Genomic DNA, 50,042 nt, shown 5'->3' with positions numbered 1-50,042 from the left:
CGCGAGTGACGTCAGGCCGGCCGCGATGACGGCAGCAATGATGAGGCTGGATGTGCGGGTCTCGAAAGCGCGGCTCATCTCCTCGATGCCGAAGACGATTCCCGCAAGCGGCGTGTTGAAGGCCGCGGCAACGCCGGCGGCGGCACCGGCCAGAATCAGCCCGGGCTGACGGCGTGGTGAGACGCGGCCAAGCGCGAACATGATGGAGGCGCCGACCTGAACGGTCGGCCCTTCCCGCCCGACCGAGCCGCCGCAGAGGAGCCCGAACAGAGTGAGGATCATCTTGCCGATCGCGATCCGGATCGACACCAGGCTCTCGCGCGCCGCCTGATCGCTCAGATGCCGCGCGGCGATCGCCTGCGGAATGCCGCTGCCTTGCGCGTTCGGGAACAGGCGGATGGTCAGATAGGCCGACAGCATGAAGCCGAGCGGCGTCACCGCCAGCACGGCGTAACGCGACTTGGTCAAAAGGAGCAAAAAGGCCTGCTGCGCGAGATCGGCGAGCTGCGCCAGCGCCACCGCCGCAGCGCCGACCGCGATCCCGCCGAGCAGAAAGATCGCCCGCCGCTGCCATCGCGCGGATGTCAGCCTGAACAGGCGTTTGTGGCGGGTCGAGAGGGGCCAGAGCATGGAGCCCCCGTTTTAGCGGGTCACGGTCCGAATTGAAGCGGCAAGTGGGCAGACCAGCTAGGCCGGAACCACGCCCTCGACGAACAGTAGCCGCCGCTCCAGTGCGCCGGCGCGGATCTTCAACGCCTCGGCATATTCCGGCGAGGTGTACCATTCCTTCAGTCTCGCCATCGACGGAAATTCGACGATGACGATGGCCTTCGGCGGAAGGTTGCCTTCCGCCAGCTCCGTCTTGCCGCCGCGGACGAGATAATGCCGCCATATTGCGCGATCGTCTTCGCGGCGAGCGCGCGATAGGCCTCGAAACCATCGGGATCGCGCATCTCGACTTCGGAGATCACATAAGCTGTCATACGCACGCACTCTTTGTTTTGAGCATGATCTTGTCGGAAAACCGCGTCACACACTGTGCGCTAACGCGGCCCTTCGGGTCCGGATCATGCTCAGGCGATGGTATTGACGATGCCGCCTTCCGCACGCAGCGCCGCGCCGTTGGTTGCGGACGCCTCCTTCGAGGCGACGTAGACGACCATGTTGGCGATCTCATCGACGCTGGCGAAGCGCTGGATCAGCGAGCTTGGGCGATGCTGCTTGACGAAATTGGCCGCGGCCTCATCGACCGACTGGCCGTTCTGCTTGGCGAGATCCTTCACAAAAGTCTCGACGCCCTCGGACATGGTCGGGCCGGGCAGCACCGAGTTCACGGTCACGCTGGTGCCCTGGGTGAGCTGCGCCAGCCCGCGCGCGACCGCGAGCTGGGCCGTCTTGCTCATGCCGTAGTGGATCATCTCGACGGGAATGTTGAGCCCGGACTCCGAGGAGATGAAGACGATGCGGCCCCAGTTGCGCTTCAGCATGCCCTTCATATACGCGCGCGACAGCCGCACGCCGCTCATCACGTTGACCTCGAAGAAGCGGCTCCAGTCCTCGTCCGGAATCTCGAAGAAGTCCTTTGGTTCGAAGATGCCGGCATTGTTGATGAGGATGTCGACCTCGGGCAGCGCCGCCACCAGCGCCTTGCAGCCTGCAGCGGTCGAGACGTCGGCGGCGATGCCGCGCACCCTGGCGCCCGTCCCTTCGAGCTTGCGCACGGCCGCATCGACCTTGTCCTGACCGCGCCCGTTGATCACCACGCTCGCGCCCGAGCCGGCGAGGCCTTTTGCGATGGCGTGGCCGATGCCGGCGGTCGAGCCGGTCACGAGGGCGGTCTTTCCGGAAAGGTCGATCTTCATGAATCATCTCCATTGATGTCAGAGCGGATATCGTGCGCTGCGCAGGCGGGTGCAATCGCCGCTCACCGACGCGTGAGGATCAACCGCGTGAGTTTGGGAATGGTGGGCACGGCGCGCGAAGAGCGCGCGCCTTTGCCCCCTACGGCAGCTACTTCTTGGGCAGCAGCGTCCGGACGAATGCGACGATGGCATCGAGATCCTGCGGCGACATGGTGGCATAGCCGGCATAGGCCATCGGCGGCTTGAGCTTGTGACCGTCGCGCGCAATGCCTTGCGTAATCGCACGTTTGATTTCGTCGTCGCTCCACTGTCCGAGGCCCGCCACGGGATCCGCGGTGATATTGGGAGAGACGGACTCACCCCATGGCCCCCTGAAGGTCCGGCCACCCTTGCCGCTGGCGCCCGCGAAATCGTGCACCGCGGACGGCCCCTCCGGCGTGTGGCATTCCAGGCAATGGGCGATGGTCAGGAGATAGCGGCCGCGGGCGAGCTTGTCGGACAAGTCCGCCTCATTTGCCTGCTTGCCGGCATAGGTCGGTATCTCCGGCTTCAGCGCGACCTTGTATTCCGGCGCCGGCGTCTCGTGATGCACGGACGGCACGGAGCGCAAGTAAACCGTGAGTGCATCGAGATCGCGCCCCGTGAGCACCGTGTAGAAGACGGTCGGCATGATCGGCGCAATGGCCGATCCATTCGGCCTGATGCCGCTGACGAGGAAATGCTTCAGCTCAGCATCGCTCCAGTTGCCGATTCCGGTGTCCTTGTCCGGCGTGATGTTGGAGGCGGTGACCTTGAAGGCGGGCTCGTCAAAGGTCTGCCCGCCCGAGAGCGCACGCGCCATATCCAGGCCCTGTGGCCCGCGCGGCGTGTGGCAGTTGTTGCAGACCATCACGCTGTTGACGAGATAGGCACCGCGCTCGACCAGCGTCTCGGCGGCAGCCGGCGATACCAGCAGCGCCAGCGCAATCCCAAACACAATCCTCATGAGAGCCCCCCGGCCAGAATCGCGTTTCACCACAACGATGCGCGGCATGAGATACCGCCGCGCCATACAAAAAAGCGGCACCCGAGGGCGCCGCTTTCCGAAAACTCTATGCCGGCCGGCTTACGCCGCCTCGGCTTCCTTCGCCTGCACCGGACCGGAGTCCTGGCCCTTGGCATCGACGTCGCGGTCGACGAACTCGATCACGGCCATCGCGGCGTTGTCGCCGTAGCGGAAGCCCGCCTTGATGATGCGGGTGTAGCCGCCCTGGCGATCCTTGTAGCGGGGCGCCAGCACGTCAAACAGCTTCCTGACCTGGTCCTTGTCGCGCATCTCGGAGATGGCCTGACGGCGCAGGGACAGTCCGCCCTTCTTGCCGAGGGTCACGAGCTTTTCGACGATCGGACGAAGCTCCTTGGCCTTGGGCAGCGTGGTGACGATCTGCTCGTGCTTGATCAGCGCGGCCGCCATGTTGGCGAACATCGCGCGGCGATGCTCGGCCGTGCGGTTGAGCTTCCGATGAACCTTGCCGTGACGCATATGTCTATTCCTTACGTATGAACTGCCGCGATGGTTCGTCGGATCAGTTGCTCAGGTGGGCTGCCTGCGTTCGCCCATAAAAATCGCGGCCAGATTTCTCCGGCCGCGACGGTGAAGTATGGATCAGTAGTGATCCTCGAAGCGCTTGGCGAGCTCGTCGATGTTCTCCGGCGGCCAGCCCGGCACTTCCATGCCGAGGTGCAGACCCATCTGGGCCAGCACTTCCTTGATCTCGTTCAGCGACTTGCGGCCGAAGTTCGGAGTACGGAGCATTTCCGCTTCCGACTTCTGCACGAGGTCGCCGATGTAGACGATGTTGTCGTTCTTCAAGCAGTTGGCCGAACGCACCGACAGCTCGAGCTCGTCCACCTTCTTGAGGAAGGCCGGGTTGAAGGCGAGGTCCGGGATGATCTCCTGGGCGACTTCCTTGCGCGGCTCTTCGAAGTTGACGAACACATTGAGCTGATCCTGCAGGATGCGGGCGGCGTAAGCCACCGAGTCATCCGGCGTCAGCGCGCCGTTGGTCTCGATCGTCATGGTCAGCTTGTCGTAGTCGAGGATCTGGCCCTCGCGGGTGTTCTCGACCTTGTAGGAGACCTTGCGGACCGGCGAGTACAAGCTGTCGACCGGGATCAGGCCGATCGGCGCGTCCTCGGGACGATTGCGCTCGGCAGGAACGTAGCCCTTGCCGGTTGCGACCGTGAATTCCATGCGGATCTCGGCGCCCTCGTCAAGCGTGCAGATCTGCAGGTCCGGGTTGAGCACGACGACGTCGCCGACAGTCTGGATGTCTCCGGCAGTGACAGCGCCCGGGCCCTGCTTCTTCACGACCATGCGCTTGGGGCCTTCGCCCTGCATCTTGATCGCGATGTCCTTGATGTTCAGCACGATGTCGGTGACGTCCTCACGGACGCCAGCGATCGAGGAGAACTCGTGCAGCACGCCGTCGATATGCACCGACTGCACCGCCGCGCCCTGGAGCGAGGAGAGCAGGATGCGGCGCAGCGCGTTACCGAGCGTCTGGCCAAAGCCGCGCTCGAGCGGCTCGGCAACGATGGTCGCAAAGCGGGTCGAATCGCTGCCGGGCTGCACCTGGAGCTTGTTCGGCCGAATCAGTTCTTGCCAATTTTTCTGGATCGTCACTGTTTCACCCATACAGGCCAGTCGATTTGAAAATTCAAATACTGGCGTTGGAGAAAGGCCGCAGATCAAACCCGCGGCTTCTTAAAAAAGCATCGCGGGCGACGACGCGCCCGCAACTTCGTATCAGACGCGCCGACGCTTGCGCGGACGGCAACCGTTGTGCGGGATCGTGGTCACGTCGCGGATCGAGGTGACGGTGAAGCCCGCGGCCTGCAGCGCACGCAGCGCCGACTCACGGCCCGAACCGGGACCGGCGACTTCGACTTCCAGCGTGCGCATGCCGTGTTCCTGCGCCTTCTTGGACACGTCTTCGGCTGCGACCTGCGCGGCATACGGGGTCGACTTGCGCGAGCCCTTGAAGCCCATCGTGCCGGCGGAGGACCAGGCAATCGTGTTGCCCTGGGCGTCGGTGATGGTGATGGTCGTGTTGTTGAACGACGAGTTCACGTGCGCGACGCCGGAGGCGATGTTCTTGCGCTCACGACGACGAACGCGGGTGGCTTCCTTGCCCATAGACTACCTTTCCTGGAGATCTCAAACGCCGCCGTAATGCCAGCGGCTACACCTGTGGAACGAAAGGCGTGTGGCGAACGGGTCTCCCCGTATCGCCACACGCCGCGATTGGATTCGAAAACTTACTTCTTCTTGCCGGCGATGGCCTTGGCCGGGCCCTTGCGCGTACGCGCATTGGTGTGGGTCCGCTGACCGCGCACCGGCAGACCGCGACGATGACGCAGGCCGCGATAGCAGCCGAGGTCCATCAGACGCTTGATGTTGATGCCGACTTCGCGACGCAGATCGCCCTCGACCAGATAGTCACGGTCGATCACTTCGCGGATCTGGAGCACTTCAGCGTCGCTGAGTTGATTGACGCGACGATCCTCGGCGATCTTCACCTTTTCGAGGATCTCACCAGCGATCTTCTGGCCGATGCCATGGATGTACTGGAGCGCGATCAGCACGCGCTTGTTGGTCGGAATGTTCACGCCGGCAATACGGGCCACGGCCTTCTCCTGTTGCCGATCCCTCGTCAGGAATCGGTCTTTAAGTGCTTGTGTTTCTCGGGCAGGTGTTCACAAACGCGAACACGACGCCCACCCCTGGTCTTCCTGGGGCCCGGCATCGTTTGAAACTATCCGACTTGGATGCGGGGCTTATTAAGGGATTCAGGGGGCTTTCGTCAACCGCCGCTAGCGCTTGGCTCGCTTTTTCGTGACCTTTTTTGGACTCTTCTTCGAACCTTTTTTGACGGCCTTTTTGGCGGTCTTTTTGACCGTTTTCTTGGCCGTCTTCTTGGCCGCCTTTTTAGCGCCCTTCACGGCCTTTTTGGCTGATTTAGCCGATTTGGCAGCCTTTTTGGCCGCTTTCGCAGGCTTTTTAGCCGCTTTCTTGGCCGCCTTGGCCTTTTTGGCGGGCGCCGCCTTGGCCGCACTGCGGCTATGTGACTTCGGCTCAACTGCTCCCAGCGCCAAGAGGAGGCGGTGAACGGCGCGGGTGACCTCGTCGATGGCCATCATGCCGTCGATGGTGGAGAGCTTCCGCCGCTCGGAATAGTAGTGAATCAGCGGTTCCGTCTGGCTGCGGTAGCTGGCGAGTCGCCTGGTCAGCACCTCAGGGGTGTCGTCGACCCGGACCTCCTCCCCGCGCTCCCGCATCTGGGCGACGCGGGTCTCGACGCGGCTCAGCAGCGCGCTCTCGTTGACGCGGAGCTCGATCACGGCGTCGAGCTTCATGTGCTTGTGCTTGAGCAGCTCGTCCAGCGCCTCGGCCTGCGGCACGGTGCGCGGGAAACCATCGAGAATGAAACCGTGCCTCGCGTCCGGCTGATCGATGCGGTCGGAGATGATTCCCACCACAACCTGGTCGGGCACAAGCCCGCCGCTGGACATGATCTCCTTGGCCTTCAGTCCGACCGGCGTTCCGGCCGCAACGGCTGCACGCAACATCTCGCCGGTCGAGAGCTGGACGATACCGTAGCGCTGCACCAGCAGTTGCGCCTGGGTCCCCTTGCCCGATCCCGGCGGTCCCAGAAGGATAATTCTCATCGGCGTACGCCCCCCGATTGGTGAGCGATACGTCGCGCACCTGTGTTTGAAGTTTGACAACAGTGCAAACCATAATCGGCGCCGCACCGCTACCCATATCATAGGGGAGCAAATGCCCGAACGCCAAGAAGGCCTTTGAAATCAGTGATTGCGCTGCAGTGAGAGCAGCTCTGCCGATGCGACCGAATGACCGGCTGATCGCCTCGGCGGGCACCGCGCGACACTCGCGCGGCGAATCGGCGGCACAGGCGCGCCGCCTCGAGAGGGCGCCGCGTCTTAGCGGCGGCGGCCCCGCAGCTTCGACTTGCGGATCAGGCCTTCATACTGATGGGCCAGCAGATAGCCCTGCACCTGCGCCACTGTGTCCATGGTGACGCTGACGACGATCAGCAGCGAGGTGCCGCCGAAGTAGAACGGCACCGAGGCGTAGGAGATCAGGATTTCCGGGATCAAGCAGACGATCGCCAGATAGATCGCGCCAAGCACGGTGATGCGCGACAGCACGTAGTCAATGTATTCCGCGGTGCGCTCACCCGGACGGATGCCGGGGATGAAGCCGCCATGCTTCTTCAGGTTGTCCGCGGTTTCGGTCGGGTTGAACACGATCGCGGTGTAGAAGAAGGCAAAGAACACGATCAGCGCGAGATAGAGAATCAGGAACAGCGGCCGGCCGTGGCCGAGCTGGGTCGTGATCCACTGGAACCACTCCGGCCCACTGCCCGCGTTGAAGTTCGCAACCGTGGTCGGCAGCAACAGCAGCGAGGACGCGAAGATCGGCGGGATCACGCCGGAGGTGTTGAGCTTGAGCGGCAAATGCGAGGACTGGCCCTCGAACATCTTGTTGCCGACCTGGCGCTTCGGATACTGGATCAGGAGCCGGCGCTGCGCGCGCTCCATGAACACGATGAAGGCGATCACGGCGACCGCCATCACGATCACGACCAGGATCAGGCCGGTCGACATCGCACCCTGACGGCCGAGCTCGAGCATGTTGGCGAGCGCCGAGGGCAGCTCGGCAACGATGCCGGAGAGAATGATCAGCGAAATGCCGTTACCGATGCCGCGCGAGGTGATCTGCTCACCCAGCCACATCAGGAACATGGTGCCACCGGTCAGCGTGATCGCGGTGGACAGACGGAAGAACATGCCGGGATCGCTGACGACGTTGCCGGCACCCTCGAGGCCGACCGCAATGCCATAGGACTGAAACGCAGCCAGGATCACGGTCAGATAGCGGGTGTACTGGTTCAGCAGTTTACGGCCGGACTCACCTTCCTTCTTCAGCGCCTCGAGCTGCGGCGAGACGGTAGTGAGGAGCTGGATGATGATCGAGGCCGAGATGTACGGCATGATGTTCAGCGCGAAGATCGCCATGCGGTGGATGCCGCCGCCGGCGAACATGTTGAACATGCCGAGGATGCCGCCAGCCTGCGACTTGAACACCTGCTCCCAGATGTTGGGATCGATGCCGGGCAGCGGGATATAGGTCCCGAGCCGATAAACGAGCAGCGCACCCAGGGTGAACCAGATGCGCTTCTTCAGCTCGTCGGCCTTGGCAAACGCGCCGAAATTGAGGTTGGCTGCCAGTTGTTCCGCTGCTGAGGCCATATTGGACTTTCTCCCGCCGCCTTTTGCGCCGTCATACCCGCGGCCGGGCAAATCTAGCGGACGCCGGACATTATCTGGGGCTTCGGCTTCGATAAGTCCATCGTCCCGCATGCGTAAAGGCCCGCGAGGCGCGGGCCAATGACGCAGTTGTTACGCCGCCTCGCCTTCTTCCTTGGCAGGGGCAAGGATCTTCACCGAACCGCCGGCCTTCTCGACCGCTTCGATCGCGGTCTTGGTGGCGCCGTGCACTTCAATGTTGAGCTTGGCCTTGAGCTCGCCGCGGCCGAGCAGCCGCAGGCCGGCCTTGGCGCGGCGCAGCACGCCGGCCTTCACCAGAGCTTCGACGTTGACGACGCTGCCGGTGTCGAGCTTCTTGGCATCGACCGCATCCTGGAGCCGGTCGAGATTGATCTCGGCGAACTCGACGCGGAAGATGTTGTTGAAGCCGCGCTTGGGCAGACGGCGATGCAACGGCATCTGGCCGCCTTCGAAACCCTTGATGCGCACGCCCGAACGCGCGGTCTGGCCCTTGCCGCCGCGGCCGGACTGCTTGCCCTTGCCCGAACCAATGCCACGGCCAACGCGCATGCGCTTCTTGCGCGAGCCGGCGTTGTCGGCGATATCGCTGAGCTTCATCGCCCTGCTCCTTTACTTCTCGTCGACAATGCGAACGAGATGGTGAACCTTTTCGATCATGCCGCGGATCGCCGGGGTGTCCGGCAGTTCGCTGGTGCGGCCGATCTTGTTGAGCTTGAGCCCGATCAGCGTCGAACGCTGCGAGTGATGGCGGCGGATCGCGCTGCCGGTCTGCTCAAGCTTGATCGTCTTTGCGGCCTTGGCCATCGTTGTCTACTCCGAAAAGCGTTCGTTAGTCCGCAGCCGCCTCGGCATCGCCGCCGACGCGACGACCCTGAAGGGTGGACACCTTGATGTTGCGGCGCGCCGCGACCGAACGCGGGCTGTCCTGGTGCTTCAGCGCATCGAAGGTCGCGCGAACCATGTTGTACGGGTTCGACGAGCCGATCGACTTCGCCACCACGTCCTGGACGCCGAGCGTCTCGAACACGGCGCGCATCGGACCGCCGGCGATGATGCCGGTACCGGCCGGAGCAGCACGCAGATAGACACGGCCCGCGCCATGACGGCCGCCGATGTCGTGATGCAGCGTACGGCCCTCGCGCAGCGACACGCGGGTCAGGTTGCGCTTGGCGGACTCGGTGGCCTTGCGGATCGCCTCAGGCACTTCGCGCGCCTTGCCGTGACCGAAGCCGGCGCGGCCCTTCTGGTCGCCGATCACGACCAGCGCGGCGAAACCGAAGCGCTTGCCGCCCTTGACGACCTTGGCCACGCGATTGATGTGGACGAGCTTGTCGACGAACTCGCTGTCGCGCTCTTCGCGCTGCTGGCGGTCACGTCCGCCGCGTTGATCGCGTCCACCACGTTGTTCGCGTTCTGCCATTTTTCCAATCCTTCAGAGACTTACGCCTCAATCCTCAAATTCTGTTAGAAGCTCAGCCCGCTCTCACGCGCCGCGTCGGCCAGTGCCTTGACGCGCCCGTGGTAGAGATAGCTGCCGCGATCGAACACGACTTCCTTGACGCCCTTCTCGGCGGCGCGCTCGGCCAGCAGCTTGCCGACCGCCTTCGCCGCATCGATGTCGGCGCCGGTCTTGCCGCCGTCGCGCATCGACTTCTCGAGGGACGAGGCAGAGGCCAGCGTCTCGCCCTTCAGGTCGTCGATGACCTGGGCGTAGATGTGCTTGGACGAGCGGAACACCGACAGACGCGGACGACCCGCACCGGAGCGGCGCAGCTTCAGCCGCACACTCCGCTTGCGCCGGGCATTGGTAACCTTGGCTTTGGACATGACCGGCTCCGTTACTTCTTCTTGCCTTCCTTGCGGAAGATGAATTCGCCAACATACTTCACGCCCTTGCCCTTGTAGGGCTCCGGCGGACGATAGGAGCGAATCTCGGCGGCGACCTGGCCGACGCGCTGGATGTCGCTGCCCGTCACCGTGATTTCGGTCGGCTTCGGCACGGTGATCGTGATCCCTTCCGGGATCGCATAGACCACGTCGTGGCTGTAACCGAGCGCGAGCTGCAGGTTCTTGCCCTGCATCGCGGCGCGGTAACCGACGCCGGTGATTTCGAGCTTCTTCTCGAAGCCCTTGGTGACGCCTTCGACCAGATTCGCGACCTGAGCGCGAGCGGTGCCGTACAAAGCGCGCGCGCGATTGGTCTCGACCCGCGGGTTCACCTTGACCTGGCCGTTCTCGAGCTTCACCTCGACGTCGTCATGGACGACGAACTGAAGCTGGCCCTTCGGCCCCTTCATCTTGACGGTCTGCCCGTCAACGGTCGCGGTCACACCCGACGGCACCGCAACCGGCCTTTTGCCAACACGTGACATGGATCAAAAATCCTTCTCAGAACACCGTGAAGAGAACTTCACCGCCCACGTTCGCTTCGCGCGCACTGTGGTCGGCCATGATCCCCTTCGGCGTCGACAACACCGAAATACCGAGTCCGTTATTGACCCGCGGCAGGTTCTTCACCGAGGCGTAAACGCGACGCCCGGGCTTGGAAACACGTTCGATCTCGCGGATGACGGGCTCGCCGTCGAAATACTTCAGCTCGATCTCGATCTCGCTGCGGCCCGAGGAATGCTCGAGCGTGGCGTAACCGCGGATGTAGCCCTCGCTCTTGAGCACTTCGAGGACGTTCTCGCGCATCTTCGAGCCAGGCGTGGAGACCTTGCTCTTGGCGCGCATCTGCGCGTTGCGGATGCGGGTGATCAGATCGCTGATTGGATCGTGCGTAGACATCTAAACGACCCTCCTTACCAGCTCGACTTCACGAGGCCCGGGACCATGCCCCTGGAGCCAAGGTCGCGCAGCGCGATACGGGACAGCTTGTTCTTGCGGTAGTTCGAGCGCGGACGGCCCGACAGCTCGCAACGCAGACGGATGCGGGTGGCCGACGAATTGCGCGGCATTTCCGCCAGCTTCAGGGTCGCGGCGAACCGCTCCTCCATCGGCAGCGTCTTGTCGGCGATGATCGCCTTCAACCGCGCGCGCTTCGGAGCGGCGTTCTTCGTCATCCGCTTGCGCCGGTTGTTCTTCTCGATTGAACTCTTCTTTGCCATGCTTGGCTCCTGGGTATCCGCGTTTGAGAGGCTTTAGGTCAGCGTCTCACTGCCGGAACGGGAAATTGAAAGCGGTCAACAAGGCCCTCGCCTCTTCGTCGGTCTTGGCCGTGGTGCAGACGGTGATGTCCATACCGCGGGCTTCCGTGACCTTGTCGAAGTCGATCTCGGGGAAAATGATGTGTTCCTTGATGCCGAGCGAGTAGTTGCCGCGGCCGTCGAAGCTCTTCGGGTTCAGGCCGCGGAAGTCGCGGACGCGCGGCAGCGCGACCGTCACCAGGCGATCGATGAACTCGTACATGCGAGCCTTGCGCAGCGTGACCTTGCAGCCGATCGGCTGGTTCTCACGCAGCTTGAAGGTCGCGATCGCGATACGCGAGTAGGTCACGATCGCCTTCTGGCCGGCGATCAGGGTCAGCTCGGCAGCGGCGGTCTCGGCCTTCTTGCGGTCGTTGACGGAATCGCCAACGCCCATGTTCAGCACGATCTTGTCCAGGCGCGGAACCTGCATCACGTTCTCATAACCGAACTTCTCGGTCATCGCCGTGCGGATCTTCGCGTCGTATTCCGCGCGCAGGCGCGGGGTGTAAGCGGCCTCAGCCATCGATCTCAGCTCCCGAGCGCTTGGCGATGCGGACCTTCTTGCCGTCCGCCAGAATCTTGAATCCGACGCGGGTCGGCTTTCCATCCTTGCCGACATACGCGATGTTGGACAGTTGGACCGGCGCCTCTTTCGAGATGATGCCGCCCTCCTGGGCCTGCGTCTGCTTCTGGTGACGCTTGACCATGTTGATGCCGCGCACCAGCGCCGTGCCGGCGTCGGGACGCACTTCGAACACTTCGCCGGTGCGACCCTTGTCGCGGCCGGTCAGCATGACGACCTTGTCGCCCTTGCGGATCTTCGCAGCCATCACAGCACCTCCGGCGCGAGCGAGATGATCTTCATGTGGTTCTTGCCACGCAGCTCGCGCGGCACGGGCCCGAAGATGCGGGTGCCGATCGGCTCGGACTGGTTGTTGATCAGAACGGCGGCATTGCGGTCGAAGCGGATGACCGAGCCGTCGGCGCGGCGGATGTCCTTGCGGACACGCACCACGACGGCCTTCATCACGTCGCCCTTCTTCACCTTGCCACGCGGAATGGCTTCCTTGATCGAGACGACAATGATGTCGCCGATCGTGGCGTAGCGGCGCTTGGAGCCCCCGAGCACCTTGATACACATGACACGGCGTGCGCCAGAATTATCGGCCACGTCGAGGTTGGTCTGCATCTGAATCATTGATGCACCTCGTCCTCTTCTCTTTGCGCCAGCCTAGCCGGCGCTCAACATTTCCCTGAAGTCAGTCGGCCAAGGCCAACAGATCAGGCGCTTTTCTTGTGCTCGCCCCGGATCACGATCCAGGACTTCAACTTCGAAATCGGCTTCGATTCCTCGATCCACACCATGTCGCCCGGCTTGAACTCGTTGTTCTCGTCGTGCGCGTGATAGTTCTTCGAACGGCGGATCGTCTTCTTGTAGATCGGGTGCGTGAAGCGGCGGTCGACGCGCACCACGACGGTCTTGGCTGTCTTGTCGCTAACGACCACGCCTTGCAAAGTACGTTTCGGCATCTTCGTAGGCCTCTTACTTCTTCTTCGCGCGCTGCTGCGCGGCGACGGTCTTGATCCGGGCGATGTCACGACGAGCCTCGCGCAGGCGCGAGGTGTTCTCGAGCTGCCCGGTGGCACGCTGGAAGCGCAGGTTGAAGCGCTCCTTCTTCAGGTTCAGGACGGCGTCGTCCTGCTGGTCGGGGCTCAACGCGCGGATGTCTTCGATCTTCATCTGTGCCATGGCCATTACTCCGCAATGCGCTCGACGAAGCGCGTCTTGATCGGCAGCTTGGCGGCCGCCAGCGTCAGCGCTTCCTTGGCGGTCTGGGTGTTGACGCCATCAATCTCGAACAGCACCCGGCCAGGCTTGACACGCGCGACCCACAGTTCCGGCGCACCCTTGCCGGAGCCCATGCGGACTTCGGCCGGCTTCTTCGACACCGGAACGTCTGGGAACACGCGGATCCAGACGCGGCCGGCACGCTTCATGTGGCGGGTCAGCGCGCGGCGGGCGGCCTCGATCTGACGCGCGGTGACGCGCTCAGGCTCGGTCGCCTTCAGGCCGAACTGACCGAACGCCAACGTCGCGCCCGAAGTCGCAACGCCGTGAATCCGGCCCTTATGCGCCTTCCGGAACTTCGTTTTCTTAGGTTGCATCATGGCTTTAAGCCCTCAAATTCTCTGTGCTGGCGTCAGGCTGCAGCATTGTCGCGGCGCCCACGGCCGCCACGATCACCACTGCCACCCGTCTCGCCTTCGGCCATTCTCTTGTCCTGGGCCATCGGATCGTGCTCGAGGATCTCACCCTTGAAGATCCAGACCTTGACGCCGCAGGTGCCGAAGGTCGTGAACGCGGTCGCAACGCCGTAGTCGATGTCGGCGCGCAGCGTGTGCAGCGGCACGCGACCTTCGCGGTACCACTCCATGCGCGCGATTTCCGCACCGCCCAGACGACCCGAGCAGTTGATACGGATGCCTTCCGCGCCGAGACGCATCGCCGACTGAACGGCGCGCTTCATGGCGCGGCGGAACGCAACGCGACGCTCCAGCTGCTGCGCGATCGACTCGGCCACCAGCGTCGCATCGAGCTCCGGCTTGCGGATTTCGACGATGTTGATGACGACGTCGGACGAGGTGATGTCCGCGACCTTCTTGCGCAGCTTGTCGATGTCGGCGCCCTTCTTGCCGATCACCACGCCCGGACGAGCCGAGTGGATGGTGACGCGGCACTTCTTGTGCGGACGCTCGATCACGATGCGGGCGACGGCCGCCTGCTTGAGCTCCTTGTGCAGGATCTCGCGGATCTTGACGTCCTCATGCAGCAGCTTGCCGTATTCCTGCTTGCCGGCGAACCAGCGGGAATCCCAGGTCCGGTTGATGCCGAGACGCAGACCGATCGGATTGATCTTTTGACCCATCGTTTTCTCCTGCGACCCTTAAGCCGCTGCTGCTTCGGCTTCGACCTGACGAACAATGATCGTCAGCTGCGAAAATGGTTTGTAGACACGGCCCGAGCGGCCACGGCCGCGGGCGGCAAAGCGCTTCATCACGAGGCCGTTACCGACGAAGGCCTGCGCCACGACGAGATCGTCGACGTCGAGGTCGTGGTTGTTCTCGGCATTGGCGATAGCCGATTCCAGACACTTCTTCACGTCAACCGCGATCCGCTTGCGCGAAAACTGCAGGTCGGCGAGCGCAGCGGCAGCCTTCCGGCCGCGAATGAGCTGGGCGACCAGGTTGAGCTTCTGCGGGCTCACCCGCAGCATCCGGGCGACCGCCTTGGCCTCGTTCTCGGCGAGGCTCCGTTCGCGCTTAGGTTTGCTCATCGTTTAATCCTCAAGCCTTCTTGGCTTTCTTGTCGCCCGAGTGGCCATGGAAGGTCCGGGTCGGCGAAAACTCACCAAACTTGTGACCGACCATTTCCTCGTTGACGGCCACCGGCACGTGCTTCTGACCGTTGTAAACGCCGAAGGTCAGGCCAACGAATTGCGGCAGGATCGTCGAGCGACGGCTCCAGATCTTGATGACGTCGTGACGGCCGGACGCGCGCGCGGCATCTGCCTTCTTGAGCAGAGAACCCTCGACGAACGGGCCTTTCCAGACTGAACGAACCATGTCCGGCGTTCCTTACTTCTTCCGCTTGTGGCGGCTTAGGAGAATGAATTTGTTGGTCGACTTGTTGCTGCGGGTCTTCTTGCCCTTGGTCGGCTTGCCCCACGGGGTGACCGGGTGACGACCGCCCGAGGTACGACCTTCACCACCGCCGTGCGGATGGTCGATCGGGTTCATCGAAACGCCGCGGTTATGCGGCTTGCGGCCCAGCCAACGATTCCGGCCGGCCTTGCCGATCGAGGTGTTCATGTGGTCCGGGTTCGACACCGCGCCGATCGTGCCGCGGCAACGGCCATGCACCAGGCGCTGCTCACCCGAGTTCAGGCGGATGATGACGTAGTCATGGTCGCGACCGACGAGCTGGGCGTAGGTGCCGGCGGAACGGGCGAGCTGGCCGCCCTTCCCGATCTTGACCTCGATGTTATGGATGATCGTGCCGACCGGCATGTTGCCGAGCGGCATGACGTTGCCCGGCTTCACGTCGACATAGTTGCCGGCCACCACGGAATCGCCGACCGCCAGGCGCTGCGGCGCCAGGATATAGGCCTGAGTGCCGTCTTCGTACTTGACCAGCGCGATGAACGCGGTGCGGTTCGGATCGTATTCCAGCCGCTCGACGGTTGCGGGCGCATCGACCTTGTCGCGCTTGAAGTCGACGATGCGCAGGGTCTGCTTGTGACCGCCGCCGCGGAAGCGCACGGTGATGCGACCGGTGTTGTTACGACCGCCCGAGGAGTGCTTGCCTTCGGTGAGCGCCTTGACCGGCTTGCCCTTGTAGAGGGCAGAACGATCGACCATGACCAGCTGGCGCTGGCCCGGTGTCGTGGGATTGAATTTCTTCAGTGCCATCGTCGTGCGACCTTACAGACCGGTGGTCACGTCGATCCGATGACCCTCTTCGAGGGTCACGATCGCGCGCTTGGTGTTCGACTGCGAGCCGAGATTGCCGCGGAAGACCTTGGTCTTGCCCTTGCGGACCAGCGTGTTGACGCTCTTGACCTTGACGTCAAACAGCTTCTCGATCGCTTCCTTGATCTGCGGCTTGGTCGCCTTCGCGGCCACCTTGAACAGAACCTTGTTGTGCTCGGACGCCAGCGTCGCCTTTTCGGTGACGACCGGGGCGACGATCACGTCGTAATGGCGAGCCTCGATGTTCTTCGTCATTTGAAGCGCGCCTCCAGCGCATCGATGGCGGCCTTGGTCAGAACAAGCTTCTGACGGCGCAGGATGTCATAGACGTTGATGCCCTGGATCGGCAGCACGTCCATGTTCGGGATGTTGCGGGCCGCAGCGGCAAAGCCGTTGTTGAGCTCGGCACCGTCGATGATCAGCGCATTGGTCAGGCCGAGACCCGAGAAGTGACCGAGCAGCGCCTTGGTCTTGGCGGCTTCCAGCGCGGCCTTGTCGATCACGAGCAGATCGCCGTCCTTGGCCTTTGCCGAGAGCGCATGCTTGAGAGCGAGCGCACGGACCTTCTTCGGCAGGTCGGTGGCGTGCGAACGCACGACCGGACCGAAGGCACGACCGCCGCCGCGGAACTGCGGCACGCGAGCCGAGCCGTGACGAGCACCGCCGGTGCCCTTCTGCTTGTACATCTTCTTGCCGGTGCGCCAGATCTCGGCGCGGCCCTTGGCCTTGTGAGTTCCGGCCTGACGCTTGTTAAGCTGCCACTGCACGCAACGCGCAATGATGTCCTGGCGCGGCTCAAGGCCGAAAATGGCGTCGGAGAGCTGGACCGAGCCCGCTTCCTTACCCTCGAGGGTGGTGACCTTCAATTCCATCTCACGCACCCTCTTGCTGGGCCGAGGCTTCCGCTTCGCCGCCTGCAACCTTGAACTTGCCGGGCTTCGGAGCTTCCTTCGGCAGCGGCTTCTTGACGGCGTCGCGCACGCGGATCCAGCCACCCTTGGAGCCAGGAACGGCGCCTTCGACGAGGATCAGGCCACGCTCGACGTCGAGCTGAACAACACGGAGGTTGAGCGTGGTGATGCGATCGACACCCATGTGGCCGGGCATCTTCTTGTTCTTCCAGGTCTTGCCGGGATCCTGACGACCACCGGTCGAACCGATCGAGCGATGCGAGACCGACACGCCGTGCGTGGCGCGCAGACCGCCGAAGTTCCAGCGCTTCATACCGCCGGCGAAGCCCTTACCGACCGAGGTGCCGGTGACGTCGACGAACTGGCCGACGACGAAGTGGTCGGCGAGGATCTCGGCGCCCACGGGGATCATGGCATCCGCGGAAACGCGGAATTCCTCGACCTGCCGCTTCGGCTCGACCTTGGCGACCGCGAACTGGCCGCGCTCTGCCTTGGGCATGTACACGGTCTTGCGGCTGCCAGAACCAAGCTGGAGCGCGACATAACCGTTCTTCTCTTCAGTGCGGTGGCCTACGACCTGGCAATTGCCGAGCTTCAGCACGGTCACGGGGATATGTTCGCCGGCCTCTGTAAAGACCCGCGTCATCCCGACCTTTTGTGCGATCACTCCGGAGCGCATCGGCGTGCTTCCTGTTCTTTCTGTCCGCTAGTGGCGAACGTGATCCAAAAATCTTAGAGCTTGATCTCGACGTCGACACCGGCGGCCAGGTCGAGCTTCATCAAAGCATCGACGGTCTGCGGGGTCGGATCGACGATGTCGAGCAGACGCTTGTGAGTGCGCATCTCGAACTGTTCACGGCTCTTCTTGTCGACGTGGGGCGAACGGTTGACGGTGAACTTCTCGATGCGGGTGGGCAGCGGAATGGGTCCGCGAACCTGCGCACCGGTGCGCTTCGCCGTGTTCACGATCTCGCGGGTCGACGTATCTAGGATACGATGGTCGAACGCCTTGAGACGGATACGAATATTTTGGCCGTTCATTGCCGTGGTCTTTCTTCGTTGGGTGGCGAATAGCGAATAGCGAATGTCACCATCCGCTACTCGCCGATCCCTATTCTCGTAATTACTCGATGATCGAAGCGACGACGCCGGCGCCGACGGTACGGCCACCTTCGCGGATCGCGAAGCGGAGCTTCTCTTCCATCGCGATCGGCACGATCAGGTGCACTTCCATCGCGATGTTGTCGCCCGGCATCACCATCTCGGTACCTTCCGGCAGATGCACGACACCGGTCACGTCGGTGGTGCGGAAGTAGAACTGCGGACGGTAGTTGGTGAAGAACGGGGTGTGGCGACCGCCCTCTTCCTTGGTGAGGATGTAAGCCTCAGCCTTGAACTTGGTGTGCGGCTTGACCGAACCCGGCTTGCACAGCACCTGGCCGCGCTCGACGTCTTCGCGCTTGGTGCCGCGGAGCAGCGCACCGATGTTGTCGCCGGCCTGGCCCTGATCGAGCAGCTTGCGGAACATTTCGACGCCGGTGACGGTGGTCTTCTGGGTCGCACGGAGACCGACGATCTCGATTTCCTCGCCGACCTTGACGATGCCGCGCTCGACACGGCCGGTCACGACGGTGCCGCGGCCCGAGATCGAGAACACGTCTTCAACCGGCATCAGGAACGGCTGGTCGATCGGACGCTCCGGCTGCGGGATGTACTCGTCGACGTTCTTCATCAACTCGAGGATGGCGTCGTGGCCGAGCTTCTTGTCGCTGTCTTCGAGAGCGGCGAGCGCCGAACCCTTGATGATCGGGATCTTGTCGCCCGGGAAGTCGTACTTCGAGAGCAATTCGCGGACTTCGAGCTCGACGAGCTCGAGCAGCTCCGGATCGTCGACCATGTCGCACTTGTTGAGGAACACGACGAGCGCGGGAACGCCGACCTGGCGGGCGAGCAGGATGTGCTCGCGGGTCTGCGGCATCGGGCCGTCAGCGGCCGACACGACCAGGATCGCACCGTCCATCTGGGCGGCGCCGGTGATCATGTTCTTCACGTAGTCGGCGTGGCCCGGGCAGTCGACGTGGGCGTAGTGGCGGTTCTTGGTCTCGTACTCGACGTGCGCGGTCGAGATCGTGATGCCGCGCGCCTTCTCTTCCGGCGCCTTGTCGATCTGGTCGTACGCCGTGAACGTCGCGCCACCGGTTTCGGCGAGGATCTTGGTGATCGCCGCGGTCAGCGAGGTCTTGCCATGGTCGACGTGACCGATGGTGCCGATGTTGCAGTGGGGCTTGTTACGTTCAAACTTTGCTTTGGCCATTTGACTCTCCGTTCAATCGTCAGTTCGAGACCGACGACAATCAGGCAAACTTCTTCTGGACTTCTGCCGACACGTTGGCCGGCGCTTCTGCGTAGTGGTCGAACTGCATGGTGAAGGTTGCGCGACCCTGGCTCATCGAGCGCAGGTTATTCACGTAACCGAACATGTTCATGAGCGGCACCATCGCATTGATGACGTTGGCGTTGCCGCGCATGTCCTGCCCCTGGATCTGACCGCGCCGGGAATTCAGGTCGCCGATAACCGAGCCGGTGTAGTCTTCCGGGGTCACCACTTCGACCTTCATGATCGGCTCGAGCAGGACGGACTTGCCCTTCTGCAGCGCTTCGCGGAATGCCGCGCGCGATGCGATTTCGAAGGCGAGCGCCGACGAGTCGACGTCGTGATACTTGCCGTCAACGAGCTGAACCTTGACGTCGACCACGGGGAAGCCCGCGACCACGCCAGCGCCCATCACGCTGTTGAGGCCCTTTTCGACGCCGGGGATGTATTCCTTCGGCACCGCGCCGCCGACGATCTTCGACTCGAACTCGTAGCCCTTGCCGGGCTCGTTCGGCTCGACGACGATCGACACTTCGGCGAACTGACCGGTACCGCCGGTCTGCTTCTTGTGGGTGTACTTGACCTCGGCCTTCTTGGTCACGCGCTCACGGAACGCCACCTGCGGCGCGCCGATGTTCGCGTCGACCTTGTAGGTGCGGCGAAGGATGTCGACCTTGATGTCGAGATGGAGTTCGCCCATGCCCTTGAGGATGGTCTGGCCGGACTCCTGGTCGGTCGACACGCGGAAGGACGGATCCTCCGCAGCGAGCTTCGCCAGCGCCACGCCCAGCTTTTCCTGGTCGGCCTTGGACTTCGGCTCGATCGCGATCTCGATGACCGGCTCGGGGAATTCCATCTTTTCCAGGATCACCTGCTTGTCGGGATCGCACAGCGTGTCACCGGTGCGCGCTTCCTTCAGGCCGGCCAGCGCGACGATGTCGCCGGCATAGGCTTCCTTGATGTCTTCGCGGTTGTTCGCATGCATCAGCAGCATGCGCCCGATGCGCTCCTTCTTCTCGCGGGTCGAGTTCACGACGCCGGTGCCGCTCTGGAGAACGCCGGAGTAGATGCGGCAGAAGGTGATGGTGCCGACGAACGGGTCGTCCATGATCTTGAACGCGAGCAGCGCGAGCGGCTCCTTGTCGTCGGCCTTGCGAAGGACCTCGTTGCCGCGGTCATCGGTGCCCTTGATCGCGGGCACGTCGATCGGCGACGGCAGATAATCGACGACGGCGTCGAGCAGCGGCTGCACGCCCTTGTTCTTGAAGGCCGAGCCACACAGCACGGGATAGAACGCGCCGGTCAGCACCGCCTTGCGGATCAGCCGCTTCAGCGTCGCTTCGTCCGGCTCGTTGCCGTCGAGGAAGGCAGCCAAAGCATCGTCGTCGAGCTCGACGGCGGCTTCCACCATCTTCTCGCGGTATTCCTTGGCCTGCTCGACAAGATCTTCCGGAATGTCGACATAGTCGAACTTCGCGCCGAGCGACTCGTCGTTCCAGACGATGCCCTTCATCTTCACGAGGTCGACGAGACCCTTGAAGTTGTTCTCGGCGCCGATCGGAAGCTGGATCGCGATCGGCTTGGCACCGAGGCGGTCAACGATGTCGGCCAGGCACTTGAAGAAGTCGGCGCCGGTCTTGTCCATCTTGTTGGCGAAGACGATGCGCGGAACCTTGTACTTGTCGCCCTGACGCCAGACGGTCTCGGTCTGGGGCTCAACGCCCTGGTTCGAGTCGAGCACGCAAACGGCGCCGTCGAGCACGCGCAGCGAACGCTCGACTTCGATGGTGAAGTCGACGTGGCCGGGGGTGTCGATGATGTTCAGGCGCTTACCAGCCCAGAACGCGGTGGTCGCAGCCGAGGTGATCGTGATGCCACGCTCCTGCTCCTGCTCCATCCAGTCCATCGTCGCGGCACCTTCGTGCACTTCGCCGATCTTGTGGCTCTTGCCGGTGTAATAGAGGATGCGCTCGGTCGTGGTGGTCTTGCCGGCGTCGATATGCGCCATGATACCGAAGTTACGGTAGTCTTCGATGGCATGTTGGCGGGGCATGGGCTGTTCCTTGCGAGTCCGTTTGTTTCGCCGTTACCAGCGATAGTGCGAGAAGGCACGGTTGGCTTCCGCCATCCGGTGCACGTCTTCACGCTTCTTGACGGCGTTGCCACGATTGTTCGACGCGTCCAGGAGCTCAGCCGAGAGCCGCTCGGTCATCGTCTTCTCGTTGCGCTCGCGCGCAGCCGAGATCAGCCAACGAATGCCCAGCGCCTGACGGCGCACCGAGCGAACTTCCACCGGGACCTGGTAGGTCGCGCCGCCGACGCGGCGGGAGCGCACTTCGATCGTCGGCATGACGTTCTCGAGTGCCTGCTCGAACACGCCGAGCGGGTTCTGCTTGGTCTTGGATTCGATGAGACCGAATGCACCATAGACGATGCCTTCGGCGACCGACTTCTTGCCGGCGTACATCACCGAGTTCATGAACTTCGTGACGATGATGTTCCCGAACTTCGGATCGGGAAGAACTTCGCGCTTTTCCGCTGAGTGGCGACGAGACATTGAGCTGGTTCCCGCTTACTTCGGACGCTTGGCGCCGTACTTCGAACGACGCTGCTTACGGTTCTTGACGCCCTGGGTATCCAGAACGCCGCGGAGGATGTGGTAGCGCACGCCGGGCAAGTCCTTGACGCGACCGCCGCGGATCATGACCACCGAGTGTTCCTGAAGGTTATGGCCTTCACCCGGGATGTAGCCGATCACCTCGAAGCCGTTGGTCAGGCGCACCTTGGCAACCTTACGAAGCGCCGAGTTCGGCTTCTTCGGGGTCGTGGTGTAGACGCGGGTGCAAACACCACGCTTCTGCGGCGACTGCTGCAGCGCCGGCACCTTCTTGCGCGACTTCTGCACTTCACGCGGTTGAGCGATCAGCTGGTTGATCGTCGGCATCCTGGCCTTACCCTTTGTTATCGCAGTCCCTTGCGGGTCCGCTGTCTTGCCGCGGCCCGTTACCGGGACCGCAAATTCTTTCGAGCTACCCGCCCGACGGGGCCCGCCTCACACGGAACAATCCGCACAAAGCGAAATCGCGCCAACCGCTCAATCACTGAGCGGAAAGCGTTACGACGCCACAGAGGACCGCAGTCTTCAGGCCGATCAGCGTAGAGCTGCGGCCCGCGCACCGAGGTCATGCATCCGAATTCGATCTCTAGAGAGCGAGCTCAAGAGATCTAGAATCGCACTGGCATTGCCTAGCTATAATCGACAGCGTTTGAGCGGCATTCGTCGAGGTTGGTGCCCGTTCTGCGACCCCAGAGGGATCAAACGGGTGGCCCGTTCCGACGTTTGGCGATGCTCACCGCCTGTCGTCAAGTGAGGCGCTTTCTATAAGTGAGAATCGGTCAAGTCAAGGTGAAATGACCATCGGAAAGCGCTTATCGCGCCTGAAGAAAAGCTGTTCGCCCTCTTCTCGCGCCTCCCCGATATGGGATCGAAGTCCCGGTTCCGCCAGTCCCGGCGGCAATTATACCCGGAAGAAATATACTTTTATAACCCGCGCTAAGGCTTTTTTTCCCCTTGATGCGTCAATCTGCCCTCTTCGGCAGAGACAAGCGCCATGCGGTACACCGATATTGCCATTATTGGCGGGGGACTTGCCGGCTCGACCGCCGCCGCGATGCTCGGGCGTGCCGGCATTTCGGCGGTACTGATCGACCCGCATGAGACCTATCCGGCCGATTTTCGCGTCGAAAAACTCAGCGGTCACGGACAGGTCGAGCGATTCGAGCGGACGGGAATCGCCGACTCAGTGCTGCGCCGGGCGACCTTCTCCGGCGAGAACTGGATCGCGCGGTTCGGGCATCTCCTCGACAAGGCTCCGAGCCGGCAGTTCAACATCCCCTACGATTCCCTGGTTAACGCGATCCGCGACGAGATTCCCGAAACCGTCGAGCGAATCTGGACCAAGGCGGTGTCGGTCGAGACCAGCGCGGAGCGGTCGAGAATCGCGCTCGCCAATGACGAGACGATCTCGGCCCGCCTGGTCGTGCTCGCCAACGGCCTGAATGTCGGCCTGCGCCACCAGCTTGGCATCACGCGAAACATCATCAGCGCCTGCCATTCGATCTCGATCGGATTCGACGTCGTGCCGGCCGGGCGGAATTCGTTCGACTTCCCGGCCCTGACCTATTTCTCGGAGCGGCCGAGCGACCGCATCCCCTACATCACGCTGTTTCCAATCGGCACGCGGATGCGCGCCAACCTGTTCGTGTACCGCAGCTTCGACGATCCCTGGCTGCGCGAGCTGCGCCGCGCGCCGGCCGCGACGCTGGACGCCGCCCTGCCGCGGCTCAAACACATCACCGGCGCCTTCGACATTCAAGGCGAGCTGAAGATCCGCCCGGTCGATCTCTATGTGAACGATGCCAGCCATCAGCCCGGCGTGGCGCTGGTGGGCGATGCCTTCGCCACCTCCTGCCCGGTCGCAGGCACCGGCTGCGACAGGGTATTCACCGATGTCGAGCGGCTCTGCAACGTCCACATCCCGCAATGGTTGGCGTCCGACGGGATGGATGCGGACAAGATCGCCGCCTTCTACGCCGACCCGGTCAAGCGGGCCTGCGACGAATGGTCGGCGGCGAAAGCCTTCGATTTCCGCTCGGTGTCGATTGCGACGAGCCCGTACTGGACCGCGCAGCGCTGGGCGCGCTTCATGGCGTGGTCGAGCCAGGGATTATTGCGGCGACTGGGAGGCGTGGTCCATCTGGAGCCGAACTTCCTCGGTCACTCCTCCTCATCGTCCTCGCCCTCATCATCCTCGTCGAGGTCGTCCTCGTCGTCTTCGTCGTCTTCGCTGTCGTCGTCGGCCTGAGCCGCCGCGCTATGCGGCTGATGGGTCTGGTCGTTCCACAGCTTGCGGTAGGTGCCGTCCTTGGCGAGCAGCTCGGCATGGGAACCGCGCTCGATCGCCCTGCCCCCTGAAATTACGATGATCTCGTCCATCTCGACCACCGAGGAGAGGCGGTGCGTCGACCAGATCATGGTGCGGCCCTTGGCGACCTTCAGCAATGTGCGGTTGATCGCAGCCTCGGTGGTCTGGTCCAGCGCCGAGGTCGCTTCGTCGAGCAGCAGCACGGACGGATTGCGGATGACCGCGCGGGCGATCGCGATACGTTGGCGCTGGCCGCCCGACAAGGTGTCGCCGCGCTCGCCGACCTGTGTATCATACCGCTTCGGCAGGCTCATGATGTAACGGTGGATCTCGGCCTTCTTGGCGGCCTCCTCCACTTCCTCGTCGGTCGCGCCTTCCTTGCCGAGCCGGATGTTCTCGCGGATCGATATGTTGAACAGCATGTTCTCCTGAAACACCACCGCCATGCTCCGGCGCAACGAATCCAGCGTCACCTTGCGCACGTCGACACCGTCGATGGTGACCCGCCCCTCGTCCGGCACGTAGAGCCGCAGGATCAGATTGAGCAGCGTGCTCTTGCCAGAGCCCGAAGGCCCGACGATGGCGATGCTCTTGCCGACATTGAGCTTGAGGCTGAGATTGTCCAGCACCGGCGTCTGTCCGCCCTCGTACTGGAACGTCACATGGTCGAAAGTGATGTCGTGGGTGATGCGCGGCAGATCGGGCGCACCCGGACGGTCGGCGCCGCGCGTGGGCTCGTCGAGCAACTCCTGGATGTGACGAATCGCGGCGGCCGAGGAGATCGACACCGGAATGAAATGCATCACGTGGGCGATGTTGTAGGAGACTTCCCAGAACGCGCTCTCGAAGGTGACGAAGGTGCCGATGGTGATCTGGCCCTTGGTTGCGAGATAAGCGCCGATCGCGAGCACGACGAGGTGCAACAACAGCACCGAGATGGTGACCGTCCGCTCCACCATGGTCGACAGAAACGCGGCGGACGCAATCCTGTGGCGGGTCTCGTCGTTGCGGAAATTGAAGAAGCCGAACATCCTGCGTTGCAGGCTGAACGCCTTGATCACGGCTTGCGCCGCGACGTTCTCCTGCACCATGCCGAGCAGCGCGCTTTCATTGAGCTTCTGCTCGTAATTGGCCTGCACCGCCTTCGGTGTCAGGATGCGCGGGCCGATCAGCGTGATCGGAAACACCAGGAGCGCGACCACGGCGAGCTGCCAGTTGAGAAACAGCATCAAGATGGCGCCGGCGATCAACTCCAGGAACGGCAGCGCGGCGCTGTTGGCGAAGGTCTTGACCGAGCCCTCGAAGGCAGCCTGGTCGACCGAGAAGCGCGACAGGATTTCGCCGCGCTTGGTGCGGCCGAAATAGGCCGCCGGCAGGTCCTGGACGTGCTCGAACAGGCGCTTGCGGACGTCGGAGATGATGCAGGCTGCGAGCCGCGCGTCCCAGCGCTCGTACCAGACCGCTACGATCGAGGTGAAGATGCCGGCAACCGCGAGCACGCCGAGGATCTTGTAGAGTGCCTGGAAATCCTCCTCGCCGAGCGCGTCGTCGATCAGATATTTCAAGCTGAGCGGCATGATGACGTTGAACAGCGTCTCGACCAGAACGCCGAACGCCACGTAGCCCAGGATGCGCTTGTAGTTGTACAGGAACGGCTTGACGAAGCCCAGAATGGTCGCGAGCGCGCCGGCGGCTTCACGGGCGGTAAAGACGACGAGGTCCTCGTCATCATCGTCGTCGAGCTCAAGCTCGTCGTCGTCTTCGTCGTCCTCGTCGTCTTCCAGCTCCGGCTCGGCACCGGTGGCGAGCTTATCCTCGAGTTCGGCCGCCTCTTGCGGGGCGAGCTTCTGTTTGTCGGGCGAGAGAGGCTTGGACGCCATGAAACCAACCGATGCTGACGGCCGGCATGACCGCAGAGAAAGCAGGGAAATAGCGGAACGCCGCTACTTCCACCGATTCTATGCGATTAGGATGAATTCGGCAAAACAATTGGCGAACTCATCCGTCCTGTGATGCTAGTCGTCGTCTTCGTTCTCGACCTTGTCGAAGAAGGAATAGCGCAAGCTATCGGCGTCGGCATACCACTGCCCCGGGCCCTTGTTGGCGGCGAGCGTCGCCGCCCAGAGCGCGTCGGCGCAGTCCTTGCGGTGCATCGCGAGATCGAAGCCGTTGCCGAAGAACAGTTCGGACCATTCCCACCAGGTGCCGAGCTTCTTGACCCCGCGCAACAGGTCGTAGCGGTCGACCACGACTGAGGCCATGTCCGAGGTGATCGAGCCGAACACGAGGCCGGTCTTGACCACGCGATTCAACTCGCGGATCGCGCGGACCACCTGCTTCGGGGCAACGTGGCAAAGGCTGGTCTCGAACACGAGGTCGAATGCGCCGTCCTTGAACGGCATGTCCAGGATCGATCCCAGCTTGTTGTACTTCTTCAGCGCCTTCGGCGTCTTGGCGTGGATCGCGCGGTTGTTCTCGATGCCCCAGGCATCGAAGCCGCGGTCGCGGAGCGCGCCGACGAGTTCGCCGCTGGCGGAGCCCGCGACCAACAGCTTGGCGCCCTTGGCCTTGCCCCAGACGATGCCGATCAGTTTCGTCAAATAGTCGGGATCGGTGAAGTGGCTCCACGCCTCGCTATAAGGGCCGACGCCGCGATAGTTCTCGAAATAATCGCGGTCGATCTTGTCGGAGACGGGCTTGCCGTCCTGGGCGTGCTCGCGGCGCAGCCGCATCATCTCGGTCAGGATGATGTCGGTCGCCGCGTCCGAGGAGTCGAGCAGGCCGTTCAGCGTGGAGTCGAACAGATAGTCGCCGACCACGACGATGCCGGGATGCTCCTTCGGCTCGGGCCGGTGATTGGTCATGACGTCGCGCACGGGCAGACCGCCAGGTATGGCGTTCACCGACGACAGCCAGCGGTGGATCTTGCCTTCCATCAAATGCGCACGCGCATCGCCGAGCGAGGCCGGCAGCGATTTCAGCGCGGCGTCGATCAGCTCCTGATCCGACAGATTGGCGAAGGCCAGCGCATCGGAGCCGGGAATCAGCCAGTTCAGGACGCCGTGCTTGCCGACGTCGTGACGCGCGCCCTCGTTGTAGACGCAACAGCCGCCGAAGGCTTCCGACATGAACCAGGCGCCGGCAATCTTGTCTCCCCAGAACGGGGAATCGAACAGGATCGAGACGCGCAGGTAGTGCGCGGGACGGTCGAAATAAGAGACGTGCTTGACCATCGATTTGCGCAGCTGCTCGCCTTCCCACCCCATCGTGGAGAGCCAGGAATGCGGCAGGCAGACCAGCACGAGATCGAAGTCGCGCGTCTCCGGTCCCTTGCCGTTCATCATCTTGAGCTGATAGCGGCCGGTCGGCGCCTTGCCGACGGTGAGCACGCGATGATTGAGCTGGATGTCGGCGCTGACCTCCGACTGCAGGCATTCGATCAGCTGCTCGTTGCCGTTCTGGATGGAATAGAGGCCGATATAGCCGTCGACATCCATCAGATAGTTCTTGAGCGCGTTGAGGCCGTTGGTGTTGTGGCTCTCGGTCGCGAGGTCCGAGCGGGCCATCACCTTGAAGAAGCGCTTTGCGACCTCGTCCTCGACCTCCTCGTCGAGCACCTGCTCGGCGGTCTTGTAGGCCCAGGGATTCTCGTTGTCGTGGGCGCCGACGCCTTCGTAATATTCGATCGGCGACATCTGGTCGGCGCAGCGCTTGCGGAACTGCTCGATCGCAGCCGCAGTCTTGGCGCCGTATTTGCGGCGCATGCCGGCGACGTCGTTGAGCAGCTCTCCGCCGAACTGCACCTGCTCGGCGTCCATCGGAATGGTCTGCAGGCCGAAATGCTGGATCAGCTCGCGCAGCGGATCGGGACCCGTCATCGAGTAGTCGTAGATCTCGGCGACGCCGGCCTCGTACATCGCCGGCGCGGAATCGAATTTGCGCGTGACGATCTTGCCGCCGAGCCGATCGGAAGCTTCGTAAATGGTGATGCGGCAGAGGTCGCCAAGCTTACGCTTCAGGTACCAGGCGCTCATCAGCCCGCCGGGGCCGCCGCCTACGATTGCGAGATCAAGCATGTCAGTTCCGTGGTCTCCGGCCGTGCCCCCGTCACGGGACCACCGGTCTAAGCTCCCCTAGCAGAAGCGCTTTTCTGACTGAAGGGAAGATGAACAAAGGTTGATCCCGCATCGCAACAGGCAAACAAAGCAGCAAAAAGGCCGGCTTTCGCCGGCCTTTTCATTGTCCTCGGTATTCCTACGGATGAACCATCATTCCGCGGGCGGCAGCGCAGGAAGCTCCGCTTCCGGCGCGGGCGACACGACCGCCGTCTGCTTCTCGCGCTCGTCGAGGATCAGCTTGTCGCGCTTCACGGCGACTTCGCGGATCTTGGCCATGGAGGCGCCGGTGCCCGCCGGGATCAACCGGCCGACGATGACGTTCTCCTTGAGGCCTTCGAGCGGATCGACCTTGCCGTTGACCGCCGCTTCCGTGAGGACGCGGGTGGTCTCCTGGAACGAGGCCGCCGAGAAGAAGGAGCGGGTCTGAAGGCTCGCCTTGGTGATGCCGAGCAGAACCGGCGTTCCCGTGGCGATCTTCTTGCCCTCTTCCTTGGCCTTCTCGTTGAGCGCGTCGAACTCGATCTTGTCGACCTGCTCGCCGGAGATCATGTCCGTGTCGCCCTGGTCGGTGACTTCCACCTTCTGGAGCATCTGACGGACAATCACCTCGATGTGCTTGTCGTTGATGAGCACGCCCTGGAGCCGGTAGACTTCCTGGATCTCGTTGACCAGATAGGCCGCGAGCTCCTCGATGCCCTTGACCGCAAGGATGTCGTGCGGTGCGGGGTTGCCTTCCACGATGAAGTCGCCCTTTTCGACGACGTCGCCGTCCTGAAGGTGGATGTGCTTGCCCTTCGGGATCAGGTACTCGCGCGCCTCGTCGGTCTTGTCCATCGGCTCGATCGAGATGCGACGCTTGTTCTTGTAGTCGCGCCCGAACCGGATGGTGCCCGCGATTTCGGCGATGATCGCCGCATCCTTCGGACGCCGTGCCTCGAACAGTTCCGCCACCCGCGGCAGACCGCCGGTGATGTCACGCGTCTTGGCGCTTTCGGTCGAGACACGGGCGAGGATGTCACCCGGGTTGACCTTGGCACCGACGTCGACCGACAGAATGCCGTCGACCGACAGCATGTAGCGGGCGTCGCCGCCACGGGCGAGCTTGAGCACCTTGCCGTCCTTGCCCTTGACCACGATGGCCGGACGCAGATCCGCGCCGCCGCGGGTCGAGCGCCAGTCGATGACCACGCGCTTGGCGATACCAGTGGCCTCGTCCAGCGTTTCCGAGATCGACTGCCCCTCGACCAGATCCTCGAAGCCGATCGTTCCTTCGACCTCGGTGAGCAGCGGACGGGTGTAGGGATCCCATTCGACGATGCGCTGGCCACGCTTGACCATATCGCCTTCGTCGATGTGCAGGCGCGCGCCGTACTGGATACGGTGCGTCGCACGCTCGGTGCCGTCGGCATCGACGATCGCCACCACCATGTTGCGGACCATTGCGACCAGGTGACCTTCGCTGTTGCGGGCGATGGCCTTGTTCCTGATCACGATCTTGCCGTCGAAATTGGCTTCGACGAACGACTGCTCGTTGAGCTGCGCCGCACCACCGATGTGGAAGGTGCGCATGGTGAGCTGGGTACCCGGCTCGCCGATCGACTGCGCCGCGATGACGCCGACCGCTTCGCCATGGTTGACCGGCGTGCCGCGGGCGAGGTCGCGGCCATAGCACATGCCGCAGATGCCGTTGACAAGCTCGCAGGTCAGCGCCGAGCGGATCTTCACCTCCTGCACACCACCCTGCTGGATGGCGTCCAGATGGCTCTCTTCCATCAGCGTATCGCGCTTGATGATCACCTTGCCGGAGCTGTCACGGATGTCTTCGCAGGCCGTGCGTCCGAGGATGCGCGAACCGAGCGAAGCGACCACGGTGCCGGCATCGACGATGGCGCGCATCTTGATGCCGAGCCTGGTGCCGCAATCGGACTGCGTGATGATGCAATCCTGCGCGACGTCGACCAGACGACGGGTCAGGTAGCCCGAGTTCGCGGTCTTCAACGCGGTGTCCGCGAGGCCCTTACGGGCGCCGTGGGTCGAGTTGAAGTACTCGAGAACCGAGAGACCTTCCTTGAAGTTCGAGATGATCGGCGTCTCGATGATCTCACCCGACGGCTTGGCCATCAGGCCGCGCATGCCGGCGAGCTGGCGCATCTGGGCCGGCGAACCGCGGGCACCGGAGTGAGCCATCATGTAGATCGAGTTGATGTCGGCATCGGCTCCACTCGCCGTCTTCTTGGTGGAGGAGATCTCCTTCATCATCGCCTTGGCGATTTCTTCGGTCGCCTTCGACCAGGCGTCGACGACCTTGTTGTACTTCTCGCCATGGGTGATCAGGCCGTCGTTGTACTGCTGCTCGAAATCCTTCGCCAGCGTACGGGTGGTGTCGACGATCTTCCACTTGGAGTGCGGCACGACCATGTCGTCCTTGCCGAACGAGATGCCGGCCTTGAACGCGTTGTAGAAGCCGAGCGCCATGATGCGGTCGCAGAAGATCACCGTCTCCTTCTGACCGCAGTGGCGGTAGACCTGGTCGATGACGCCCGAGATCTCGCGCTTGGTCATCAGCTTGTTGATGATCTCGTACGAAATACGCGGGTTCTTCGGCAGCAGATTGCCGAGCATGACGCGACCTGCGGTGGTCTCGATCCAGCGCGTCGAGACCTTGCCGGTCTCATCCATGCCCTGCCACCGATACTTGATCTTGGTGTGGAGGTGGATGACCTTCGCATGCAGCGCGTGCTCGAGCTCGGCCATGTCGCCGAACAGCTTGCCCTCACCGGGCAGGCCTTCGCGCATGATCGAGACGTAGTAGAGACCGAGCACGATGTCCTGCGACGGCACGATGATCGGCTGGCCGTTCGCCGGATGCAGGATGTTGTTGGTCGACATCATCAGCACGCGCGCTTCCAGCTGCGCTTCGAGCGACAGCGGAACGTGCACGGCCATCTGGTCGCCGTCGAAGTCGGCGTTGAACGCGGAGCAGACCAGCGGGTGAAGCTGGATCGCCTTGCCCTCGATCAGCACCGGCTCGAACGCCTGGATGCCCAGGCGATGCAGCGTCGGCGCGCGGTTGAGCAGCACCGGATGCTCGCGGATCACCTCGTCCAGGATGTCCCAGACCTCGGGCCGCTCCTTCTCGACCAGCTTCTTCGCCTGCTTCACGGTGGTGGACAGGCCCTTGGCGTCAAGCCGCGAGTAGATGAACGGCTTGAACAGCTCGAGCGCCATCTTCTTCGGCAGGCCGCACTGATGCAGGCGCAGCTCGGGACCGACCACGATCACCGAACGGCCCGAATAGTCGACGCGCTTGCCGAGCAGGTTCTGGCGGAAACGGCCCTGCTTGCCCTTCAGCATGTCGGCGAGCGACTTCAGCGGGCGCTTGTTAGCACCCGTGATGACGCGGCCGCGGCGACCGTTGTCGAACAGCGCATCGACCGCTTCCTGAAGCATGCGCTTCTCGTTGCGGATGATGATGTCCGGCGCGCGCAGCTCCATCAGCCGCTTCAAGCGGTTGTTGCGGTTGATGACGCGGCGGTAGAGGTCGTTGAGGTCCGAGGTCGCGAAGCGACCGCCGTCCAGCGGCACCAGCGGGCGCAGGTCCGGCGGGATCACGGGAACGACAGTCAGGATCATCCATTCCGGCTTGTTGCCGGAGTGGCGGAACGCCTCGACGATCTTCAGGCGCTTGGCGAGCTTCTTGTGCTTGATGTCGGAGTCGGTCTCCTGCATCTCCGCGCGCAAGGTCAGCTCGAGCTTCTCAAGATCCATGCCCTTGAGCAGCTCGCGGATCGCTTCCGCGCCGATCATGGCGGTGAAGGAATCCTGGCCGTACTCGTCCTGCGCCTTCAGATACTCGTCTTCCGACAGCAGCTGACGGTCCTTCAGCGCGGTGAGGCCCGGCTCCAGCACGACGTAGTATTCGAAGTAGAGGATCCGCTCGAGATCCTTCAGTGTCATGTCGAGCAGCAGGCCGATGCGCGACGGCAGCGACTTCAGGAACCAGATGTGGGCGACGGGAGCCGCGAGCTCGATATGGCCCATGCGCTCGCGCCGGACGCGCGACAGCGTGACCTCGACCGAGCACTTCTCGCAGATGATGCCCTTGTACTTCATGCGCTTGTACTTGCCGCACAAGCACTCGTAATCCTTGATCGGCCCGAAGATGCGCGCGCAGAACAGGCCGTCGCGCTCGGGCTTGAAGGTACGGTAGTTGATGGTCTCCGGCTTCTTGATCTCGCCGTAGGACCAGGACAGAATCTTCTCTGGAGACGCGATCGAGATCCGGATCTGGTCGAAGACCTGAGCCGGCGTCGTCGGGTTGAAGAGATTCATAATTTCTTGGTTCATCGTCTTCTCCTCGCGTGCCGGTCGCCTCCGGCCGCAAATTCGAAAATCACTCAAGCGAGGCGCCCTGCCCTCAAGGCATCGGGAGGGGCGCCAATGCCCGGCCGCGAAGGCCGGGCATGAAAGGTCGTATTACTCGGCTGCTTCCGACGTCGACGCCGGTCCCACCTTGGAATTGTGCAGGTCGACGTTGAGGCCGAGCGAGCGCATTTCCTTGACCAGCACGTTGAACGATTCCGGAATACCGGCCTCGAAGGTGTCGTCGCCACGCACGATCGCCTCGTACACCTTGGTACGGCCGGCGACGTCGTCCGACTTCACGGTCAGCATTTCCTGGAGCGTGTAGGCCGCGCCGTAAGCTTCGAGCGCCCACACCTCCATTTCGCCGAAACGCTGGCCGCCGAACTGCGCCTTGCCGCCCAGCGGTTGCTGGGTGACGAGCGAGTACGGACCGATCGAACGCGCATGGATCTTGTCGTCGACGAGATGGTGCAGCTTGAGCATGTAGATGTAGCCCACCGTCACCTTGCGATCGAAGGCATCGCCGGTGCGGCCGTCGTAGACGGTCGACTGACCCGAAGCGTCCAGACCGGCAAGCTTCAGCATCTCCTCGATGTCGGCTTCCTTGGCACCGTCGAACACCGGCGTCGCGATCGGCACGCCGCGGCTGAGGTTATGGCCGAGTTCAAGCAGCTCGTTGTCGTTGAGCGACTTGATGGTCTCGTCCTCACCGTAGACCTTCTTCAAGGTTTCCTTCAGCGGCTTGATGTCCTGCTTCGACAGGTAAGCATCGACCGTCTGGCCGATACGCTTGCCGAGGCCGGCGCAGGCCCAGCCGAGATGGGTCTCGAGGATCTGTCCGACGTTCATGCGCGAAGGCACGCCCAGCGGATTGAGCACGATGTCGGCATGCGTACCGTCTTCGAGGAACGGCATGTCCTCGATCGGCACGATCTTCGACACCACGCCCTTGTTGCCGTGACGGCCGGCCATCTTGTCGCCGGGCTGGATCTTGCGCTTCACCGCGACGAAGACCTTGACCATCTTCATCACGCCGGGCGGCAATTCGTCACCGCGCTGAAGCTTCTCGACCTTGTCGAGGAAGCGCTGCTCGAGCCCCTTCTTCGACTCGTCGTACTGCTTCCGCATGGCCTCGATCTCGGCCATCAGCTTGTCGTTCGGCGAGGCGAACAGCCACCACTGCGACTTCGGGTACTCCTCGAGCACCGCACGGGTGATCTTGGTGTCCTTCTTGAAGCCCTTCGGGCCCGCAATGCCCTGCCGCCCCTCGAGGAGCTCGGCAAGACGGTTATAGACGTTGCGGTCCAGGATCGCCTGCTCGTCGTCGCGGTCCTTGGCCAGACGCTCGATCTCTTCCCGCTCGATCGCCAGCGCACGCTCGTCCTTGTCGACGCCGTGACGGTTGAACACGCGGACTTCCACGATCGTGCCCTGCACGCCCGGGGGAACGCGCAGCGAGGTGTCGCGAACGTCGGAGGCCTTTTCGCCGAAGATGGCGCGCAGAAGCTTTTCTTCCGGCGTCATCGGGCTTTCGCCCTTCGGCGTGATCTTGCCGACCAGGATGTCGCCGGCGCGCACTTCCGCACCGATGTAGACGATACCGGCTTCGTCGAGGTTCTTCAGCGCTTCTTCCGAAACGTTCGGAATGTCGCGGGTGATTTCCTCAGGTCCGAGCTTGGTGTCGCGGGCCATCACCTCGAACTCCTCGATGTGGATCGAGGTGAAGACGTCTTCCTTCACGATCCGCTCGGAGAGCAGGATCGAGTCTTCGAAGTTGTAGCCGTTCCACGGCATGAACGCGACGAGCACGTTGCGGCCGAGCGCGAGCTCGCCGAGATCGGTCGACGGACCGTCAGCGATGATGTCGCCCTTCTTGACGATGTCACCGACCTTCACCAGCGGACGCTGGTTGATGCAGGTCGACTGGTTCGAGCGCTGGTACTTCATCAGACGATAGATATCGACGCCCGACTTGGTCGGATCGAGATCTTCGGTGGCGCGGATGACGACGCGGGTCGCGTCGATCTGGTCGATCACGCCCGAACGGCGCGCCGCGATCGCGGCACCCGAGTCACGCGCAACCACGCCTTCCATGCCGGTACCGACGAACGGCGCTTCGGCACGAACCAGCGGCACCGCCTGGCGCTGCATGTTCGAGCCCATCAGCGCGCGGTTGGCGTCGTCGTTCTCGAGGAACGGGATCAGCGCCGCGGCAACCGAAACGAGCTGCTTCGGCGACACGTCCATGTAGTCGACCTTGTCCGGCGTCATCGGCACGACGTCGCGGGTGCCGCTCGCACGGCAGACCACCAGGTCTTCAGTGAAGCGGCCCTTGGCGTCGATCGGCACGTTGGCCTGCGCGACGGAATAGCGGCCTTCCTCCATCGCCGAGAGGTAGACGACCTCGTCGGTGACGCGACCGTCCTTGACCTTGCGATACGGCGTCTCGACGAAGCCGTACTTGTTCACGCGCGCGAAGGTCGCGAGCGAGTTGATCAGACCGATGTTCGGACCTTCCGGCGTCTCGATCGGGCAGATACGGCCGTAATGCGTCGGATGCACGTCGCGCACCTCGAAGCCGGCGCGCTCGCGGGTCAGACCGCCCGGTCCAAGCGCCGAGAGACGGCGCTTATGGGTGATCTCCGACAGCGGGTTGGTCTGGTCCATGAACTGCGAGAGCTGCGAGGAGCCGAAGAACTCGCGCACGGCGGCAGCCGCCGGCTTCGCGTTGATCAGGTCCTGCGGCATGACCGTGTCGATGTCGACCGAGGACATGCGCTCCTTGATCGCGCGCTCCATGCGCAGGAGGCCGATGCGGTACTGGTTCTCCATGAGCTCGCCGACCGAGCGAACACGGCGATTGCCGAGATGGTCGATGTCGTCGATCTCGCCCTTGCCGTCGCGCAGATCCACCAGCGTCTTGATGACGCAGAGGATGTCTTCCTTGCGCAGCGTGCGCTGGGTGTCGGGCGCATCGAGGTCGAGGCGCATGTTCATCTTGACGCGGCCGACCGCGGAGAGGTCGTAACGCTCGGCGTCGAAGAACAGCGACTGGAACATCGCTTGTGCCGAATCCAGCGTCGGCGGCTCGCCGGGACGCATCACGCGGTAGATGTCGAACAGCGCGTCCTCACGCGTCATGTTCTTGTCGGCCGAGAGGGTGTTGCGGATGTAGGCGCCGACATTGACGTGGTCGATGTCGAGCAGCGGCAGTTCCTTGTAGCCGTGCTCGTTGAGGACCTTCATCGACTTGTCGGTGATTTCCTCACCGGCTTCGGCGTGGATCTCACCCGTCTTCGGGTTGACGAGATCCTCGGCGAGGTAGTTGCCGACGAGCTCCTCATCCGACAGGCGCAGAGCCTTGAGCCCCTTCTCCTGCATCTGACGCGCACCGCGCACGGTGAGCTTCTTGCCGGCCTCGAGCACGACCTTGCCGGTGTCGGCGTCGATCAGGTCGTTGATGGTCGAGTAACCGCGGAAACGGTTGGCGTCGAACGGAACGCGCCAGCCTTCCTTGGTCCGCTTGTAGAGAATCTTCTTGTAGAACGTGGACAGGATCGCCTCGCCGTCGAGGCCGAGGGCGAACATCAGCGACGTCACCGGAATCTTGCGGCGACGGTCGATACGCGCATAGACGATGTCCTTGGCGTCGAACTCGATGTCGAGCCAGGAGCCGCGATACGGGATCACGCGGGCGGCGAACAGCAGCTTGCCCGAGGAATGAGTCTTGCCCTTGTCGTGATCGAAGAACACGCCCGGCGAACGGTGCATCTGCGAGACGATGACGCGCTCGGTGCCGTTCACGATGAAGGTGCCGTTCATCGTCATGAGCGGGATGTCGCCCATGTAGACGTCCTGCTCCTTGATGTCCTTGACCGACTTCGCACCGGTTTCCTCGTCGATATCGAACACGATGAGGCGCAGCGTCACCTTGAGGGGAGCCGCGAAGGTCATGCCGCGCTGGCGGCACTCGTCGACATCATACTTGGGCTGCTCGAACTCGTAACGGACGAATTCCAGCATCGAGGTGCCCGAGAAGTCCGAGATCGGGAACACCGAGCGGAACACGGCCTGCAGGCCTTCGTCGAGGCGACCGCCCGCGGGTTCATCGACCATCAGGAACTGATCATAGGACGCCTTCTGAACCTCGATGAGGTTCGGCATCTCGGCGACTTCCTTGATGTGTCCGAAGAACTTGCGAACGCGTTTGCGACCGGTGAATGTCTGCTGCGCCATCGTGGCCTCTCATTTCGTCGCCCGCTCTGGGCGCGCCGTCCAGGACTCGGCTGCCGCCGCTCCCCGGGTTGAATTTTTCGAACCCGCTTTGGGGACCGAAAATCCAGTTTCAGGCCGTCATGTCCTGAATCTGTTCTTCAGACCTTCAAAACGCAAAACGACGCGCGGGGCGCATAGGCACGCCCGCCCGTCACAACGATTGTCTTCGCGGACTGCAAAAGCCCGAAATAGCTTGCTCTCCCAACGGCTTCCAGGGAAATGCGGCATCCCTGCCCACCGCGCTTTCGTGCTGTCGACCCGATATGGGGCGACAATAGTGGAGATTCGAGGGGTATCCCCTCAAATCCCCACACATTTTCGTGTTCGACATGCGTCGGGACGATCCGTCGCACGCCTTTTGCATCTGGCCCATCCCTTTGAGGGATCGACCAAGGTCCCGAGCCTTGGCCCGGGACCCCGCCAGCAAGCGTTGCTTACTTGAGCTCGACCTTCGCGCCAGCCTTCTCGAGCTGGGCCTTGATCTTCTCGGCTTCGTCCTTGTTCACGCCTTCCTTGACAGGCTTCGGCGCGCCCTCGACGAGGTCCTTTGCTTCCTTCAGGCCGAGGCCGGTGATGGCGCGGACTTCCTTGATGACCTCGATCTTCTTGTCGCCGGCGGCGGCCAGAACGACCGTGAACTCGGTCTTCTCTTCCGCCGGAGCGGCGGCAGCGCCACCACCAGCCGGGCCGGCCACGGCAACAGCCGCGGCAGCCGAAACGCCCCACTTCTCTTCGAGGAGCTTCGCGAGTTCGGCAGCTTCGAGCACGGTGAGGCTCGATAGGTCGTCAACGATCTTCTGCAAGTCAGCCATTGTTCAGTTTCCTTGAATGTAAGTCTGGTTCGGGTTTGAGTTTTGCGAAGGGCGTCAGGCCGCTTCGCCCTTTGAGGCATGAGCCTGGATGACGCGCGCGAGCTTGCCCGCGGGCGCATTGGCGAGCTGAGCGATCTTGGTCGCCGGGGCCACAAGCAGGCCGACGATCTTTGCGCGCAGTTCGTCAAGCGACGGCAGCGAGGCAAGCGCCTTCACGCCGTCGACATTCAGGACGGTCTTCCCCATCGAGCCGCCGATAATGACGAACTTTTCGTTCGTCTTGGCGAATTCGATGGCGACCTTTGGCGCCGCTACCGGATCGTTCGAAGTGGCGATCACGGTCGGTCCCTTCAGCATGGGGCCGATGGCAACGACGTCAGTGCCTTCAAGAGCAATTTTGGCGAGACGGTTCTTCGAGACCTTCACCGAGGCACCAGCCTGCTTCATCTGCGTCCGCAGCTTCTGCATCTGGGCAACGGTCAGGCCGGAATATTGGGCAACGACCGCGACGCTCGTGGTCTTGAAGACCCCATTGAGCTGTTCGACCGCTTCCTTTTTTGCCGCTCGTTCCACAGCAAGCTCTTTCCGGTTGGCGGTCATCGCAAAAGCGGGACCGCCGGGTTGCACCCATCGTCCCACCCAAAACCTGAACCTCAGGGTCAAAACCCATCGGACACGCGCCGGGCGAGACGACAATTCAAAGCCTGCCCTCCGGGAGCTCGTTGGAGCCCACGGCGTGTCGAGGTCCGAACCAAACTCCTTCCGCGACCACCTTAAGGTGGGACGCGAAGTGAAATCCGGTCTTCACCCGTCTATGCAGGCCATGCGATTAAGCCGTTGAGAAATCGAAATTTCCCGCAGGCGCCTGCAGTCTTGGACAGGACGAGGCCAGCCGGCGAACCGCCTGACCTCTGCCCGCATCCCACCAACCGATGGATTTTCCTTCCTTTTCGGGCAAATCCTTACGGACGTCCTAAAAAGGAATGATCTCCTACCGTGTCGGGTTTTCGGAATGCGTGCACGAACGCGTCAGCCAAAGCCGACACGTCCGGAAGCGGTTCTTTAACCGCTCTCTGCCGGCTTGCCAAGAGCAAAATTCACACCAGTTCCAATCCGTTGCCGGCCGGGCTTGATCCGGGCCGACAAGGCCCGATTCAGGCCGTTTTGACCGCGTATGGCAGCCCCTGGCCGGCGAAGAACGCGCCCAGGTTCGCCAGCACGCAGTTCTGCATGGCGACGTGCGATTCGAGGGTGTGGCCGCCGATATGCGGGGCGAACACCACGTTGGGGAGCGCGGTCAGGGCGTCGGGAGCGTGCGGTTCCTTCTCGAAGACGTCGAGGCCGGCGCCGGCGATGGTCTTGTCGGAAAGCGCCGCGACCAGGGCCTTCTCGTCGATGACCGAGCCGCGGGAGATGTTGACGACGTAGCCGTCCGCGCCGAGGCGCTTGAGGATGCCGGCGTTGACCACATGCTGGGTCTCGGCCCCGGCCCGGACCGCGATCATCAGCACGCTGCACCAGTCGGCCAGCGCCTCCAGCGTCGGGAAATATTGATAGGGCAGATCGTATTTGCTGCGGCTGAAATAGCCGACCTCGCTCTCGAAAGCGGCGCAGCGCGCGGCGATCTTGCGGCCGATTTCGCCCATGCCGTAGACGCCGATACGGCGGCCGGGCATGCCGGCCTGGGGGCGCATCATCGGCGACTGCTTCGAGCCCGCCCAATCGCCGCTGCGGACATATTGGTCGGCAACCAGGATCCGCCGCGTCGTCGCCAGCATCAGGGTCATCGCGATATCGGCGACCGAGGCGGCATTGGCCCCCGGGCTGTGGCCGACCGCGATGTTGCGAGCGGCAGCCGCCTTCAGGTCGACGCCGTCATAGCCGGTGCCGTAGCAGACGATGGCGCCGAGTTTTGGAAACAGGTCCATCGCCTCGGCGCCGAGCGGCGAGCCACCGGCCGTCAACATCGCGCGGATGCCACCGACTTCATCGGCCGAAAACACCTCCCGCGCAGGCTTGCCACCGGTGTCGAGCAGTTCGAACCGCTCGGCGAAGCGCGCCATCATCGTCTTGGGAAAGCGCGAGTAGATCAGGACCTTGTCAGCCATTGTTCTTGTTTCCGGTGAATGCCGTCAAAAATGAAAAGGGGCGGAATCGGTCGCCCGATTCCGCCCCTCACCTCATGCAATTTCCAAACCTCAGCCGAGGCAGGCCTTAGCCGAGGATCGTGCCCGGCTCGACCTTCACGCCCGGGCCCATCGTCGAGGACACTGCAACGCGCTGGATGTAGGTGCCCTTGGAGCCAGCCGGCTTCGCCTTCGAGACAGCGTCGGCGAGAGCCTTGATGTTCTCGACCAGCTTCTCCTCGGAGAACGAGGCCTTGCCGACGCCGGCCTGCAGGATGCCGGCCTTCTCGACGCGGAACTCGACCGAGCCACCCTTGGCGCCCTTCACCGCACCGGTGACGTCCATGGTCACGGTGCCGATCTTCGGGTTCGGCATCAGGCCGCGCGGGCCGAGCACCTTACCGAGACGGCCGACCAGCGGCATCATGTCGGGGGTGGCGATGCAGCGGTCGAAATCGATCGAACCGTTCTGCACCTTCTCGACCAGGTCTTCAGCGCCGACGACGTCGGCACCTGCGGCCTTGGCTTCGTCAGCCTTGGCGCCACGGGCGAACACGCCGACGCGGAGCGTACGGCCGGTGCCGTTCGGCAGGGTCACGACGCCGCGGACCATCTGGTCGGCGTGACGCGGATCGACGCCGAGATTGATCGCAACCTCGATGGTCTCGTCGAACTTCGCTTTCGCGCGTTCCTTGACCATCTTGATGGCGTCCGCGAGCGGATAAAGCTTTTCGCGGTCAACACCTTCGCGGGCTTTGTTCAAACGCTTTCCGATTGCCATGAGCCCTTACCCCGCCACTTCCAGACCCATCGAACGGGCAGAGCCCTCGACCATCTTCATGGCCGATTCGATGGTGTCGCAATTGAGATCCTTCATCTTCTTCTCGGCGATCTCGCGCACCTGCGCTTTCGTCACCTTGCCGGCCTTGTCACGGCCCGGCGCCTTCGAGCCGGACTGGATCTTGGCAGCCTGCTTGAGGAAGAAGGACATCGGCGGCGTCTTCATCTCGAAGGTGAAGGAACGGTCCGCATAGATGGTGATGATCACCGGGATCGGGGTGTTCTTCTCTTCCTTCTGGGTCTGGGCGTTGAACGCCTTGCAGAACTCCATGATGTTGAGACCGCGCTGACCAAGCGCGGGACCGATCGGGGGCGAGGGATTCGCCGCACCGGCCGGGACCTGAAGCTTCAGGTATCCGGTCACTTTCTTTGCCATGTATCACTCCTGTTGTGCCGGCCTAAGCCGGCGGTTTCAGGTTCGTGGTCTGGGTCGGATGCGGCTGGCAACCGCCCTCTCCCTCCCACGGCCTCTCTTTGCGCGAGGCCTTGACGGCCTCCCGCGTGACCCGATCAGACCTTCTCGACCTGACCGAATTCCAGTTCCACCGGCGTGGCGCGGCCGAAGATCGACACCGCGACCTTCACGCGCGAGCGCGCCTCGTCGATTTCCTCGACCACACCCGAGAACGAGGCGAACGGGCCATCGGCCACGCGCACGTTCTCGCCAATCTCGAACGACACCGACGCCTTCGGCCGTTCCACGCCTTCCTGCACCTGGTGCAGGATGCGCATCGCCTCGTTCTCCGAGATCGGCATCGGCTTGTTCTCGGCGCCGAGGAAGCCCGTCACCTTCGGCGTGTTCTTGATCAGATGAAACGCCTCGTCGGTCAGCTTCATCTTCACCAGCACGTAGCCCGGGAAGAACTTGCGCTCGGCGTCGATCTTGCGGCCGCGGCGCACTTCCGTGACCTTTTCGGTCGGAACCAGCACCAGCTCGAACAGCTCCTCGAGCCCGCGCTGCTTGGCCTGCTCGCGGATCGATTCGGCGACCTTCTTCTCGAAGTTGGAATAGGCGTGGACGATGTACCAGCGCTTGTCGGACGATTGGGTTGCGGCGGCTGTTGCCATCAGTGAATGCCCAAAAGGAAGGTGATGAGGTAGCGGATGATCTGGTCGGCGGCGAAGAAGAAGATCGAAGCCACGGCGACCATCACGAACACCATGATGGTGGTGATCGTGGTCTCACGACGGGTGGGCCAGGTGACCTTGGCGGTCTCCGAGCGCACTTCCTGCAAGAACTTGAACGGGCTGACTGCCATCGTTTGAGACGCCATTAAGAATTTCAGGGATCCGAACAGCCGCCTGTGGCCCAGCCCTCTGTCTCGAAGGATGAGCCGGAAAACCGGGCTCGATTGTTCGGGGGATTTCAAAGCCGCGCCGGAAATCCGCGTTTAACGGGCCGGCTGCGAGTGCCGGGTATCTACTGCGGATGGGGCCAAAGGTCAAGGTGTGGGCGGGGCGGAATACGCGCGAGCCCTGCTGACGGAGGCGATGCGGATCAAGGGCTTATGGGCCCCGCATGATCCACGGTCCGAGCTTTTCGGCCCGCCGCCGTCCTGCCTGTCGATCCTGGTCGTCGGGATTAGCTGGCAGGAGTGGCAGGGCTCGAACCTGCGACCCCCGGTTTTGGAGTACGGGCGGCATCGTACCATCAGATGCCGCCCCGTTCTTTTGCGTAAAGAAATCAAACGGCCCTGCCCGCCTCCTGATCCATCCTGTCCGTCTGGTTTGGTCCTGTACTTTCGCCTTTGGGTCCGAGCTTGGGTCCAGCCCCCCACGGCGTGAGTCAATTTGACTCAGGGGTAACGCCGCCGCCGCGGCCGATCGAGGATTCACAGCGCAAAGCATCTGCCGAATAGTCCGCGCCGCTGGAACGACTGGCTGGGGGACCCCAAGATGCTTATCTGGATCGTGTGTGGGTTCGCAGTGATGGCGACCCTGCTCGGCCTTTTCATCCTCTGGTTTCGGCATATCACGCGCGACGTGGATGCCGAGTATTGAGTGGCAACCTTTGATGGAGCTCGACCTTTGCTGCCCACTGCATGGTTCGTCTGGCTTCGCGGCTTGCGCGGACCAACTCCTGAGGTCTGGCGACATAACGTCGACGTCTACCGCAGCCGATCTGAGGCACGGGTTTTAGAGATTCGCGAACTCACGGATGCTGACGTTAACGAGCCGCTGGACCGGCTGGCCGAGAAGTACCCTCTCGGTCCAACCCCGGAAGATTAGTCGAAAGGCAGGCGGGCTGCACTCGCCGAGCGCCAACTACCCTCGGCATGATTGCTTGCCTTGCCAGATGCCGGCGCTCCCTGCGCGCGAGCTCGTCGACGTCGTGCTGATGTCGTCGAGCAGCATTTCCACACCCACGACGCGCAGTAGCTCGCGCGCATTCCGAGGCCCTACCGGTCGACGATTTGACTCTCGCCCGCGCTGCGCTTCGATGGCGCGATGACGAAGGCAGAGAACCGAGCGGCCGCGAAGGCCTACCACAAAGAGCGAATGCGCAAACTCGATGAGGAAGCGGAGGCCGAGCGCGTAAAGGCAGATCTCGCGGAGCTCGACCGACTTCGCCGCTACCTCATCTTCGGCACGCAATCCCGCCGCGGCGGCAACTGTGAGAAGCTGATGGCCGCCATTGACGACTACGTCGAGGAGACGACGGGAGACCGCACCAGGCTGCACGCCAAGAACCACAAGTGCGGATGAGTTGGTCCCGCGCTTTCGATGAGCCGATTCCTCTGCCCGACGGCCGCGAGTTGGTGACGTTGCGCGATGCCGGCGAGTACATCTCCGCGCTGCCGAAGAAGGAGCACGCCGCGTCAGAATGGCAAGCGGCAATGCAGGCGTTAATCCTGGTGGCCGAAAGTGGCGGGCCAACCATGCTCGCCCGAATTGGCATCATGCGGGCGCTCAACCGACACTACGTTCCCGAGTTCAACCCGAAGGGCAAAGAGCCGCATTGGGGCCGGCGCAAGCTGAAGAGGGATCAGTAACTGCCTTCGTCTATGTGAGCACTTCCTCGATCTCGTTCAGCACCTGCGACGATTTTTCCCACTACCGTCGACACAGAATTCGCTCATTGATGGCGTCGGATATCTCCATGAAGGACGACCGACATCGGAACACATTGCCGTTGATGCGAAGACGTTCGCGGTCTGCGCCTGACGACATGAGGAATATTTCGAGTGTGATGCCGGCAGTGTTGTCTTTGGTCCAAGTACCGTAGGGCCAGTTAGGAGCTGTCATGAAAGCGTCGGAAGTCATTTCGAGATTGCAGGACGTCGTCAACAACCGCGGCGATCTTGAAGTATTCATCGGGCACCACAAAGGTTTGATCCGGGACATTCACTTCTGCCGTGATGAAGAGATGCTGGAAGGCGATTTCATCACGATCGCGACGGAGAGCTTCCCCGTTCAGCGGACCGTGTTTCACGATTCCGCCTAAGAATTACGCCCGATATATACAGCCTCCAACCAAGTTCGGATCGGCACGGTCCCGCCCAGACAATTTAGCGTACCTGTGCCAACGCTAGGGCGCAAAATCCCCCGTAATTCTGCCGTTGCCGGTCGCGCTTCATGGCCCCTTGTCTGGCGGGCCTGTTTTTCCACACCCACGACGCGCAGTAGCTCGCGTGCTAGATTGCCTCTACAGGTTCAGTCCAGCACTTCCAGTACCAAGCACGGGCTATGCAAAATACAATCTCAATTGCGATAGCCCTGATCGGCTTAGTGCTTGCGCTTCTGGGTGCCTGGTTGACGTGGGGGCCGTGGAGCACCCTCGTTATCCTCGGCGGCGCAATGTTCGCGTTCGGCTTGGCGTCGATCGACTGAAGCCTGCCCCCGTAAATTTCCCAAGGTCAAAGAAAAACCCGCCGACCTTGTGAGCCGGCGGGAAAGTTTGTTTGGACTGTAGATTGCGGCCAGGGATTAGCCGGCCGCGGATTGGGAACCTATTCGAGATCAAGCGGCCGCGCGAGCCTAGCTGTGTTGCTGCTTGCCGTCGATGCCGCGCGGGTTTTCCGCAGTCCGGACAGCTTGGCGTGAGGTGACGGTCGGGCGACCTCCGCCGGGGTTGTGGTGAGGACCATTCTGCGGGTCGTCGTTCGAAAATCGTTGGATCTGGCGGGATGGCGCCTTCGGCGGATTGGGATGGCGGATGCCCGAGGATGCCTTGATCTTCCCTGGGTCCCCGGCGGCCGGACAGAGCTTCGACTTCGCCAAGCCCCGGGATCCGAGCGCGTTCTCCAAGTTCTTCCGCCGCGGCGCGGACGCTCTCGGCTTCGAGGGTTTCGAATTCCATCACCTGCGGGGCACCCACGCCACCCTGCTCCTGGACAAGGGCGTGCCGGTGCACACGGTGGCCGAGCGGATCGGCGACGACCCGGCGGTCCTCCTCAGGAACTATGCCAAGCGCAAGCGCAAGCAAACGGCCGACACCTCGGTGACGACCGTGATCAACGCTATCTCTGCCGGAATTCTTGGGTCCTAAGCCGCTTGGGTCCCACTTGGGTCCATGTTCGGCGTACGTTCGAAAATAGCTGCCGCTAAGTATTTGAATTAGCTGGCAGGAGTGGCAGGGCTCGAACCTGCGACCCCCGGTTTTGGAGACCGGTGCTCTACCAATTGAGCTACACTCCTACGGACCCTCGCGTCGCCACGCGGATCAGGGCCGCTTTCAAGCACATGGGGCGGCTGGTTTGCAAGGACGGATTGCAAGGGTGAAGCGCGCTGGCTTCGCTTGTTTGTACCGCTGCTTCTGGGCCACTCTCCGCTCCCGATAATCAAGAACAACCGGGAGTGCCCATGACTACCCAAGCGTCGACCGCAGCCGCCGCCCGCCCCTCGACTGCGCCGAAAACCCCGCCTCTCCCCGAGGCCAAGCCGGAAACGCTAGGCCTGTCGCGGCCTCGGCTCCAGGCGATGTCGGACGCGTTCAAGCGCGAGATCGACAAGGGAACCGTGCCCGGCGTGACCGTGCTGGTGGCCCGGCGCGGCCAGGTCGGCTGGTTCGAGGCGCTCGGCAAGCAGAGCCCGGCGGGCTCGGCGATGACGCTTGATTCGATCTTCCGGATCTTCTCGATGACCAAGCCGATCGTGTCGGTCGGCATCATGGCGCTGATCGAGGACGGCCACCTGCTCCTCGGCGATCCCGTCGCCAAATTCATCCCCGAGTTTGCCGACCAGAAGGTCGGCGTCGTCAGCGGCGGCAAGCTGGAACTGGTTCCACCGAAGCGGCCGATGACGGTGCAGGACCTGCTCCGTCACACGTCTGGCTTGACGTATGAGCACCAGGGCGACGGCCCCGTGCACAAGTTCTACCAGGAATCGCGCGTCCGCAGCCGCAAGATCACCAATGCCGAGCACGCCGCGTTGGTGGCGAGCTTCCCGCTGGTCTGCCACCCCGGCGACGAGTTCAACTACAGCCGTTCCACCGACATCCTCGGCCGCATCATCGAGGTCGTCAGCGGCAAGTCGCTCGGCGCGTACCTCGCCGAGCGCATTCTCGCGCCCTTGCAGATGACAGAGACCGGTTTTTCCACCTCTGAGGCCAACGCCGGCCGGCTCGCCCAGCCGTTCGAAGCCGATCCCTGGACTGGCGACAAGGTCGCGCTGTTCAACATGCTGGAGCAGCCGGTCATGGAGTCCGGCGGCGGCGGTCTCGTCTCGACCACGACGGACTACGCCCGCTTCGCGCTGATGCTGCGCAATGGCGGTACGTTCGACGGCAACAGGATCATCGGCCGCAAGACGCTGGAGCTGATGGCGTCCGATCACCTCGGGCCGCACGTTGTGACCAACGGCACGATTCTTTCGCCCGGCCACGGCTTCGGTCTCGGCTTCGCCGTACGCCGCGAGGCCGGCATCGCGCCCTTCCCCGGCAGCATCGGCCAGTATTTCTGGAGCGGCATCGCCGGCACGTTCTTCTGGATCGATCCGAAGGAGGATCTGTTCACGGTGTTCATGAGCCAGGGCCCGGGCCAGCGTGATTTCACGCGGACGCTGGTGAGAGATTTGGTTTACGCGGCGGTGGATTGAGGCCGGGTCCCGGCTCTGCGGAGCGGCACTGCGTGCCGCACCGCGTCTGTGACACGAGATCAACTAATCGTTGCGCCGCCGTCGATCACCATAGTCTGGCCGGTCATGAAGTCGCCGGCCGCGGATCCCAGGAACACCGCGGCGCCCGCGATCTCATCGGGGATTCCGATGCGCAGCAGCGGCGAGCGCGCGGTCGAGGCTTTCAGGTTCTCCGGATTGTCCCATAGCGCTTTCGCAAAATCGGTCTTGATCAGGCCGGGCGCGATGCAGTTCACGCGGATGTTGTGCTTGCCGTATTCGCAAGCCAGGTTGCGCGCGAGCTGCATGTCGGCGGCCTTGGAGATCGCGTAGGCCCCGAGGATGGTCGAGCCCTTCAGGCCGCCGATCGAGGAGACGATGATGACCGAGCCGTCCTTGCGCTCGATCATCTGCGGCACCACCATCGAGATCAGCCAGTTGTTGGCGACGATGTTGTTGTCGAGAATTTTGCGGAACTGATCGTCGGAGATGCCGGCGAGCGGACCGTAATACGGGTTCGACGCGGCGTTGCAGACCAGCACGTCGATCTTGCCAAAGGCGCGGTTGCTCTCGTCGACGAGGTTTTGCAGATTCTCCTTCGACGAGATGTTCGCCGCGATCGCGACCGCGGTATCCTTGCCGAACTTGTCGTTGATGCCCCTGGCGACGTCATCGCAGACATCGGCCTTGCGCGAGGAGATCACGACCTTGGCGCCGTGCTCGGCCATGCGCTCGGCGATCGCAAGCCCGATGCCGCGCGTCGAGCCGGTGATGACGGCAACTTTGCCCTTCATGTCGAACAAGGTCATGTTTCTCTCCCAGAGTATGATTTGATTGGCTTGAAGCTTACGCCGCGTCCGCGCGAGCGGACAACAGCCTCAGGCGAGCTTCTTGACTTCCGGTCCCGCCAGCTGATGCATTTCGGCATGCGCGTCATCGGCGATCCAGGGCTGCTGGTTCACCATCGGCAGCCGCCAGACCGAGCGCTCGGGGCTTGCGAAATAATCAAGCCGTGTGATCGAGACATTGTCGATGTCGAACGACAGCGCCTTCTCTACCTGGCCGTCGAGCGCGAGGCCGATCGCCGCCTTGATGGTGCCGCCATGCGCGACCGCGATCACGTCCTGCCCGGCCGCCTCGTTGTTGATGCGTTCGACGGTTCGGCGCGTGCGGTTGTAGAGATCCATAAAACTTTCGCCCCCGGGCGCGGGCTCGTTGATGTCGGCGAACCAGCTCGAGCCGACGGGACGGCTGGCAATGAACTCGGCGCGGTTCATGCCCTGCCAACGGCCGAGATTCTGCTCGGCGAGGTCCGCTTCCCATTTCATCGACGCAGGCCGAGGGTAGCCCGCCTCCCAGATCGCTTCCGCGGTCTGGTGCGTGCGCATCAGATTGCTCGAATACCAGACCGCCTTGCGTGGCAGCACCTTGGCAACAGCGTTGAACACGTAGGTGTCGCTGGTGTCGCAGGGAAGATCGCTCTGTCCGTAGATATTGCCGCCGTCATTGCGCACCGGCGCATGACGAACCCACCACCAGCGTGTCGTGACTACATTCGGCTTGTCTGCGGTTGCCATTGAAGCCCTTCCATCCCGTGTGATGTCGCTGTACGTCAGTAGCGAACGTGTCTCAAGACACTTTACCGTTTGAAATTCTGTTTGAAATTCCGTCGCGCGGCAAGCGTCGCGCGACACACCAAAGGGAGAAACGCATGGGCCGTCTGCAAGGCAAATCCGTCATCATCACCGGCGCCGGCAGCGGCATCGGTCGCGCCGCTGCGCTGCTGTTCACCAGGGAAGGCGCCAAGCTGATCGCGGTCGATCGCACCGAGGCAGTGAAGGAGACCGTCGACGAGGTGAAGAAGGCCGGCGGTGTTGCGGAGGCAATGATCGCCGACGCCGGCTCCGAGCAGGACGTCATCGCCGTCATCGACAAGGCGGTGAAGACACACGGCCGGCTCGACGTGATCTGGGCCAATGCCGGCGTCTCCGGCGGGCTCGTTCCGCTCGGCGAGCAGACCGTGGAACAGTGGCAGGAAGTGCTGCGTATCAATCTGATCGGACCGTTCCTCGCGGTGAAGCATGCGATGCCGCACATGGTGAAGCAGCAGTCCGGTGCAATCGTGCTCACCGCATCGGTTGCAGGCCTCAAGGCCGGCGCGAGCGGACATCCCTATGCCGCGAGCAAGGCCGGCGTGATCTCCCTGGTGCAGACCACCGCCTATTCGCTCACCGGCACCGGCGTGCGCATCAACGCGGTGTGCCCGGGCCTGATCGAAACAGGCATGACCAAGCCGATCTTCGACCGCGCCAAGGAGCGCGGCACCGCTGACAAGATCGGCCAGCTCAATCCGCTGAAGCGCCCCGGCCAGCCGCACGAGCTCGCCGCGATGGGATTGTTCCTGGCCAGCGACGAGGCGTCGTATGTCAACGGCCAGGCGTTCCCGGTGGACGGCGGCCTCACCGCGTCGATGCCGTATACGGGGAAGCCGGTTTAGCAAGGGCCTCGCGTCCCGGACGCGGTACGCTGCGTCCGGGGAACGAGAGCGTGGTGTGAGCGCACTTCTGCATCAACGTCGTCATTGCGAGCGCAGCGAAGCAATCCAGAATCCCTCCGCGGTGGCAGTCTGGATTGCTTCGTCGCAAGAGCTCCTCGCAATGACGGAGTGTGGGGTAGCACGGTCGCTCCATCAATTGGCATCTTCATTGGAGACACACTTCCGCCCTCTCGCGGCGTATTTCGCCCGAGCTTTGCTTCGTCGCCTTAACCCTCCATTGAAAGAGGGCGCAGGGAAGGCCTGGAGCCGGCTGGCTCCCATTGACCGCTATGCCATGAGTAGATTGCGCTACACTGCACAGCGGGTAACAGGGCAGCCGGAGGCATCCCGGCCTTCCCTGCGCGGATGGTTGGAACGGCTTATGTCGTGCTCTCCCCGGGGAGCGATGCACTATTGCCCCCGTCGCCTCGCGGATGACTGATACGCATGTCCGGTTGGACACCACGCATCACCGCAACACTTGGCGCACAGACCCCGGGCGCCAGGACCACACGATTTCGCCGAACGCAGATTACACCGGTCGTGTGCGCGAGGTCTTCGCTCACGGTTGCCCGCCCTGCGAAACCCTTCGCGCCGATGTGACCTGCGTCCACCGCCATCCGGCCCGCATTCGTCACGATCGCGATACGCCCCTCTTCCCTGGGCCGGAGTGGGACGATACATACGTCGTTTCCGAATTTCGGTAAAGTGGAATATTTTTGATAACGCGGATTGACCGAGAGTTTGAGTGTTTTGCCCGTCGAGGCTG

General features: G+C 62.8%; 55 protein-coding genes, 1 tRNA gene and 1 pseudogene. 7 read left to right on the top strand and 50 right to left on the bottom strand.

The window, feature by feature from the left end; all coding sequences use genetic code 11:
* The 35 genes and pseudogenes from FXB40_RS01925 to rpsL all read right to left on the bottom strand — a co-directional run.
* Positions 1-630 (bottom strand): chloride channel protein (locus FXB40_RS01925; RefSeq protein ID WP_187436599.1); only part of this gene is annotated, 630 nt, incomplete at its 3' end.
* 57 nt (positions 631-687) lie between these two features.
* Positions 688-983: pseudogene (locus FXB40_RS01920) on the bottom strand (DUF1330 domain-containing protein).
* A 90-nt stretch (positions 984-1,073) separates the two neighbouring features.
* Entirely contained in the window at positions 1,074-1,862 is a 789-nt protein-coding gene (locus tag FXB40_RS01915) for an SDR family NAD(P)-dependent oxidoreductase (RefSeq protein ID WP_148770537.1), read from the bottom strand.
* A 148-nt stretch (positions 1,863-2,010) separates the two neighbouring features.
* Positions 2,011-2,847, bottom strand: coding sequence for a c-type cytochrome (locus tag FXB40_RS01910; RefSeq protein ID WP_148770536.1), 837 nt, complete (start codon positions 2,845-2,847; stop codon positions 2,011-2,013).
* A 120-nt stretch (positions 2,848-2,967) separates the two neighbouring features.
* The gene (gene rplQ / locus FXB40_RS01905) at positions 2,968-3,384 is read right to left on the bottom strand and encodes a 50S ribosomal protein L17 (RefSeq protein WP_148770535.1); all 417 of its coding nucleotides are present in this window, start codon (positions 3,382-3,384) and stop codon (positions 2,968-2,970) included.
* A 123-nt stretch (positions 3,385-3,507) separates the two neighbouring features.
* On the bottom strand, positions 3,508-4,539 hold the full coding sequence (locus tag FXB40_RS01900; RefSeq protein WP_148770534.1) for a DNA-directed RNA polymerase subunit alpha: 1,032 nt from the start codon (positions 4,537-4,539) through the stop codon (positions 3,508-3,510).
* A 111-nt stretch (positions 4,540-4,650) separates the two neighbouring features.
* Positions 4,651-5,040 (bottom strand): 30S ribosomal protein S11, encoded by a 390-nt coding sequence (rpsK, locus tag FXB40_RS01895; RefSeq protein ID WP_007603045.1) that lies wholly within the window; start codon positions 5,038-5,040, stop codon positions 4,651-4,653.
* Positions 5,041-5,162: 122 nt separating this feature from the next.
* Positions 5,163-5,531: a 30S ribosomal protein S13 gene (gene rpsM / locus FXB40_RS01890; RefSeq protein WP_148770533.1), complete on the bottom strand. Its 369-nt coding sequence runs from the start codon at positions 5,529-5,531 to the stop codon at positions 5,163-5,165.
* Positions 5,532-5,717: 186 nt separating this feature from the next.
* Positions 5,718-6,572: an adenylate kinase gene (locus FXB40_RS01885; RefSeq protein ID WP_148770532.1), complete on the bottom strand. Its 855-nt coding sequence runs from the start codon at positions 6,570-6,572 to the stop codon at positions 5,718-5,720.
* Between the two features lie 276 nt (positions 6,573-6,848).
* The gene (gene secY / locus FXB40_RS01880; RefSeq protein ID WP_148770531.1) at positions 6,849-8,180 is read right to left on the bottom strand and encodes a preprotein translocase subunit SecY; all 1,332 of its coding nucleotides are present in this window, start codon (positions 8,178-8,180) and stop codon (positions 6,849-6,851) included.
* Positions 8,181-8,330: 150 nt separating this feature from the next.
* Positions 8,331-8,816, bottom strand: coding sequence for a 50S ribosomal protein L15 (rplO, locus tag FXB40_RS01875; protein WP_148770530.1), 486 nt, complete (start codon positions 8,814-8,816; stop codon positions 8,331-8,333).
* Between the two features lie 12 nt (positions 8,817-8,828).
* Positions 8,829-9,023 (bottom strand): 50S ribosomal protein L30, encoded by a 195-nt coding sequence (gene rpmD, locus FXB40_RS01870; protein ID WP_148770529.1) that lies wholly within the window; start codon positions 9,021-9,023, stop codon positions 8,829-8,831.
* Between the two features lie 25 nt (positions 9,024-9,048).
* Complete coding sequence (rpsE, locus tag FXB40_RS01865; protein WP_148770528.1) at positions 9,049-9,639, bottom strand: 30S ribosomal protein S5; 591 nt, start codon at positions 9,637-9,639, stop codon at positions 9,049-9,051.
* Positions 9,640-9,683: 44 nt separating this feature from the next.
* Positions 9,684-10,046, bottom strand: coding sequence for a 50S ribosomal protein L18 (gene rplR / locus FXB40_RS01860; protein ID WP_027535305.1), 363 nt, complete (start codon positions 10,044-10,046; stop codon positions 9,684-9,686).
* An 11-nt stretch (positions 10,047-10,057) separates the two neighbouring features.
* Positions 10,058-10,591 carry a 50S ribosomal protein L6 gene (gene rplF / locus FXB40_RS01855; protein WP_027549201.1) on the bottom strand — a complete coding sequence of 178 codons (534 nt, stop codon included), beginning with the start codon at positions 10,589-10,591 and terminating at the stop codon, positions 10,058-10,060.
* A gap of 16 nt (positions 10,592-10,607) precedes the next feature.
* On the bottom strand, positions 10,608-11,006 hold the full coding sequence (gene rpsH, locus FXB40_RS01850; protein ID WP_027535303.1) for a 30S ribosomal protein S8: 399 nt from the start codon (positions 11,004-11,006) through the stop codon (positions 10,608-10,610).
* A gap of 14 nt (positions 11,007-11,020) precedes the next feature.
* On the bottom strand, positions 11,021-11,326 hold the full coding sequence (rpsN, locus tag FXB40_RS01845; RefSeq protein WP_148770527.1) for a 30S ribosomal protein S14: 306 nt from the start codon (positions 11,324-11,326) through the stop codon (positions 11,021-11,023).
* A gap of 46 nt (positions 11,327-11,372) precedes the next feature.
* Complete coding sequence (gene rplE / locus FXB40_RS01840) at positions 11,373-11,930, bottom strand: 50S ribosomal protein L5 (RefSeq protein WP_148770526.1); 558 nt, start codon at positions 11,928-11,930, stop codon at positions 11,373-11,375.
* A complete protein-coding gene (gene rplX, locus FXB40_RS01835) occupies positions 11,923-12,237 on the bottom strand; it encodes a 50S ribosomal protein L24 (protein WP_027535300.1) in 315 nt (104 codons plus the stop codon). Before rplX ends, rplE begins: the two co-directional genes overlap by 8 nt.
* A complete protein-coding gene (rplN, locus tag FXB40_RS01830) occupies positions 12,237-12,605 on the bottom strand; it encodes a 50S ribosomal protein L14 (RefSeq protein ID WP_027535299.1) in 369 nt (122 codons plus the stop codon). Before rplN ends, rplX begins: the two co-directional genes overlap by 1 nt.
* A gap of 83 nt (positions 12,606-12,688) precedes the next feature.
* Positions 12,689-12,937 carry a 30S ribosomal protein S17 gene (rpsQ, locus tag FXB40_RS01825; protein ID WP_027535298.1) on the bottom strand — a complete coding sequence of 83 codons (249 nt, stop codon included), beginning with the start codon at positions 12,935-12,937 and terminating at the stop codon, positions 12,689-12,691.
* 13 nt (positions 12,938-12,950) lie between these two features.
* Positions 12,951-13,157: a 50S ribosomal protein L29 gene (gene rpmC, locus FXB40_RS01820; protein ID WP_045008782.1), complete on the bottom strand. Its 207-nt coding sequence runs from the start codon at positions 13,155-13,157 to the stop codon at positions 12,951-12,953.
* A gap of 5 nt (positions 13,158-13,162) precedes the next feature.
* Positions 13,163-13,576: a 50S ribosomal protein L16 gene (gene rplP / locus FXB40_RS01815; protein ID WP_148770525.1), complete on the bottom strand. Its 414-nt coding sequence runs from the start codon at positions 13,574-13,576 to the stop codon at positions 13,163-13,165.
* 32 nt (positions 13,577-13,608) lie between these two features.
* Positions 13,609-14,334 (bottom strand): 30S ribosomal protein S3, encoded by a 726-nt coding sequence (gene rpsC, locus FXB40_RS01810; RefSeq protein ID WP_128951223.1) that lies wholly within the window; start codon positions 14,332-14,334, stop codon positions 13,609-13,611.
* A gap of 18 nt (positions 14,335-14,352) precedes the next feature.
* On the bottom strand, positions 14,353-14,742 hold the full coding sequence (gene rplV, locus FXB40_RS01805) for a 50S ribosomal protein L22 (RefSeq protein WP_011088147.1): 390 nt from the start codon (positions 14,740-14,742) through the stop codon (positions 14,353-14,355).
* 10 nt (positions 14,743-14,752) lie between these two features.
* Positions 14,753-15,031 carry a 30S ribosomal protein S19 gene (gene rpsS, locus FXB40_RS01800; RefSeq protein WP_008136357.1) on the bottom strand — a complete coding sequence of 93 codons (279 nt, stop codon included), beginning with the start codon at positions 15,029-15,031 and terminating at the stop codon, positions 14,753-14,755.
* Positions 15,032-15,043: 12 nt separating this feature from the next.
* Positions 15,044-15,877: a 50S ribosomal protein L2 gene (rplB, locus tag FXB40_RS01795; RefSeq protein ID WP_028152985.1), complete on the bottom strand. Its 834-nt coding sequence runs from the start codon at positions 15,875-15,877 to the stop codon at positions 15,044-15,046.
* Positions 15,878-15,889: 12 nt separating this feature from the next.
* Positions 15,890-16,192: a 50S ribosomal protein L23 gene (locus FXB40_RS01790; protein ID WP_027535292.1), complete on the bottom strand. Its 303-nt coding sequence runs from the start codon at positions 16,190-16,192 to the stop codon at positions 15,890-15,892.
* Complete coding sequence (rplD, locus tag FXB40_RS01785) at positions 16,189-16,809, bottom strand: 50S ribosomal protein L4 (protein WP_011088150.1); 621 nt, start codon at positions 16,807-16,809, stop codon at positions 16,189-16,191. Before rplD ends, FXB40_RS01790 begins: the two co-directional genes overlap by 4 nt.
* A gap of 1 nt (position 16,810) precedes the next feature.
* Positions 16,811-17,527: a 50S ribosomal protein L3 gene (gene rplC / locus FXB40_RS01780; RefSeq protein WP_148770524.1), complete on the bottom strand. Its 717-nt coding sequence runs from the start codon at positions 17,525-17,527 to the stop codon at positions 16,811-16,813.
* A gap of 53 nt (positions 17,528-17,580) precedes the next feature.
* Complete coding sequence (gene rpsJ, locus FXB40_RS01775; protein ID WP_002712302.1) at positions 17,581-17,889, bottom strand: 30S ribosomal protein S10; 309 nt, start codon at positions 17,887-17,889, stop codon at positions 17,581-17,583.
* Between the two features lie 82 nt (positions 17,890-17,971).
* Positions 17,972-19,162, bottom strand: a complete 1,191-nt coding sequence (tuf, locus tag FXB40_RS01770; RefSeq protein WP_148770523.1) for an elongation factor Tu — start codon at positions 19,160-19,162, stop codon at positions 17,972-17,974.
* 40 nt (positions 19,163-19,202) lie between these two features.
* Complete coding sequence (gene fusA, locus FXB40_RS01765) at positions 19,203-21,275, bottom strand: elongation factor G (RefSeq protein ID WP_148770522.1); 2,073 nt, start codon at positions 21,273-21,275, stop codon at positions 19,203-19,205.
* A gap of 33 nt (positions 21,276-21,308) precedes the next feature.
* Entirely contained in the window at positions 21,309-21,779 is a 471-nt protein-coding gene (rpsG, locus tag FXB40_RS01760; RefSeq protein WP_148750332.1) for a 30S ribosomal protein S7, read from the bottom strand.
* Between the two features lie 15 nt (positions 21,780-21,794).
* Positions 21,795-22,166 carry a 30S ribosomal protein S12 gene (gene rpsL, locus FXB40_RS01755; protein WP_007603006.1) on the bottom strand — a complete coding sequence of 124 codons (372 nt, stop codon included), beginning with the start codon at positions 22,164-22,166 and terminating at the stop codon, positions 21,795-21,797.
* Between the two features lie 667 nt (positions 22,167-22,833).
* Here rpsL and FXB40_RS01750 point away from each other — a divergent pair.
* A complete protein-coding gene (locus FXB40_RS01750) occupies positions 22,834-24,087 on the top strand; it encodes an FAD-dependent oxidoreductase (protein WP_148770521.1) in 1,254 nt (417 codons plus the stop codon).
* Here FXB40_RS01750 and FXB40_RS01745 read toward each other — a convergent pair.
* The 11 genes from FXB40_RS01745 to secE all read right to left on the bottom strand — a co-directional run bounded on the left by FXB40_RS01745 (position 24,000) and on the right by secE (position 41,942).
* On the bottom strand, positions 24,000-26,027 hold the full coding sequence (locus FXB40_RS01745; protein WP_148770520.1) for an ABC transporter ATP-binding protein: 2,028 nt from the start codon (positions 26,025-26,027) through the stop codon (positions 24,000-24,002). The two genes, FXB40_RS01750 and FXB40_RS01745, sit on opposite strands and share 88 nt — an antisense overlap.
* Positions 26,028-26,162: 135 nt before the next feature.
* Positions 26,163-28,223 carry an FAD-dependent oxidoreductase gene (locus FXB40_RS01740; protein WP_148770519.1) on the bottom strand — a complete coding sequence of 687 codons (2,061 nt, stop codon included), beginning with the start codon at positions 28,221-28,223 and terminating at the stop codon, positions 26,163-26,165.
* Between the two features lie 192 nt (positions 28,224-28,415).
* A complete protein-coding gene (rpoC, locus tag FXB40_RS01735) occupies positions 28,416-32,612 on the bottom strand; it encodes a DNA-directed RNA polymerase subunit beta' (protein WP_148770518.1) in 4,197 nt (1,398 codons plus the stop codon).
* Between the two features lie 129 nt (positions 32,613-32,741).
* Positions 32,742-36,866 carry a DNA-directed RNA polymerase subunit beta gene (gene rpoB, locus FXB40_RS01730; RefSeq protein ID WP_148770517.1) on the bottom strand — a complete coding sequence of 1,375 codons (4,125 nt, stop codon included), beginning with the start codon at positions 36,864-36,866 and terminating at the stop codon, positions 32,742-32,744.
* A gap of 473 nt (positions 36,867-37,339) precedes the next feature.
* Positions 37,340-37,717 (bottom strand): 50S ribosomal protein L7/L12, encoded by a 378-nt coding sequence (gene rplL / locus FXB40_RS01725; protein ID WP_148770516.1) that lies wholly within the window; start codon positions 37,715-37,717, stop codon positions 37,340-37,342.
* 54 nt (positions 37,718-37,771) lie between these two features.
* Positions 37,772-38,290, bottom strand: coding sequence for a 50S ribosomal protein L10 (gene rplJ / locus FXB40_RS01720; protein ID WP_148770515.1), 519 nt, complete (start codon positions 38,288-38,290; stop codon positions 37,772-37,774).
* 581 nt (positions 38,291-38,871) lie between these two features.
* Positions 38,872-39,825: a 2-hydroxyacid dehydrogenase gene (locus FXB40_RS01715; protein WP_148770514.1), complete on the bottom strand. Its 954-nt coding sequence runs from the start codon at positions 39,823-39,825 to the stop codon at positions 38,872-38,874.
* 106 nt (positions 39,826-39,931) lie between these two features.
* Entirely contained in the window at positions 39,932-40,624 is a 693-nt protein-coding gene (gene rplA / locus FXB40_RS01710) for a 50S ribosomal protein L1 (RefSeq protein WP_014494487.1), read from the bottom strand.
* A gap of 6 nt (positions 40,625-40,630) precedes the next feature.
* Positions 40,631-41,059, bottom strand: a complete 429-nt coding sequence (rplK, locus tag FXB40_RS01705) for a 50S ribosomal protein L11 (protein ID WP_027554142.1) — start codon at positions 41,057-41,059, stop codon at positions 40,631-40,633.
* Between the two features lie 134 nt (positions 41,060-41,193).
* Positions 41,194-41,751 (bottom strand): transcription termination/antitermination protein NusG, encoded by a 558-nt coding sequence (gene nusG / locus FXB40_RS01700; protein ID WP_092294124.1) that lies wholly within the window; start codon positions 41,749-41,751, stop codon positions 41,194-41,196.
* Positions 41,751-41,942, bottom strand: coding sequence for a preprotein translocase subunit SecE (secE, locus tag FXB40_RS01695; RefSeq protein WP_007611620.1), 192 nt, complete (start codon positions 41,940-41,942; stop codon positions 41,751-41,753). The genes nusG and secE overlap by 1 nt, the downstream gene beginning before the upstream one ends.
* A 1,189-nt stretch (positions 41,943-43,131) precedes the next feature.
* Between secE and FXB40_RS01690 the strand changes: the two genes are divergently transcribed.
* The 4 genes from FXB40_RS01690 (at position 43,132) to FXB40_RS01675 (ending at position 45,172) form a co-directional block, all read left to right on the top strand.
* Positions 43,132-43,389, top strand: a complete 258-nt coding sequence (locus FXB40_RS01690; RefSeq protein ID WP_148770513.1) for a hypothetical protein — start codon at positions 43,132-43,134, stop codon at positions 43,387-43,389.
* The gene (locus tag FXB40_RS01685) at positions 43,386-43,676 is read left to right on the top strand and encodes a hypothetical protein (protein WP_148770539.1); all 291 of its coding nucleotides are present in this window, start codon (positions 43,386-43,388) and stop codon (positions 43,674-43,676) included. The genes FXB40_RS01690 and FXB40_RS01685 overlap by 4 nt, the downstream gene beginning before the upstream one ends.
* A 251-nt stretch (positions 43,677-43,927) precedes the next feature.
* Positions 43,928-44,128: a hypothetical protein gene (locus FXB40_RS01680; RefSeq protein WP_148770512.1), complete on the top strand. Its 201-nt coding sequence runs from the start codon at positions 43,928-43,930 to the stop codon at positions 44,126-44,128.
* A gap of 711 nt (positions 44,129-44,839) precedes the next feature.
* Positions 44,840-45,172 carry a tyrosine-type recombinase/integrase gene (locus tag FXB40_RS01675; RefSeq protein WP_148770511.1) on the top strand — a complete coding sequence of 111 codons (333 nt, stop codon included), beginning with the start codon at positions 44,840-44,842 and terminating at the stop codon, positions 45,170-45,172.
* A 73-nt stretch (positions 45,173-45,245) separates the two neighbouring features.
* Here the strand turns inward: FXB40_RS01675 and FXB40_RS01670 are convergent.
* Positions 45,246-45,321, bottom strand: a tRNA-Trp gene (locus FXB40_RS01670).
* A 165-nt stretch (positions 45,322-45,486) separates the two neighbouring features.
* Here FXB40_RS01670 and FXB40_RS01665 point away from each other — a divergent pair.
* Positions 45,487-46,719 (top strand): serine hydrolase domain-containing protein, encoded by a 1,233-nt coding sequence (locus FXB40_RS01665; RefSeq protein WP_148770510.1) that lies wholly within the window; start codon positions 45,487-45,489, stop codon positions 46,717-46,719.
* Between the two features lie 59 nt (positions 46,720-46,778).
* Here FXB40_RS01665 and FXB40_RS01660 read toward each other — a convergent pair whose 3' ends face one another.
* Together FXB40_RS01660 and FXB40_RS01655 are read right to left on the bottom strand one after the other, a co-directional pair.
* Positions 46,779-47,546, bottom strand: a complete 768-nt coding sequence (locus FXB40_RS01660) for an SDR family NAD(P)-dependent oxidoreductase (RefSeq protein ID WP_148770509.1) — start codon at positions 47,544-47,546, stop codon at positions 46,779-46,781.
* Between the two features lie 69 nt (positions 47,547-47,615).
* The gene (locus FXB40_RS01655) at positions 47,616-48,314 is read right to left on the bottom strand and encodes a histidine phosphatase family protein (RefSeq protein ID WP_187436598.1); all 699 of its coding nucleotides are present in this window, start codon (positions 48,312-48,314) and stop codon (positions 47,616-47,618) included.
* A 134-nt stretch (positions 48,315-48,448) separates the two neighbouring features.
* On the opposite strand from FXB40_RS01655, the gene FXB40_RS01650 reads away from it, so the two are divergent.
* Complete coding sequence (locus FXB40_RS01650; RefSeq protein WP_148770507.1) at positions 48,449-49,234, top strand: SDR family NAD(P)-dependent oxidoreductase; 786 nt, start codon at positions 48,449-48,451, stop codon at positions 49,232-49,234.
* A 419-nt stretch (positions 49,235-49,653) separates the two neighbouring features.
* Here the strand turns inward: FXB40_RS01650 and FXB40_RS48910 are convergent.
* Positions 49,654-50,042: hypothetical protein (locus FXB40_RS48910; protein ID WP_246207275.1), on the bottom strand; the 389-nt coding region annotated here is incomplete at its 5' end.

Origin of the sequence: Bradyrhizobium rifense, from assembly GCF_008123425.1 — a bacterium.
GTDB classification, from domain to species: Bacteria; Pseudomonadota; Alphaproteobacteria; order Rhizobiales; family Xanthobacteraceae; genus Bradyrhizobium; species Bradyrhizobium rifense.
Note: the sequence above shows the minus strand (reverse complement) of the source record. Positions and strands in the feature narration are given on the sequence as shown.

What these genes read in the sequence shown, in the direction of transcription:
- FXB40_RS01665 (WP_148770510.1), top strand. Translation starts at nt 45,487, where the DNA reads ATGACTACCCAAGCGTCGACCGCAGCCGCCGCCCGCCCCTCGACTGCG.
- rplQ (WP_148770535.1), bottom strand. Translation starts at nt 3,384, where the DNA reads ATGCGTCACGGCAAGGTTCATCGGAAGCTCAACCGCACGGCCGAGCAT.
- rplB (WP_028152985.1), bottom strand. Translation starts at nt 15,877, where the DNA reads ATGGCACTGAAGAAATTCAATCCCACGACACCGGGCCAGCGCCAGCTG.
- rplP (WP_148770525.1), bottom strand. Translation starts at nt 13,576, where the DNA reads ATGATGCAACCTAAGAAAACGAAGTTCCGGAAGGCGCATAAGGGCCGG.
- rplK (WP_027554142.1), bottom strand. Translation starts at nt 41,059, where the DNA reads ATGGCAAAGAAAGTGACCGGATACCTGAAGCTTCAGGTCCCGGCCGGT.
- FXB40_RS01680 (WP_148770512.1), top strand. Translation starts at nt 43,928, where the DNA reads ATGAAAGCGTCGGAAGTCATTTCGAGATTGCAGGACGTCGTCAACAAC.
- rplA (WP_014494487.1), bottom strand. Translation starts at nt 40,624, where the DNA reads ATGGCAATCGGAAAGCGTTTGAACAAAGCCCGCGAAGGTGTTGACCGC.
- secY (WP_148770531.1), bottom strand. Translation starts at nt 8,180, where the DNA reads ATGGCCTCAGCAGCGGAACAACTGGCAGCCAACCTCAATTTCGGCGCG.
- rpsK (WP_007603045.1), bottom strand. Translation starts at nt 5,040, where the DNA reads ATGGGCAAGGAAGCCACCCGCGTTCGTCGTCGTGAGCGCAAGAACATC.
- rplF (WP_027549201.1), bottom strand. Translation starts at nt 10,591, where the DNA reads ATGTCACGTGTTGGCAAAAGGCCGGTTGCGGTGCCGTCGGGTGTGACC.
- rpmD (WP_148770529.1), bottom strand. Translation starts at nt 9,023, where the DNA reads ATGGCCAAGGCCGCAAAGACGATCAAGCTTGAGCAGACCGGCAGCGCG.
- rplN (WP_027535299.1), bottom strand. Translation starts at nt 12,605, where the DNA reads ATGATTCAGATGCAGACCAACCTCGACGTGGCCGATAATTCTGGCGCA.
- FXB40_RS01740 (WP_148770519.1), bottom strand. Translation starts at nt 28,223, where the DNA reads ATGCTTGATCTCGCAATCGTAGGCGGCGGCCCCGGCGGGCTGATGAGC.
- tuf (WP_148770523.1), bottom strand. Translation starts at nt 19,162, where the DNA reads ATGGCCAAAGCAAAGTTTGAACGTAACAAGCCCCACTGCAACATCGGC.
- rpsC (WP_128951223.1), bottom strand. Translation starts at nt 14,334, where the DNA reads ATGGGTCAAAAGATCAATCCGATCGGTCTGCGTCTCGGCATCAACCGG.
- FXB40_RS01745 (WP_148770520.1), bottom strand. Translation starts at nt 26,027, where the DNA reads ATGGCGTCCAAGCCTCTCTCGCCCGACAAACAGAAGCTCGCCCCGCAA.
- FXB40_RS01715 (WP_148770514.1), bottom strand. Translation starts at nt 39,825, where the DNA reads ATGGCTGACAAGGTCCTGATCTACTCGCGCTTTCCCAAGACGATGATG.
- FXB40_RS01650 (WP_148770507.1), top strand. Translation starts at nt 48,449, where the DNA reads ATGGGCCGTCTGCAAGGCAAATCCGTCATCATCACCGGCGCCGGCAGC.
- rpmC (WP_045008782.1), bottom strand. Translation starts at nt 13,157, where the DNA reads ATGGCACAGATGAAGATCGAAGACATCCGCGCGTTGAGCCCCGACCAG.
- FXB40_RS01790 (WP_027535292.1), bottom strand. Translation starts at nt 16,192, where the DNA reads ATGACGAAGAACATCGAGGCTCGCCATTACGACGTGATCGTCGCCCCG.
- FXB40_RS01660 (WP_148770509.1), bottom strand. Translation starts at nt 47,546, where the DNA reads ATGACCTTGTTCGACATGAAGGGCAAAGTTGCCGTCATCACCGGCTCG.
- rpsQ (WP_027535298.1), bottom strand. Translation starts at nt 12,937, where the DNA reads ATGCCGAAACGTACTTTGCAAGGCGTGGTCGTTAGCGACAAGACAGCC.
- rplL (WP_148770516.1), bottom strand. Translation starts at nt 37,717, where the DNA reads ATGGCTGACTTGCAGAAGATCGTTGACGACCTATCGAGCCTCACCGTG.
- rplR (WP_027535305.1), bottom strand. Translation starts at nt 10,046, where the DNA reads ATGTCCAAAGCCAAGGTTACCAATGCCCGGCGCAAGCGGAGTGTGCGG.
- rplV (WP_011088147.1), bottom strand. Translation starts at nt 14,742, where the DNA reads ATGAGCAAACCTAAGCGCGAACGGAGCCTCGCCGAGAACGAGGCCAAG.
- rplE (WP_148770526.1), bottom strand. Translation starts at nt 11,930, where the DNA reads ATGGCTGAGGCCGCTTACACCCCGCGCCTGCGCGCGGAATACGACGCG.
- rplO (WP_148770530.1), bottom strand. Translation starts at nt 8,816, where the DNA reads ATGAAGCTCAGCGATATCGCCGACAACGCCGGCTCGCGCAAGAAGCGC.
- rplC (WP_148770524.1), bottom strand. Translation starts at nt 17,527, where the DNA reads ATGCGCTCCGGAGTGATCGCACAAAAGGTCGGGATGACGCGGGTCTTT.
- rpsS (WP_008136357.1), bottom strand. Translation starts at nt 15,031, where the DNA reads ATGGTTCGTTCAGTCTGGAAAGGCCCGTTCGTCGAGGGTTCTCTGCTC.
- rplX (WP_027535300.1), bottom strand. Translation starts at nt 12,237, where the DNA reads ATGGCTGCGAAGATCCGCAAGGGCGACAAGGTCGTCATGCTGACCGGC.
- rpsE (WP_148770528.1), bottom strand. Translation starts at nt 9,639, where the DNA reads ATGGCAGAACGCGAACAACGTGGTGGACGCGATCAACGCGGCGGACGT.
- rpsN (WP_148770527.1), bottom strand. Translation starts at nt 11,326, where the DNA reads ATGGCAAAGAAGAGTTCAATCGAGAAGAACAACCGGCGCAAGCGGATG.
- FXB40_RS01910 (WP_148770536.1), bottom strand. Translation starts at nt 2,847, where the DNA reads ATGAGGATTGTGTTTGGGATTGCGCTGGCGCTGCTGGTATCGCCGGCT.
- FXB40_RS01685 (WP_148770539.1), top strand. Translation starts at nt 43,386, where the DNA reads ATGAGTTGGTCCCGCGCTTTCGATGAGCCGATTCCTCTGCCCGACGGC.
- secE (WP_007611620.1), bottom strand. Translation starts at nt 41,942, where the DNA reads ATGGCAGTCAGCCCGTTCAAGTTCTTGCAGGAAGTGCGCTCGGAGACC.
- fusA (WP_148770522.1), bottom strand. Translation starts at nt 21,275, where the DNA reads ATGCCCCGCCAACATGCCATCGAAGACTACCGTAACTTCGGTATCATG.
- FXB40_RS01750 (WP_148770521.1), top strand. Translation starts at nt 22,834, where the DNA reads ATGCGGTACACCGATATTGCCATTATTGGCGGGGGACTTGCCGGCTCG.
- FXB40_RS01690 (WP_148770513.1), top strand. Translation starts at nt 43,132, where the DNA reads ATGACGAAGGCAGAGAACCGAGCGGCCGCGAAGGCCTACCACAAAGAG.
- rplD (WP_011088150.1), bottom strand. Translation starts at nt 16,809, where the DNA reads ATGGAATTGAAGGTCACCACCCTCGAGGGTAAGGAAGCGGGCTCGGTC.
- FXB40_RS01655 (WP_187436598.1), bottom strand. Translation starts at nt 48,314, where the DNA reads ATGGCAACCGCAGACAAGCCGAATGTAGTCACGACACGCTGGTGGTGG.
- nusG (WP_092294124.1), bottom strand. Translation starts at nt 41,751, where the DNA reads ATGGCAACAGCCGCCGCAACCCAATCGTCCGACAAGCGCTGGTACATC.
- rpsG (WP_148750332.1), bottom strand. Translation starts at nt 21,779, where the DNA reads ATGTCTCGTCGCCACTCAGCGGAAAAGCGCGAAGTTCTTCCCGATCCG.
- rpsL (WP_007603006.1), bottom strand. Translation starts at nt 22,166, where the DNA reads ATGCCGACGATCAACCAGCTGATCGCTCAACCGCGTGAAGTGCAGAAG.
- FXB40_RS01915 (WP_148770537.1), bottom strand. Translation starts at nt 1,862, where the DNA reads ATGAAGATCGACCTTTCCGGAAAGACCGCCCTCGTGACCGGCTCGACC.
- FXB40_RS01885 (WP_148770532.1), bottom strand. Translation starts at nt 6,572, where the DNA reads ATGAGAATTATCCTTCTGGGACCGCCGGGATCGGGCAAGGGGACCCAG.
- FXB40_RS01900 (WP_148770534.1), bottom strand. Translation starts at nt 4,539, where the DNA reads ATGGGTGAAACAGTGACGATCCAGAAAAATTGGCAAGAACTGATTCGG.
- rpsH (WP_027535303.1), bottom strand. Translation starts at nt 11,006, where the DNA reads ATGTCTACGCACGATCCAATCAGCGATCTGATCACCCGCATCCGCAAC.
- rpsJ (WP_002712302.1), bottom strand. Translation starts at nt 17,889, where the DNA reads ATGAACGGCCAAAATATTCGTATCCGTCTCAAGGCGTTCGACCATCGT.
- rpoB (WP_148770517.1), bottom strand. Translation starts at nt 36,866, where the DNA reads ATGGCGCAGCAGACATTCACCGGTCGCAAACGCGTTCGCAAGTTCTTC.
- FXB40_RS01675 (WP_148770511.1), top strand. Translation starts at nt 44,840, where the DNA reads ATGCCCGAGGATGCCTTGATCTTCCCTGGGTCCCCGGCGGCCGGACAG.
- rpoC (WP_148770518.1), bottom strand. Translation starts at nt 32,612, where the DNA reads ATGAACCAAGAAATTATGAATCTCTTCAACCCGACGACGCCGGCTCAG.